Genomic DNA, 57,671 nt, shown 5'->3' with positions numbered 1-57,671 from the left:
TCAACCAGATGTGATTGTTCTCATTGATGCTAACTGGTCATCTGCCGAAGAGAAGCGTCGATTACTTAAATCAAACCCTGCTTACTCTCAGTTAAAAGCAGTGCAACAAGATAAATTTATTGTCATCGGTTTTAGTTACACGATGCCAGGAATTAGGAATGTCGCAGGGGTGAGGCAGTTAGCAGAGGCTTTATATCCAGAGAGGTTTAAGTGAGCAGGGGAAGAATTTCTAATACCAATTCTGTATGAAGATGCGCTAAACCATATTTAAGTACAAGAAAGAAAAACGAACCGCATTCGCATAGCGTCTCGTAAGAGTTGGACACAAAGAAAGAAGTTAAAAGAGTTTGGCGCAGCCTCACAAAGAAATGGTATAAATCTTGACCAATGACCAATGACAAATAACCAATGACCAATGACCAATGACCAATGACCAATGACCAATGACCAATGACCAATGACAAATAACCAATGACTAATCTATTACCAAAGCAATTGAGAAAAAACAAGCAGCAACGCTACAAGCTGCTAATGGTAGCAATGATTGTCATATTGTTGGTTTCTCTGACGTTGGCGGTGATGATTGGGCCAGTGCCTATTCCTCCTTTGAGAGTATGGCAGATAGCTTTATCCCAAGTGTTTCCAAACATTACAGGAGACTGGACGCAAGCACAAGTTCAAATTGTCTGGCTGATCCGCTTTCCGCGTGTGCTATTGGCTTTTTTTGTGGGTGCTGGACTATCAGTGGTTGGTGTCATCATGCAAGCACTGGTGCGAAATCCCTTAGCTGACCCCTTTATTCTCGGTATTTCCTCTGGCGCATCGGTGGGTGCTGTTTTAGTTATCCTATTTGGTATTTTTTCCTTTTTTGGTGTGTATGCCCTGTCTTTTGGGGCTTTCCTTGGTGCGCTGTTAGCATTTTTTGTTGTTTTCTTTTTAGCACGACGACAAGGACACCTCTCCTCCACCCGCTTAATTTTAATTGGTGTAGCAGTATCGTCTCTGTTTGAGGCAGTAACGAGTTTCTTGGCTATCAAGGCTGGAAGTGGTGAAGCCACACGACGAGTATTGTTTTGGTTATTGGGAGGACTTTCGGGAACAACGTGGACAGACTTAATCCTGCCGGTGCTGGCTTTGTTCTTGGGAATCGGGTATTTGTTACTCCAGACGCGATCGCTAAATGCACTCCTCATCGGTGAAGAAACAGCGCGGACTCTGGGAACTGACACTGATCGCTTCCGTAAGCAGTTATTCCTAGTAACTTCACTGTTGACAGGTGTAATAGTTGCTGTCAGTGGTGTCATTGGCTTTGTTGGACTAATGATTCCTCACAGCGTCCGTTTCCTCGTCGGCTCAGATCATCGCCGGGTGTTACCTGTGAGTCTGCTGCTGGGCGGAATTTTCTTAATTTGGGCAGATGTTCTAGCACGTACCATTGTCGCCCCAGAGGAACTGCCCATTGGGATTATTACGGCACTTTTCGGCGCTCCTTTTTTCATTTGTTTGATACAAGGTAAAGGGGGTGGGAAATGAAATTAGAGGTGAAACACCTATCCTGGAGTACTGAGGGAAAGCAGATTTTACATGACATCAATCTGCAAGTGTCGTCAGGTGAGTTTGTCGGGCTGATTGGCCCTAATGGTAGTGGTAAGTCAACTTTGCTCAGATGTATGTATCGTGTCCTGAAGCCAGATAGTGGGGTGATAATCCTCAATGGTCAGAATATCTGGCATTTGAGTGCCCGTGAAATGGCACAAGCTACCGCAGTTGTTTTGCAGGAAGCATCTACTGAATTTGACTTTACTGTTGCAGAGATGGTGTTGATGGGGCGTAACGTCCATCTAGGGTTATTTGACCGCGAGACAGAAAAAGACCACTCCATAGTCTTCGATGCTTTGGTGCAGGTGGGAATGAATGACTTTGCAGAACGTAGTTTTATTTCCCTTTCTGGTGGAGAAAAACAGCGTGTATTAATTGCACGCGCCATAGCCCAACAAGCACGGTTTTTGATTCTCGATGAGCCGACTAATCACCTTGATATTCGCTATCAGTTGGAACTTTTGGAACTGGTAAAGGGGTTGGGTGTGACTACTATTGCAGCGTTGCACGATTTGAATTTGGCTGCTAGTTATTGCGATCGCATTTATGTTGTCAATAATGGAACAATAAGAGCAGTAGGAACGCCTCAAGATGTACTACAACCTGATTTAATCCGTGAGGTGTTCGGTGTGGGTTCAACAGTAGAAACTGACCCAAGTAATGGTAAGTTACACATCAGTTTCTTCTTAGATGCAAAAATAGGGAGCAAGAGGAATTCCCTTGCTCCTTAAATATTGCTTGCTATACAGTCACTACCTTGGGTTGAGGTTTAGTGAATAACTCAGCTAAATGATGTGGTTGGCGATCGCGCCAGTTCCCCTTATGATATGCATACCCCGCGATTAACGGGAATGCCACAGTCGCCTCAGAAAACACCATCTGTTCAGTAGCTTTATCTACCTTCCCCCAAGAATGAGCCTCTTTGAGAGTAGAACCAGATAAAGCCCCATCTCGCTCATCGGCGACAGTGACTTGAATTGTATACTTGTGCATACTCGTATCAAATCCCAGCATTTCCGCAGCTACCACCGTATCCTGGGCGAAGTTTTTCGGTACACCACCACCAATCATCACCAATCCGGTGTAGTTGGATGCTAGTTTACACTGCGTCAACTCCCGGAAGTCTCGCACCGAGTCAATGCTTAAATGAGATTCTGGAGAATTCCATTGGTGATGCACTAAACCAAAGCCAGCCGAACAGTCACTAAAAGCAGGGACAAAAATTGGTACTTGGTGTTGATAAGCAGCTTGCACTACAGATTGACCATAATTACCCCGGCGTTCTAAATAAACCGCCATCTGCTCAATAAATTCCCGTGAAGAATAGGGACGCTTCTCTAAATTCTCGGCGATTTCTGCGATCGTCATGTCACACACCCGCAGTTGATCTTCATCAATATAGGTGTCATATATGCGGTCTATTCGTTGCTGACGCAGTATCTCATCATCAGCAAAGGGGTCGCCAACATAATGACGATAACCCAACGCTTCAAAGAAATCTTGGTCAACAATGTTAGCGCCAGTAGACACGATCGCATCTACCATATTGTGAGTAATTAAATCGTGGACTATTCCCTTAAGTCCAGCACTAAACAAAGACCCAGCTAAACACAGAATAATCGTACATTCTTTATCTTGCAGCATTGCGTCATAAATTTTTGCTGCCCGCCCCAAATTTCGACCTTGGAAAGCTGTTTTACCCATAGCTTCCACTAAGCCAACAACATCGAAAGCTTTGATGTCAATTGGTTGCACAGTCTGTTGCAAAAGTTCTTCCCGATTCATGGTAGATTGTCCTTTTTATTGAAAATAAAAGTTATACGGTCTGCATAGCGACTAGAAGGCAAGTCTCGCCAACGTACTAGGCGCTTCGCAGTGGTCGTACCAGGACAAACCAGGATCAGATTGCCGTCTTTTATTTAACTTGACGTGCAATTTCCAGATACTCATGAGTTGGATGAAAGGACTGTTCAATTTTGCTACTAATGACTTTTTAAACACTACAATTCACCCATCATACTCAATTTACGCTAAACTAACAAGTGGTTGTCAAAACTCGCTCAATTTTCTCCAATGCCCAATCTATTTCATCTTGGGAAATAACTAAGGGTGGAGCAAAACGAATGACATTATCTCTAGTTTCTTTAGCTAATAATCCCTCTTTAGCTAAGGCTTTACAAAAACGTCTAGCACCACCAGCTTCGGGGTGCAATTCCATCCCAATTAATAACCCTTTGCCACGCACTTCCTTGATATATGAACTCTCAATTGATTGTAATTTCGTGATGAAATACTCTCCTAGTTGAGCAGCTTTTTCTGGCAAATTTTCTTCTATAAGAACATCCAGTGCTGCAATTCCAATAGCAGCAGCTAAGGGATTTCCGCCAAAGGTACTACCATGATCTCCTGGTTGAAATACACTCATCACTTCGTCAGTAGAAATAAACGCAGAAATTGGATAAAATCCACCAGATAAAGCTTTTCCTACAGTTATGCCATCTGGCTTAACATTCTCATATTGATGAGCAAACATTTTACCTGTTCTTCCCAACCCAGTTTGAATTTCATCAAAAACCAGTAATACATTATGATGGCGACAGATTTGTTCTGCTTGCTTTAAAAACCCGTTGGGAGGAACGATAATACCTCCCTCACCCTGAATTGGTTCTACCAAAAATGCAGCAGTGTTAGGAGTAATCGCTTTTTCTAAAGCCTCAGCATCACCAAAAGGGATAACTTTAAACCCAGTCGTCAAAGGGCCAAATCCATCTTGATATTGTTCTTCTGTAGAGAAACTGATTAAACTAATAGTGCGTCCAGAAAAATTATTACTACAAACAATAATTTCTGCTTGATTTTCTGGTACACCTTTTATTTTATAAGCCCATTTACGAATGGCTTTGATAGCCGTTTCCACAGCTTCGGCTCCCGAATTCATGGGTAGCACTTTTGGTAAACCAGAAATCTCAGAAAGCTTCTCATAAAATCTTCCCAATTGGTCATTGCGAAAAGCCCTGGAAGTTAGTGTAACTTTCTCGGCTTGCTCAATCATGGCTGCAAGGATTTTGGGATGACAATGACCTTGATTTAATGCTGAGTAAGCTGAAAGAAAATCTAGGTATTTTTTACCTTCTATATCCCATATCCACACTCCTTGCCCTTTAGTAATGACTACATCTAAAGGATGGTAATTATCAGCACCATATTGTTGTTCTATTTCAATATAATCCTGGGTATTCATAGTGTTGAGGTTGGGAATTCCCAGAGTTACGTTTGTTGCTTGCATATTTACTCCTGATAGCTTTGAGGGGTTGAAATAAGACTAGAAAATATCTGAAAGATTACCAATTGAATGAGACATTCAACAGGTATGAGCATAATTTGAAAAAATCCCGATCAGTTCTTCGTTTTATAGTTCCCAATTTCAGGGCGCTATTTACAATGAGAGCAATACTGCAACTCACTTTTATTCGGTCTGCATGTCAAAGATATACGCAACTTTGATACTGATGGATTTTTTATAAATATCTAAATAGCGGGTAATTATTGACCAGCCATTTCCTTTTCTTCCAGATACGCAACTTGTGTAGGACTTCTGCCTACTTTTAGTGAAGAAAACCAGTTGCCCACTCTGTCTGAATGTAAAATTTTGCTGGCATAACAACCAAGGGTGTAAACTACAATCTTTTTAATAATACTTTTATTTATATCCGCAATTCACAGATAAAAAATAAAAGTTGATAAACAGGCGCTGGGTATTCTAACTTAGAGACTTTTGTCTCATTCACAGTTGTACCAAAGTGCCGGATTTATGCTCTTGTTTCTACCTTACTTCTGATAGATAGCCTACAGAAGTTAAAGGCATAACTTAGTATATCACTGTTTGACATGAGAGCAATTATAAAATCCATTCTTTGTCCAACTTTTTAGACAAATACCTGTTTTTTTCCACAAACTCATTTTGCTGTGTACTTTTCCATCTGGCATAATCGCATCAGTCATAATAACCTGATGAAGGTTGGTTGAAATTAGATATCTTGCTCCGGTCAAATTGGCTTTTGTGAGGTTAGCTTTAGTCAAATTAGTCTGATTTAGATTGGTCTTACTCAAATTAGCTAAAGTCAGATAAGCTGATGTGAAGTTAGCATAACTCAAATCTGCCTGAGTTAGATTTGCTAATATCAGAAAAGATTCTTTTAAGCAAGTTCCACGCAGATCAGCTTCATTCAGATTAACATCCATCAAAGAAGCCCTACTTAAGTCAGCCCAACTAAGGTTTACTCCTCTCAAATTCACCCCTCTCATGTATATTCCTTGAAGGTTTACCCCACAGAAATTACGTTGTCCTGCTGCATACCTCTGCAATACTTCTTCTGCTTCCATGCTTATATTCTCCTTTGTTAACTTTCTTTAGGTAGCAGAATGCTAACAAAGACATCGGAAATTAAACAATTTTAGATAAATTATGATGACGGTTTTGTAAGATTTTTACTTATGGCTAATTTACTTAATTTCACAAATAAATTTTCATCTAACTATCTCAGTTCTAATTATCCGATGACTTCTGTTTATTAAGATTTTTAGTAAGTTGTACAATCCAGTTTGGAGTCTCTGCATTTTCCCAACCAGCAGGGCGCTTAGAGATATACCAGCCAATTGAACCAACAATTGTAGCTAGTAGAAAGCCCCCAAGTATTATTACCAGCAAAGAGATTTGGATATATTTTGTATATGTAGGATTAGTTGCTATCTCGATCAGGACTAACATTTAAGATTTCATCTCCTGTAAATACACCCACTCTAGCGATATCAAATTAAGAAATGCTGATTAGTATTAACTAGTAATGACTAAAAAGGAATTTCTTTCTTAATTCAAAATATTTGAGTAAAAAATCATGAGTAATATTTTTTTAAATATTCTTAACTAGCTAGAAAAAATTATCCTTTTACATTACTATCCAAACTATCAAATACAGATTAGCATTGAATTTCCAAACTCTCAATGCTGGGGTGGGGGATGAAAAGGTGAAAGATTATTTCAGCGCCTATGCCAGCAAAAAAATAAACAACCAGAAAAATCCAGCCATCACGTCTCACTTTCTTGAAACGCTAACTCCAACGAAAACGGTAAACACCCAGGATTAGTAGCTGCCCACTCGTTAGCTTCTGCAATTAGAGTTTTGTTACCTGAATCGAGATAAAATTGCATTTTGGCACTCTGCTCCAGTCTTTCGCGTTCTTTGCCCCCAATTAAACATCGTGCAATTAAGCAGTACTCTCTAGCTACACGCTTGGCGTGGGATGCTGCTTGGAGTCGCAACTTAGTCAGATTCTTCAGTTCTGACAAAGCGAGAGTTGCTGCTGAGTCGCCTGAAGATGTACTTTGATCGCTAACTTCGGCTTTTTGTGACGCTTCAGGCAGCACAATTGCAGGTGTAGATGCAGTAGGTGAAATACTGACAGAATTGATTAATAAGTTTTTGTTATTGTAATTTTCAGCCGCGCCGGGGTTAGAGGGGTATTTAAAATCCTTATCTGAATTACTTTCATTAACGTTTTGATCCAGTTGTATAATATTTGAATAAACTGATGAATTATCAGAATTATTGACAGATGAAGTTGAAGACAAATCTTCTGACTGTAATAAATTCAATTCTTCAGAATTAAAATTAGTTTCCTCAAATTCATCTTGTACCAGAGGTACAAACAATTCCCCTTCAGACACAGCAACTTCTTCAAAACTTGCTACTGCCTGCTGCCCTGTAAGGGCATCGGCAGCAGGAGGTAAGGATTTACAAAAAACCTTCATATAGTAAAAATGACCGTCATTTTGCTTTTGATAAGGATTTTCAACACTCTGTTTTGCAAATGAGTTTTGAAAGCTATTAAATTGCCCGTCATTGCTTGATTGATAAGGGTTTGAGCTATTTTCTACCCACGGGTCTAAGATGTAGCGCGTGGGATGCCACAAATGCAAGTGCTTTTGTAATGTCTCTTGTGAGATAGTTTTGTGAAAGCGGCGCTTGTATTCAGCACGTATCACTTTACCCCGTTCAGTAGCCCCTACTGGTAAGCCTCTATCCCACTCTATTGCCCTTACTACTATCTGGATGCGTTTTTGAGCTTGTTGGCTGCGTTCCCAGTTCTGTTGCTTACGACGGTCAAATGGGATTACGTTGTCTTTGGGTTTATCAATGCTGCTAATGCCTGCTATGGCTTCTGCAAATGTGTTGGCGAATGTACCCAATAGCCGTTCGGGATAACTAATGTAGGCGCTGTACCATTTGTTGCGAATTGTGGATTCTACCCAATGCCGCACTCTCGCTTCGATTTCGTGCTGGTGTCGGCAATATTGGCTGTAGCCGGGGGCGTTAATTGCGGTAGTAAGGCAAAATTCGACTAATTTATCACTCTCTAAGTCTAAAAAGACGATTCCGTAGCCTACGAAGATTTGTAGGAGGGTGTTTGTTTGTCCTTTTCCTGTCCAGCCTGTGGTGATGATTTCTTCCCAGTTGGCACGCCACTGTACAACGTCAGCAGATTCTTGCTTGCGATATCTCTCCCGTGAAATTTGTTTTTTGGCTTTGTTCGCTACCCGTTTTAGTTTGGTTAAATCTTGCCGACTTGCCGCGCGATCGCAATAGTCGAGGAAGATAGAAACTGAGTCACTAATTGGTTGTAGGTCATCATTCAGTAAAAATGAACCGCTACCCGGTTGCATGGGGCAACGGATGGCTTTGTAGTTGGTTATTTGTTTGGCACTATATGGTTTGGTGTTGGGGAAGATTTCTAGGTGTCCTTGGCGGAGGATAAAGCCTGCGTTTCTTAAGGTAATCTCTAGGGCGCAGGCTAGGGGAAAGGTGGGTAGGGGGGATGCGAAGCTTAGGATCAGGTGATAGCCGCCACTAAAGCTGGACTGGAGGATGATGATATCGACTATGCCGATGTCCTCTAGCGCTGCTTTGATGCGATTTATAGATTCAATGTTATGGTAGTCGCCAAAGAAGTCTAAATCGATTGTGGCGTAACGTGTTGTGTCGTTAAAGCGCAGACCTACTAGTTTCGACTTGTCTTGGTGCAGGTTCCACAGTTGGGAGGGTTGGAGGTAATAATCGATGGTGCGCCATGCTGGTTTTGCACCTTCTATTAAAGAAGGGGCAATTATCGCCCCAAATGGATGCCAAAAGCGCTCTACGTAGCGTTTACCCACGGATTCTGCGGGCAGGTGGGGTTTGATTTTCTTTTTTGAAGGCTGTGAAAGGCTTAATTGGGGCTTGTTCTCGACATCTGAAGAGAAATTTTCTTGGAACATGAGTGACTGTCCTGATGATTTTTGTGCATCAGGTAGCCTCGCTGTTGGTCAAAATGTGTTAGCCTAAATTTGAAATTTTATTTTGAATTAAGCGGTTGGTTATCCGCTTGTTGGAGGCGACTGGTAATCGTCTCATGGTTGAAAGCAAACAAAGGTTTATACTTGTTTAGGCTTAGACATACGTAGGCTTAGGCTAAGATTTAGTCCAACACGCTTCACCAACAACAATGCGACTACCCAACTTTTTTTTGGTAATTATTTAAATGAGGCAGTTCTAGCGAAGTTGTCATTAAATCGACATTCTTAGTTTTGGGATAACAATGCAAAGCTAGTAACACCCACAAGTGTCACCCCACATTGGCTCTTATTAGTACAACTGGTGAAGATGAAATTACTCATACTCCACCACCGAGTTTAAAAACAAAAAACAGTCAAATATCTTGATACGAGTTCAGCACCCACAATAGTGAACTCGTATTGCAATTAGTATTGAGATGCTAATCTAGTAAGTAATGTTGAATTGCGGGATAAATTCTCTGCTAGATTAACTGCTTACAGCTACCTATGCAGCACAAATCTTATCCTTTTTTCTATTTGTAGAAACTTCCATTGCTTTCATTTGGGTCTTATAATCTTCCCAAGTTTTTTCAAATACGTCAGACTCATACATCCGCAATAAAACCTCCTCTTTATCAGTTAAATTTGGGAGTTTTAACAACTCCGCCAAAGACACCTGAACTGGAAAAACATCACTAAACTTTTGCATTAATTGAAATATTCTCTTCCTCTGTGATGCAGATGGTTCATCCTGCAATTCTGCATCAATTTGTCGCGGGCGTAGATTCACAATTTCTAGGCTCATATTCCCTAAATTCCTCAATCCAAACACAACAAACTCATTAGTTATAGCAATAACCCGTCCCACAATTTCCAACTCGGGCCGCAGTCTCTTTTTGAATTGATATACTTGGTCAAGCTGGAAACGTCGAAACGGATTGCGCTCGCCATTCAGCATCCAAGCAATACCATCGCCTATACTACCTATCTCCGTAGCCTCCAGAAGGTCTATTACCTGGTTACAAATATCTTGATTGCAAACAAACTTGTATGCTGCATCAATACTTCGGTTAAATTCCATCTCCAGTGCAACAACTGCCTTAAATTTTTCCATTTCTCGTAATTGAGAAATTAATTCAAAAACTTTCTTGCCCTTGTGATAACTACCAACACTTATATTTAGGTTTTCTGAAACCTCCCGAATCACGGGTTTACCCTTCTTTAATTGAGATTTATTCTCATTTATCGAATGATTCAAATTTGAACACTTCGATTCATTCAAACGACGAGCGCTCTCTCTTTGTCTTTCTTTCGCCTGGGGACGAAGTACGCTCTCCCAGTACTGCCCCTCGTGAAATTTCTGGTAATGAGTCTTCCCACCTTCCCGGTGGAGATTAAAGTCAAGCACTAGTTTCAAATCTTCTTCAGGCGAACCAGACTCAACAAATTCAACTTTCACAGTGGAAATCCCTAACTGGCGAGCTATTTGCAAGCGACACTTACCTGCCAAGACTATATTGACACCAGTACGTGCAGATACTTTTAAAGATTCAAGAATCCCTTTTTCAGAGATACTTTTTTCTAAAGCTGGACGATCTTCATTCTCACCATATATTTCTATCAGCTTCGGATGAACAACCAACTCCGCAGGAGAAATATATACAATTACCGGATTCTGCACAAGAGACATATTTATACTCCGGGTCACAAATTGTCACTCAAAAGATAAGTTCAAGAAGTGAAAAACCTAAGCAGAAAGCAGAAAAATCTTAACCAGCAAGACTTATAGCACTTTCATACTTTGGAAAAAGTGACAATTTTAAAAAATAATTAAATCTTGTAAATAGCAAAGGATTAACTACCAGAAAAACTCTCGAAGAGAATTTTCTCGCGCAGTAAACTATTATTCCCAACCCATTGAAAACCAATACGACTGAAGAGATATTTAAATTACTGACATTAAAAAAAAAGCATCTATCTAAAGATAGATTTGTCAAATTGGGTAAACTCATGATATGATGGCTCTAGATAACTAAATTGACAAAACAAAGTTCCGTCCTGTTTTAGTAACAGGTGGGGTTGTTTTTTCCTCAAAGCCCTGTTTGCAGCAGGGCTTTGAGTGAATATTTAGGAAAAATGAACTCTACAAAAAAAGTATATCAGGCTTCATTCGATTTGGCAAAATTGTAGGTTTAAGCGGGGTAAATACTAAAATGCCTCATATTCAAGTATTGAATCCTATTGAAAAGCAAGTATTAGAGAATATAGCAGCCACCGGCAGCGATGAAATGATCAAGAGAGCAAACATCCTGCTAGAGCTTAATCGTGGGGAAAATCATAAAAATATAGTAAAAAAACTTGGTATAGCGAAGCAAACAGTAACAAACTGGAAGAAAAAGTGGACATCAAGTACCATAACATCGGAAACCTTGGAAGATGCGATCGCAAAGATAAATAATGTATTAGGTGTGAACGCAGGCAGACCTAAGAAGTGCAAGAGCGCAGAGGCGAGCAAAATTGTCGAAATCAGCGAATGGAGCAAGAACCGAAAACCCAGTCGTTCAAAGCACCATTACCATATGCAAGTTGCTGAAGAAGCTACTCGCAGGGGGTTGCCAGCACTATCGCCAAGAAGTATAGGTCGGATCTTGGAAGCGCAACCCTAATAGCATCAAGCTCAAATCAAGCTAACGGGCAATCCTATCTTTTCATTACGCCAAAATAACAACCAAGTCGCCGAAACTATCAAGTTAAAAGGAATGCCTGAATTGTCGCCAACAACAATTGGTTGCCTCCTATAAGCAAAAGGAGCAGTAAGAAAAATTGATAATTCCCTTAAACCATTCCAACCACTGGGATGGTTTAATTTTTGCATCTCTCATAATTCATTAAAAATACATACTGTAGCACAGTGAAGCGTTGGGTAATAAGCGAATAGCACTAATACCACAGCAGTATATTTAGCAACATTGCGATTGTGTTGGTCTAATGGAAGATTTATCGCGCCAAAGTGAGTGTAGTCGGGCAAATCGAGAGAGAATAGGTTTGATATCGAAAACACCCATTTTCGCGCCCAATGCTATGTCTGATACTCCATATTCCCCCAGACGGGCATCCCCAAAAGCAAACGATGATACCGGATTTGACTCGGCGGTAGAGTCATTAAAAAAATCTCTTTCAGCCCCAATTGAGCGGTATTTTGCCGCAACAGAGGATGAACAGGATGTCATTGCTTTGATGCTCGCCAATATTCGCGCACCCAGCACCCGGCGCGAATACCAGAAAGATTTGCGGAAATTCTTTGTGGCGATGACTGGTATTGAGCCAAATGTTGACAGCGTGTTGGAATTTCTGCACCTTACCCAGAAACGGGCGGTGGCGGTGGTGTTGAAATATAAGGCCAAGCTACTGGCTATAGGGTTGAAGGAAGCAACGGTTAACCGTCGTCTCAGCAGCATTAAATCGTTAGTGAAGTTTGCCCGCAAGTTAGGTGTGTGCAGCTACACGCTAGAAGATGTAGAGTTGGAAAAGGTAAAAGCGTATCGAGATACTACCGGGGTGGATGCTCAAAGCATCAACAGTGTAATCCAGCTAATTGAGCGCTCAACTGTTCACGGCCAAAGAGATTATGCGCTGTTGCGGCTGTTGTGGGAAAATTTACTGCGACGTAATGAGGTGAGTCAATTAAATATTAAAGACTTCGACCCACACGAAAGCAGATTGCGGATTTTGGGAAAAGGGCAAGGTACGAATGATGAATGGGTAAAACTGTCAGTAGCAACAGTTAATGCTATCTGTGATTGGTTGCAAGTCCGGGGCAATATCACCGCCTCCTCACCCTTATTTATCGCCCTTGATAACCGCAGTAAAGGGCATCGCCTCACTGGGGACGGCATCCGTAAAATTGTTGTCAATTATTTTGATGCAGCTGGTGTAAAAAAGTTAATGTCACCCCACCGCATCCGCCACAGTGGGATTACAACTCTTTTGGAAGCAACCCAAGGGGATGTGCGAAAGACGCAAAAAGTCAGCCGTCATGTCAAGCTGGATGTATTAATCCAGTATGACGATAACCGCAAACAAGGTCAGTCAGAGATGACAAATTTGTTGGCAGATATGATTGACTAAATGGATGCGTTAGCCAGGAAGTCACCCCCTGATTTGGCTACAAAAGCGATAACAGGCTTTGCTCAAATTGTGCGTGCGCCAACGACTCCTGAACAACTCCAACAGTGGCTAACTAACTGTTGCAGACAGTAGTAATCTGACTGCTTTTTGGTAGAGGCGATGACCTCCGGTCGGTCGGAGACCATCGTCTCCGGCGGGCGCACTCATGCGCTCGAAAATGATAGTGTCAAGGTAGTTATCAAGATGGATGACACGCTCACTCAGTCGTGTCCAGTCCAGATTTACCTAGACATTACCTAGACATGAGCCAAACAGGGAAAAACAAGAAACTGGCATCTTTTAACTGCGACCAAAAGATGTGGGAGCAGTTTATTGCCCGTTGTAAGTCGAAAGGGACGACGGCAACAGCCACGCTGACCCAATTTATCGAACTCTACCTAGATGATATAGATAACCTTGATGCAATTGGTGGCGATAATTTAGATAAACGCTTGGACTCTAAGATTAAGGCAAGTGTTGAGGAGTACTTAGTTAATGGTAATAATAGTAACGGCAGTCCTACGAATGAAACGATATTAGCTATTTGCTCACGACTTGATAAGCTGGAGTCACAATTTTCAAGTGAATCTAATAGCAACGAAACCGAAGCAATCCATAATCTCGCCGATTTATCAGAAAAAATTGAGGGGATAACAGCCCGAATGACACAGTTTACTGAGGCGATTATTAAAATTCAAAATCATCTTAACAACCAACCGAGGCGGGGCAATAAATCGTACAACAACAATTCATCCTTCAAAGGGCATACTCCCCGAATCCAACCGTTGACGGAAGAAGGTTTAGCTTCAAGACTTGGTGTAAGTCAAGAAACTGTACGCGAACAGCGAAATAAGCTGCACCCACCGCTTTTTGTGGCATGGTGCAAGGGCAAGGATAAATCGGGTATGGGGTGGGAATTTAACGAAAATACGGGGTTATATCATCCTGCAAGTTAGTATTTTTATTAATTTCAAGAATTTCTGAATTTACACTGATTCGCTCGTCTTTTTGCGATCGCCAAACAATTATTTTGTTGTCCTCAATAGAAGACATCGCTGTGGCCACTGAAAAAAACTTCTATAAAATATCCTAGAAACGAATGGCAGCCATTCACAGTACCCTCAAGGGTACTTTCTCTATCAAGAACTACTTGAGGGCTTCCATCTCTGTGAGCAATTCTCGATGTTGGTTGACAGTGGTTAAATAATGCTAGTTTATCAGGTTACTTTAAGTATACGCAATTCAGCCTAAATATTTTAAGTGATATTACTGAGCAATAGATTACTATTTAATTTTAATCCAATAATTGTCTATGTGATGTTAGGTAGATTATACCTTTTAGACTCTCTTCATTTAGGAATTACAAAGTTTTCTGCTGAAAATAGCCACTTGCTATAGACGTATATAAAATAACATCATTAAGATGTAGCAGGTGCTAAAGAACAAATAGATTAAAAGCTATTTTATACCTGCAACGCAACTTTCAAAAAGATGGTTGTAGATTAGCACTCCAAGCTAACCAGGCATTAGGGTTTAGGGGAGTGAGTTTTTCATGATTAGAGGAGGGATAATACCAGCCGAGTTACAAGGGGGCAGACACGAGTGACTGACATTGTAACTGGACAGATTGTGCGCGTGCGATCGCGGCAATATCTTGTAGAAGAAGTTGTGTCGAAACCGTCTCCAGAGCAAGATACAAAAGTTAGCCTTTCTTGTTTAGAAGATGATGCGTTAGGAGAATCGCTAGAAGTCCTATGGGAACGGGAAATAGATGCCAAAATCGTAGGGGCGACATCATGGGATTCTATAGCGAATAGAGGTTTTGATAATCCGCGTCTGTTTTCTGCTTACCTGCACACATTACGGTGGAATTGCGTAACTTCCACAGATGCCAAGCTTTTCCAAGCGCCTTACCGAGCAGGTATAGAAGTCAAAGCTTATCAATTAGAGCCGCTACGTAAAGCTTTGCTAATGCCGAGAGTCGGTTTATTTATTGCGGATGATGTCGGTTTGGGCAAGACAATTGAAGCAGGGCTGATACTGCGTGAGATGTTGATGCGGCAGAAAGTTAGACGAGTCGTTATCTCGTGTCCGCCGTCAGTAGTGCGTCAGTGGCAAGAGGAAATGGAAAGTCGCTTTGGACTTACATTTATGATTCTTGACCGTGAGTTTATTGCTGCGCGTCGTCAAGAACGGGGTTATGGAATTAACCCTTGGATGACGCATACTCGGTTCATTATTTCCCACGCTTTGCTACGAGATGAAACATACACCGCACCATTACGGGACTGGCTTGGTGATTTTGCAGCTGCTTCCATGCTCATCCTTGATGAAGCTCATAATGCTGCACCTGCGAGTGGTGCAAAATATGCTGTGGATTCCCAACTTACCAAAACTGTTCGAGACTTAGCACCGCGTTTTGAACACAAGCTGTTTTTGTCTGCCACACCCCACAATGGACACTCCAACAGCTTCGCCGCCTTACTAGAAATTCTTGATCCCCAGCGTTTCTGCCGAGGAGTACCCGTTCGTAATCGCAAGTTGTTGGACACTGTAATGGTGCGGCGTTTAAAGCAAGATTTACGGGAGATAGGAGAAGAGTTTCCTCAACGCTACGTTCTTCCTATAGTTATTGATAATCTGCCAGAAGACGCGCCCGAACTCAAATTATCCCGATTGCTGCAACAGTATCGCAATCTGCGTGAGGAAAAGCTCAAAGATGCAGCGAAGTCTACTCAGACTACGGCAATGCTGGTAATTACTTCACTACAAAAGCGTCTTTTGTCTTCGATAGAGGCATTTGCTCGGACTTTAAAGGTGCATCGAACGGGGATAGAAAAGCAAGCGGCGAACCGGACTCCCATACATCAAGCCAGTCTCCCGTTGCTGTTTGAATCCCCTGGTGCAGATGACGAACGGGCTGAATTTTCTGAAGAGGAAGTAATTGCAGAAGAAGATGCTCAAATGGCAGCAGCTAGTATGCAGGCTGCGGGACAAACAGCGCGTGAATTAGCAATTTTAGATGAAATGGCAGATGTAGCGAATTCCTCTCGCTACCAGCCAGATCCGAGGATTCAACAACTGGTGGAGTGGATTCGCCAAAATCTTTGCCCTGATTTGGGTCAGCCGAATGCTGCTTGGTTAGAACGACGAGTAATTATCTTTACAGAATATACAGATACTAAACGTTATTTACAACAGCAATTACAAAGTGCGATCGCTGGCTCTAACCGCGAACATGAACGCATAGATGTATTTCACGGGGGTATCGGAGAAGAACGCCGCGAAGCGATTAAAAGTGCATTTAACGCTGATCCGGCGCGTCATCCCCTGCGAATCCTGATTGCTACAGATGCAGCACGAGAAGGGGTGAACCTCCAAAACAACTGTGCTGACTTGTTCCATTTTGATGTGCCGTGGAACCCATCAAGGATGGAACAGCGCAATGGACGGATTGACCGGAAATTACAGCGATCGCCTGTTGTCCATTGTTATTACTTTGTCTTACCACAACGCACAGAAGACAAAGTATTAGATGTACTGGTGCGGAAAACAGTGACGATTCAACAAGAACTAGGCAGCCTTGCACCAGTAGTTGAAAGAAATGTGTCGCGCTTACTGGCTAATGGAATTCGCCACCAAGAAGTAAATAATCTTGCCGATTCGATTAATAAAGCAGAGCAACTCAGCAACAAGGAAACAGTAAACACACAGGTAATTAATGAGGAACTGGAGCAAGCTAGACTCCGCCAACAGGATTTGACTAAACAAGTCGAGAATTTACAAGAAATGTTGAAAGAATCGCGGGATTGGTTGGGACTAGATGACAATCACTTCCGTAATGCAATTTCTGCTTCTTTAGAAATTCTGGGAGTCCCAACACTTACACCAGTAGATGTGAATGAGGTTGCTAACAATCCTGTAACTGCCCGTTGGACAATTCCGGCTCTCGACCAGCGTACTGGTGCAGATCCAACATGGTCAACTACACTTGATACCCTGAGAACACCTCGTAAAATCGGACAAAAGCCTTGGGAATGGCGAAAAGAAGCACCGATTCGTCCTGTAGTCTTTCGAGATCCTGGTTCTTTAGATGGGGATGTAGTTCATCTGCATTTAGAACACAGAATTGTCCAGCGTCTACTGAGTAGGTTTTTAGCTCAGGGTTTCTTGCACGATGAATTAACTCGTGCTTGTGTTTGTCTAACTAATGACCCAATGCCAAAAGTGATTGCACTGGGACGGCTGGCTCTGTATGGTGAACGTGCTTCTCGCTTACACGATCAGGTAATTGCAGTCGCAGCAGAGTGGTCAGATCCAACCAGTCGAGGACGCAAGAAACTTCAGCGTTTAAGAGAAGGCGAGAAAGACAACGTACTGGAATTACTGGAAAATTCCCTAGCTTCCCCTCACTTGCTGGAAGTTGCCGAAGCGGTAAAAGAGCGATTGAAAAAAAGTGCTGCCCAAGATGTAGCAGAATTAATTCCTCATCTGGAACGCCACGCCACAGCTTTAGCTGAGAGGGCTGAGAAAAACCTGGCCAATCGGGGTACTAAAGAAGCTGCTGAGATGAAGAACATTCTAGAGGAACAACAGACGCGAATTCTCAAGTGTCAGGAAGAATCTAAGGTAGTGCAGTTGTCTCTTCCATTCTTCATAGAAGAACAGCGCCAATTGGATGCAGATCGTCGCCATTGGGAAAAACGCCTTCAAGCGATCGCAACCGAACTAATTTCAGAACCAGCCCGAATTGAAGCCGCCTACAAAGTAAAAGCAGTACGAGTTGAGCCAGTCGGCGTAATTTATTTATGGCCGATTTCCGGCTAGAGGGAGTATAAACAATGGCAAACGATCCAGAAATTCGCTTACATAAAGAATGGTTAGGCTTTCTCCAGCCGGTGGGGTTGGTGGTGTCTCCGCCGGCATTGTCAGCAGCCCAAGCTGTGGTTAATCGCAATGTGGTGGAACTGCAACAAATACTCGCTACAGTTGCCAGACGTGAACCTCTGACTGGTGATAGCAAGGAAACCTTTGGAATTGACGACTTTCCTGCTTTTGCTATCAATGTTTTAGGTTGGCAACCAGAAGATTTAGTTGCCAGTCCAGAAGAATTAGCGATCGCGCTCCCAGATTACAACGAAGTTTTAACACCCACGTATGCTGTACCCGACCCTAATGGCGGTTGGGTGATGCTGGTACAGGTGCTTCCTGATGGTACTGAACTTGACAATGCAGGCGCGGAGGATAGTAAATCTACTGGTTGGCACGCCAGCCCCCAGTCTAAGTTTGAGCGCCTTTTGAAAGAAACAAAAGTTTATACTGGGCTATTGTGCAACGGTACAGAATTGCGTTTGGTTTATGCACCACTTGGGGAGTCATCGGGACATCTGACTTTTCCTGTACAGGCAATGTGTGAGGTATCTGGGCGGCTGATTTTGGGTGCAATGGAGATGTTGCTCTCGGCTGACCGACTGTTTAATGTCCCTAGCGATCGCCGTTTGTCTGCAATCCTGGAAAAAAGTCGGAAATATCAAAACGATGTCTCTATAAAGCTTGCAGAGCAAGTATTAGAGGCATTATGGGATTTACTACGCGGCTTCCAAATAGCAGATGCAACCACTAAAAGCAGCTTAGTGAGTGACATTGCTACTACTGCACCTCAGCATATTTACGGTGGACTGATTACCATCTTGCTGCGATTGGTTTTCCTGCTTTACGCTGAAGACCGGGGCTTGATGTCTCAAGATGCAGTTTATACACGCTACTACTCAGTTAGTGGACTTTACGATCGCTTGAGAGAAGATGCAGGGAATTACCCGGATACAATGGATCAGAGGTATGGTGCTTGGGCATGGTTGCTGAGTCTGTTCCGTTTGGTTTACGATGGCGGCGGTCATGCTGATTTGTACTTACCTGCTCGTCATGGGCAACTATTTGACCCAGATGAATATCCGTTTTTAGAAGGTCGTCTCCAGTTTACAGAATATCAAACAGGAGAAAGTCTTGAACCCCCTCGCGTGTCAGATGGGGTAATTCACCGGGTATTGCAAGGGTTACTGGTACTGGATGGAGAACGCCTGTCTTACCGTTCTCTAGACGTTGAGCAAATTGGGTCTGTTTATGAAGCGATTATGGGCTACGAGGTAGAAAGAGCAAGTAGTCCTGCTATTGGTGTTTGGAGTAAACCCAAAGGTTCCAAATCTTCGGTGACAGTGGTTGTCAGCGTTGAAGAAGTTCTCAAAACTAAGGTGGGAGAACGGGCTAAATATTTAAAGGATGTTGCAGGTTGCGAAATTACTGGTAAATCCCTAACTGAGTTAAAGGATGCGAGGACAGCAGAGGATGTAGTGGCAGCTTTAGGACGCAAGGTGTCACCGAAAACGCCGAGTTTAATGCCTGTGGGTTCTCTGTATTTGCAACCGGGGGAAGAACGGCGGCGTAGTGGTTCTCATTATACGCCTCGTGCATTGACTGAGCCGATTGTGAAAGAAACCCTCAGACCAATTTTATCGGCTTTGGGGGAAAACCCCACACCAGAGCAGATTTTAGAGTTGAAAGTTTGTGATTTGGCGATGGGGTCGGGCGCATTTTTGGTAGAAAGTTGTCGTCAGTTGGCAGAGAAATTAGTTGAAGCGTGGAATAAGCAAAACGTATTACCTGAAATTCCAATTGATGAAGAACCGTTACTTTATGCGCGGCGGTTAGTAGCGCAACGGTGTTTGTATGGTGTGGATAAAAACCCATTTGCAGTGAATTTAGCTAAATTATCGCTGTGGTTAGCGACTTTGGCGAAATCTCATCCTTTTACTTTTTTAGACCATGCTTTGAAGTGGGGAGATTCTTTAGTTGGGTTAACCTCTGAACAAATTAAAACGTTTAATTGGGATGAAGACAAGACTTATAAAGACCTAAACTCACCTTTGTTTAATCTATCAATGGATAAAGCGAAGTTTTATCGCAATGGAATTCACAATTTAGATGAAGATAATTATGCAGCCAAGCGCGAATTTTACAAAAATATAGAAACAGAGTTGGCGGATATTCGGCTGAAAGGGGATTTGGTTATTGCTTCATTTTTCGCTAAGGATAAGGACAAAGCAAGAAAGGATGAGCGTGATAATTCATGGTTGAAGTTTTATCAATGGCAGAAAAATCAAGAAGATGATTTAGATGTCAGGCGAATTTGTGCAGAATTGCGGTATGGCGAGAAACCAGTTCCCACCTTTAATTGGGAGATTGAATTTCCAGAGGTATTTGATAGAGATAATCCGGGGTTTGATGCGATTGTTGGTAATCCGCCATTTGCCGGGAAGAATACAACAATAAATGCTCATGTTTCTGGTTATCAGGATTGGTTAAAAGTTGTTAATCCCGAATCTCATGGGAATGCTGATTTGGTAGCGCATTTTTTCCGACGAGCGTTTAGCCTTTTACGCCAGTCTGGATGTTTTGGATTGATTGCCACAAATACCATTGCCCAAGGTGACACTCGCAGCACTGGTTTGAGATATATCTGTGAGCAAGGCGGTACAATTTACAATGCTCAAAAACGGATGAAGTGGCCGGGTTTAGCGGCGGTTGTGGTGAGTGTTATTCATGTTTTTAAAGGGAAATACGAAAATAGAAAATTGCTAGATGGAAGAGAGGTTAACTTAATTTCTACATTTTTATTTCATGCAGGGGGTAATGAAAATCCGGCGGTGTTATTGGCTAATGCTGGCAAAAGCTTTATCGGGAGCTATGTGTTAGGAATGGGTTTTACTTTTGATGATTCAAATCCTGATGCTACACCCCTTTCTGAAATGCACCAATTGATTGAACAAAATCCTAAAAATGCAGAAAGGATTTTTCCTTATATCGGAGGTGATGAGGTTAATTCTAGTCCGATTCATGCTTATCAGCGTTATGTAATTAATTTTTTTGATATGAGTGAAGAAGATGCTTGGAATTTTCCTGATTTAATGGAAATTGTAGAGAAAAAGGTTAAGCCTCAAAGAATTTCACTACCTCCCAAAAATTCCTGGAATAAAACTGTTGCTGAAAAATGGTGGTTGTTTGGTGCAGATAGAGTAGAACTCCGTAGTGCAATTGCCCCTCTTAATTGCGTATTAGTAAGTTGTATTATCGGTAAAAATTTATCTTTTGCCTTTTTACCAAATGGGATAGTTTATTCTCATAAACTAGTCGTTTTTGCAATGGATAGAAATACAGCTTTTACTATTTTACAAAGTCGTATTCACGAAATATTTGCAAGATTTTTTTCTTCTACTATGAAGGATGATCTTAACTATTCTCCTACCGACTGCTTCCAAACCTTCCCATTCCCCGAAAATTGGGAAACCAACCCCACCCTAGAAACCATAGGCAAAGAATACTACGAATACCGCGCCGCCTTAATGGTTCGCAATAACCAGGGACTCACCGACACATACAACCGCTTCCACGATCCCGACGAACGCCACCCCGATATTTTACAACTACGCTTACTCCACGCCCAAATGGATCGGGCTGTCCTCGATACTTACGGCTGGACAGATATTTCCACAGATTGCACCTTTCTGCTTGACTACGAAGACGAAGAAGACGACGAAAACACCAGCAAACGCCAGAAGAAAAAGCCTTGGCGCTACCGTTGGCCAGAAGAAATTCACGACGAAGTATTAGCCCGTTTACTCGAACTCAACCAGCAACGCGCCGAAGCTGAAATTTTAGGCGGTAAAGCTGCTGAGAAATCCAAGGCAAAAGGGAATACTAAAAAAGTAGCGAAATCTCAAAAGGGGTTGAAAAATACACCAATAATACCAGGGTTTATTTCCGATAAATCGCCAAATCATTAAATCGTTAAATGTCGAATGTCAAACCACGAAATCCCCAAATCGTCAAACCGCCCAATGTCGAATGTTAAACCATGATTTCACCAACCCGTTAAATATCAAATTGTCAAACCATCATTTCATCAAACCATCATCCCGCCAGGGGTTATAAACCCCCGGCTAATAGCGCAAGTCCTCTCTAAGAGGACTAAAAAAATTAGACGTGATTTATATTATTCGTTCCACAGTCGTCTTCAGACGACTTCAGCTTTCAGACTGGGGTTTCCAACCCCTGGCTGCCTGGATGACTTCAGCTTTCAGACTAATGTTAAACCGTCATTTCACCAACCCGTTAAATATCAAATTGTCAAACCGTCATTTCATCAAACCATCATCCCACCAGGGGTTATAAACCCCCGGCTAATAGCGCAAGTCCTCTTTAAGAGGACTAAAAAAATTAGGCGTGATTTATATTACTGTTCCGCAGTCGTCTTCAGACGACTTCAGCTTTCAGACTGGGGTTTCCAACCCCTGGCTGACTGACTGGCTGACTGGCTGGCTGGCTGACTGGCTGGGGTTTACAACCCCTGGCTGGCTGGATGACTGACAAACTTGCCTGGGTGACTAGCTGACAAACTCTTGACTGATTATTTTTTCACCAATCTGGGCAATCTAGTAAATGTAGTTAAACATTAATTATCCAAAAATATGTCTTTGTGGCAACTTTATTATCACATTGTTTGGGCAACAAAAGAACGTCACCCGCTAATTATGCCCCATAAAGAACCTGATTTTTATGATTACATGATTGGCAAATCAGATGCTCTCCGTTGTATAGTTCATGCAATAGGTGGTATGGAAGACCACATTCATTTAGTTGTATCTATTCCCCCGACACTCGCAATTGCAGAATTTGTGAAAAACATTAAAGGAAGTAGTTCTTACTATTTCAACCACAGCCTTACCGCTACATCAAATAAATTCGCTTGGCAAGAAGGATATGGTGTATTTTCTTTGGGGAGTAAGCAACTTGAGCAAGCTGTTAATTATGTCAAAAATCAAAAAAATCACCATTTACAAGGAACAACTAATTCTCATTTAGAAAAAGTCTAAATATTATAGTATCCTCGATGATTATTAAATTATATAAATGAAAATATCATAATTAATGAAACAAAAAAGATGAGTGATAATCTTTTGACTGCAAATCCTGTAAAAACAACATCTGCCGAAGTGCGATCGCATCTAATCCGCGCCATGCAACTAGACTTGGTGGGGCCAACCCCTGATGATGTTGAATATGCCGAGGAAATCCTCACCCAAGCTCCTTCTAAGTGGTATCTTACAGGTTTTTTAGTACCTTTTGGAGCGCCTGTTGAAGTGCGATCGGACGAAACAGCAGACGACACACTCGAACAACTTAGTAGCAGTGATACTAATGAAGATGCCAATGCTCCCGAAGCCTCCTCAGCCCGTAAAGCTCACTTTCCTTCTTCCATTGGCTTGAGCTTTCTTCTACCAGAAAATACCACAGAACTGAATATAACTGTGCAATGGGGTGACTACCAATTTCTTGAAAGCGAAACAGAATTAGATGATAGCGAGAATCCCCAGTCAGCCAAGCAAGAATTATGGCAACGCTCCCCTCATTGCATTAGTATGCCTATTTCCCTACTGGGAAATCAGCGAAAAATTCAGATTGAAGTTCCAGACAGCAACGGCTTAAAGTTATTTGTGTCAAATCGGGCTGTAGCTTCATCACCTCAACAAAAACTCCCTGTTGGTACGCGTTCAGTTTCAGTATTCTTAGTTAACTACCGCAGCAACAATCCCAACCAAAAGCACGACATCAGTTTTATTTTTCAAGCCTGCCTCACCATCCGCACAGCTGACGCTTTTGTATCCCGCCCTAACTTGCGGGGGCAAAACAGCCAAGACAGGGACGAAGCTGTGTCAAGCCTGCAATACCGCAACGATTGCGAATATGCTGTTGGACACAACGTTTCTGCTATTACTATCCTTAGCTCGAATCATATCTGTCAAGAAATTCGTACTAACTGGATGCCCACAGCAGAGGTGGCCAGAGTAGAACCAGCAGAAATTCCGGGGCTAGAACTAGGCATGGAAGCGTTGGCTAAGGCAAAAGACGCGGCAACAATCTCTCAGATGGTTTACCCAATGGTGACTGCATATACTGAATGGATTGCCCAACAGCAAGCCGCAGCCCCCACTGAACCGCACCAAGGAAAGATTGCTAGTGAATTATTAACCACAGCTAGCAGGATTAAGCAACGCATTGCCGCTGGATTACAAGCTTTAGACGATCCTCTGGTGTTAGAAGCTTTTCAAATTGCTAACCAAGCCCTAGCAACTGCTAGAAGACAACGCCTAACTCACGATAATCCAGACAAATCCCCTGAAGACTTTTCACCACCGAAGTGGCGACCTTTCCAGCTAGCTTTTCTGCTGTTGAACATCCTGAGCATTGCTCAACCAGAACATCCAGATCGGGAAATAGTAGATTTGCTGTTCTTTCCCACAGGTGGCGGCAAAACCGAAGCCTATTTAGGGTTAGCAGCGTTCACTCTCGTGCTGCGTCGTCTGCGCGATCCTAGTATCCACTCTGCTGGTGTCAGCGTTCTCATGCGCTACACTCTGCGCCTCCTGACCCTAGACCAATTGGAAAGAGCCGCAACCCTCGTCTGTGCCTTAGAACTAGAACGTCAGCAAAATCCGAGATTAGGTAAGCATCCCTTTGAGATTGGGTTGTGGGTTGGGCAGGGTGCCACACCCAATAAAATGGGTAAAAAAGGCGACAAAGATAATTCAGCTTGGGCGCGGACTCATGAATTTGATCGGCATTATCCTCATAAACCAAAGCCGATTCCCCTAGAAAGGTGTCCTTGGTGTGGCACGGAATTGAAAGCGCGATCGTTTCAACTTTTACCACTTGCCGATGCACCTACTGACCTGCGGGTAATCTGCGACAATCGGAAAAAACACGCAGATGGTAAACCTGCCTGTGTATTTAAAGGCAACAATCCCCTACCCATCGTTGCCGTAGATGAACAAATCTATCGACGGCTTCCTTGCTTCATAATTTCCACTGTTGATAAATTTGCGAATCTGCCTTGGGTTGGTCAAACTGGAGCGCTATTTGGCAAGGTAACTCATTTTGATGAAAAAGTAGGATTCACTGGCCCAGCTGATGCTAAAACCAAAGGTCGAGCCTTAGACAAAAATTTACCCCCACCAGATTTGATTATTCAAGACGAATTGCACTTGATTTCTGGGCCTCTGGGAACAATGGTGGGATTATACGAAACGGTTATCGATGTTCTGTGTAGTGTGACGCACAATGATAAAACTATCCGACCGAAGATTATTGCCTCCACTGCTACAGTCCGCCGTGCGGAGCGCCAAATTCAAGCTTTGTTTAGTCACAGCCAGGTAGATATTTTTCCGCCTCCTGGGCCCGATCGCCACGACTCCTTTTTTGCCGAAACCGTACCAATTACCAAAACACCGGGACGGCTTTATGTCGGAGTTGTAGCCCAAGGACGCAGCCTCAAGGTAGTTCTGTTACGAGCATACTTAGCCCTGTTGGGAGCAGCTAAACAAGCTTGGGAAGATGCCGGCGGAAAAACAAATCAGCATAATCCTGCTGACCCTTATATGACACTGCTAGGTTATTTTAATTCCCTGCGGGAATTGGGTGGTAGTCGCCGCCTAGTGGAAGATGAGGTAAACTCGCGCCTGAGTCATTATGGCGATCGCCGTCGCTATCAAGAACCGTTTAGCTTATTTTGCGATCGCAAAATTGATGATGAACCAGAAGAATTAACCTCTCGCATCAGCACCAACAAAGTTGCTAATACCAAACGTCGTCTAGCTTTACCTTTTCATGAGAAAGAAAGAGTTGATATTGCCCTAGCAACTAACATGATTTCCGTAGGGCTAGATATCACCCGCTTAGGGCTGATGGTAGTTTTAGGACAGCCGAAAACCACTGCTGAATACATCCAAGCCACTAGCCGCGTCGGTCGAGAAGCTGAAAAACCTGGTTTAGTCGTTACCTTACTCAACATTCACCGACCGCGCGATCGCTCTCACTACGAACGTTTTCAAATCTGGCATGATACTTTCTACCGCACAGTGGAAGCAAGTAGCGTTACTCCCTTCTCACCCCGCGCCATCGATCGGGGTTTGTCAGGTGTTACCGTTGCCCTTGCCAGATTAGGTAATGCAGAGATGACAGCGCCTCTAGGTGCTGCTCAAATTACCCAACATCGCCTGCTTTTAGATTTTGTGGTGGATGCGATCGTTAAACGTGCAGAAGGACATAGCCCTTTAAAAGCCGATGAAGCCGAAAGTCTGCGTCAAGAAATCCGGCGACAAGTTATAGATCGTTTAGATACATGGCAACATATTGCCGTGCAAGACCAACGCCTACAATATCAACGCAATGAAATAGAGATGGCAGCCCCTTTACTACTCGATGCCCTTGACCCCAAGGCGGACAAAGAAAGTAGCGATCGGCAAAAATTCAAAGCCCAACGCAGCTTGCGGGATGTCGAGCCAGTAGTGAAACTTTTTGTGCGTGACCCTGTTGGTTTAGAAATAGAGGAAGAGGTTTAATGAAGAAGTCAAATAATAAAATAAAACCACAAGCAGAAATCCGCCAAAGCCAGCTTTTATCAACCTTTGGCCCAGGAGCGATGGTAGATTTACCTAAATACTCGGTAGTAATTGGGGGATTGACCTACTGGAAAGGCGAAATGCAGCCCATTCGTGAAGACCGTTTGAAAGATAAAGTCTGCGAAATGCTGCAAGTTAAGAATATCGAACTATTTAGTCCACCACGAGAGACTTCAGACCCGAATATGCCTCTTACTGGTGTGGATGCATTTATTTTTCCTGCTTGGTTTGTAGCTCAAGTCGATCAAACCATTCGCTTCAACGGGAAAGATTACCGTACCCGTCCCCTAGCTAATTGGCGAACAGTTAAGGAGGGATCAAAATTTGAAGGACAGCGCGTGTCATACGTACCAGTCCGCTTTGTGCAAGCTTGTATAAATGGACATCTGAGCGATATAGACTGGTACGCCTTTGCCCATAATGATTTTAAAACCACCTGTCGGGGACAACTGTGGCTAGATGAAGGTGGCTCTGGCAATGACTTTGAAGAAATTTTTGTGCGCTGTGATGGCTGTAAAAAAGCCCGTCGTCCACTTTCCATAGCTAAAGCCAAAAATTCCAAAGTTTTCGGACAATGCCAAGGGCATCGTCCTTGGCTGGGTGCTAAAGCTCAGGAACCTTGTTGGGTCTGTGTCCCAGATAAATCAGGTAATATTGTCCAAACCAACGAACCAGAACATAACCGTCTTTTGGTACGTTCTGCTAGTAATGCTTATTTTGCTCAAACCCTCAGCGTGATTTCGATTCCAGATGCTGATGAGCAATTGAAACAAGTAGTAGATCGCTATTACTTAAAGGACTTGGAATATTGGGAAGACTTGGATGAGGTACAAAAAAATCTGAGAAGGAATCCTAAGTATGCTGATTTAACTAAATTTGGAGCAGAGTTGGTTTGGGCAGAAATTCAACGCCGTCAAAGTGGAAGAAGCAGCGATTCTAAAACCATCAAACAAGTAGAAATTGAAGCCTTACTTTCTTGTTCAGCAGAAATAGGTACTTCTAATGACGAGTTTTATGCTAGTAAACGCAAGTTAGATAATTTCAATCCCGCACTATTGCCATTTATAGAACAGGTAGTGTTGGTGCATCGTCTGCGAGAAGTGATTGCCCAAGTTGGCTTTACCCGTTTTGAGGCATCCATCCCTAATATTGAAGGAGAAATTGATGATTTAAGCATTAATGTGCGGCGTGCTGATTTGGATTTTGAACGTCAATGGGTGCCTGCGATTGAAAATAAAGGCGAAGGGGTGTTTATTGCCTTCAACAAACAAGCGATAAAAGATTGGCAGCAACGGAAGGCTGTTAAACAACAGGGGCAAAAATTAGAAAGGGGTTTCAATGTCTGGCGCGATCGCAAGGGCATTCCCCCTGAAAAAGCCATTTTCCCTGGACTTCCTTATATTATGCTCCATTCCCTATCACACCTCTTGATTACAGCAGTGTCTTTGGAGTGTGGTTATGCAGCTAGTTCAATTCGTGAACGCATCTATGCCAGTGATGCAGGTTATGGCATTCTTTTATATACTGGTTCTCCCGGTTCTGAGGGGACTTTAGGAGGACTTGTACAAGTAGGGAATCAACTTGAAGAACATTTGAATGTTGCCCTAGAGTTGGGAAAACTTTGTTCTAACGATCCAGTATGCGCTCAACATCAACCAGATAACGTACAAGAGGAAAGATTTTTACACGGATCTGCTTGTCACGGATGCCTACTGATCGCGGAAACTTCCTGCGAACGCCGCAATGAGTTTCTCGATAGAGCATTGGTTGTGGCTACTGTTGAAGGACTAGGAGCAGAATTCTTTCCAGATCAGGTACTTGTTTAATGGGTTTTCTCAACCTCAGTCGTCCAACCCTCGTTAATTTAGCAGCAGCTTTAGAAACTGGCAGACTTTCCCCGCCCTTTTCTATATCCAATGTAGCTAACTACATCCCTGCGGCTTTAAATCGAGACATAGTTGATGAACTCAACCGCCTTAATGTTATGGGCGTACATTCTCAGCATATTGCTTACACGCTGCGACTGCTGGCAGAAGAACGAAGTACATCTCAAGCTGTGAGCGATCGCATTGACTTGGTTTGGACTGGCCCAGAAATTGCTGGTTCTCAAAGCCGCGATACTAGTGTTGTTGTGCGCGAGTTGTTTAGCACTGCCAAAACAAGTGTTCTGATTTCTAGCTTTGCTATTGATAAAAGACAAAAAGGACGAGAATTATTTGGAGTTTTAGCGGAGGCAATGGAGACTAACCCAAAATTAAATGTGCGTATGTTTCTTAATGTTAACCGACCGCATAACAGCGAAGTGCCTACATCTGATTTGTTACGAGAATTTGCTACTACTTTTCGCCAAGATATTTGGCCAGGAAAAAGACTACCTGAAGTATTTCACGATCCGCGATCGCTGACGCTGGGTGTGGAATCAAAAGCTTGTTTACACGCCAAGTGTGTTGTTGTAGATAAGCAGCGTGTGCTTGTGACATCCGCTAATTTTACAGAAGCGGCTCACGAGCGCAATATCGAAGCTGGTGTATTACTTAATGACCCAGTAACGGCTATTGCTTTACAAATGCAATTTGAAAGCTTGGTTACAAGAAATATACTATGTCGGATTCCTGGAATCTGACTATTTTAAGCAAGATGTTATGACCTATTAGCTTTTTTAAGACAATCACAAATACTACTGCATCATTACATCAATAAAACAACTTCAACTCGGAACTCTAGCTTAGTGGATGAACTTTATTTAATGTTTAACCTAAAACTCTTATAAATGATTAACTTAACTACCTTTCATTCGTGTATTGCTCAATCTAATGCTCGTGGTTATGACCTGGATAACAAACAGAAGGAAGCTGTAGAGTATAGCGGAGGTTCTTTATGGCTGATAGCAGGGCCAGGTTCAGGGAAAAGTGAGGTATTGGTTACACGCACCTTAAAACTGCTTTGTGTAGATGGGGTTAAACCACGCTCAATTTTGTTAACCACCTTCACCCAAAAGGCAGCGCGTAACCTTGAAGACAGATTGGCTACTTACTTGGTAGCATTACAGAACGCTGATTCTAGTCTTCGAGACGTAGACTTAGCAGAGATAAGGATAGGGACATTGCATAGCCTATGTAATGACATCCTCCAAGAATACCGTTATCCGAAATATCAAAATGTTCGACTTCTCGATCAGGTAGAACAGGATCTATTTGTTTATCGTCATGCTTCAATTGCAGATCATCAAGATTTAAACTTCTGGACACAGTTTGCTCATGCTGTTCGTGATTGGAGAGACAAAAAATATCCTCCTAACAAGTGGAAGCGTGCTAAGGCAGCAGTCACACTTTTTAACCATATTGTAGAAGATTATGTTGATGTCCAAAAGATGATTTTGGCTGGTGAAAACTGGGCAACTCTTGCAGGTTTTTACCAGCAATATACTCAAGCATTGCGGGATAAATATCGTTGTGACTTTGCTCATCTTCAAGCTTGCTTTCTTGAATTCCTAACCTCTTCTGCTAGTAAACGATTTTTAGAGGGAGATGGTCAAAATCAGCTTCCACTGCTGCACATACTCGTTGATGAATACCAAGATACTAATCCAATCCAAGAGCAGATATATCTTGCCCTTGCTAACCAGACACCACACAGTATTACCGTAGTGGGGGATGATGATCAAGCTTTATACCGTTTCCGAGGTGGAAATGTATCTTGCATGGTTAATTTTGACAAAGCTTGCCTAGCAGCCTTCGGTGTATCTCCTAAACAAATTCAACTAGATAAAAACTACCGTTCTCACTCTAGTATCGTTAATTTTTTTAACGACTACATCACTTCTTTTCCAGAAATGAAAACTTCTGGGGTACGTGCGCCCGGTAAAAATCCAGTCAATGCAGCATCTTCCATTACTGGCTCATACCCTGCTGTTTCTTGGATAACTCAGAAAAACGCAGGTAATTTACCAGATGCTGTTGCCAGTTTAATCAAAAACCACTTAATAGGTGATGGAATCATATCTGATTTTAGCCAGTGTGTTTTGCTGATGCGTAGTGCTAAAGACTCAAAAAACAACGCCGGATTGTATCTTGCTGCATTTCAGAAACATAATATTCCCGTTTATAATCCTCGCTCAAAGTCATTTATGGAAAGCGAAGAAGTGCAGTGTTTACTTGCTGCTTTGGTACAGGTGATTGATAGAAAACACACTTTTAGTTACAAATACAAAGATCCAACTGGAAAACCTTTCTCATGGGTTGCAACGATTGATGAATGGTTTAAAACATTGGATATAGTTAGAAGTAAATCTAATGTTGTCACACAACAATTAGATGACTACTTAAAACGTAGTAATGAAGAACTGCCAAAGTTGTGTGCATTCAACAATCAAAGTGTTTTTCTAAACCTGAATCTTCTAGAAATTATCTATCGAATTCTCGCCCTAGAACCATTTCAAACATGGCAACAAGAACCTGTAAGAAATTTACGTCTTTCTAAGGTTAGTCGTCTTTTTGATGGATATCACAGTTTTAAATTAGATGGTTTGCGCTCAAACTCAGATGGAACTGATCTTGATCCAGGTTTTCTGCATCGTTTTTACAGCATGTTTATAAGCTACCTGATAGACGCTGGGATTGATGATGACGAAGATGAAGAAGTAATTGTACCCCAAGGGTATCTACCAGTAATGACTATTCACCAAGCTAAAGGTTTAGAGTTTCCTTTTGTCTTAGTTGGACAACTGGGTAAAAGAGGAGAGGTTGGAGCCGCACAAATTCTGGAGCGAGATTTAGAACCATTTAGGCAGGATATTTATCCTAGAAATACACGAACTCCAGAATTACTGGCGGTTGAAGATGATATCCGTTTACTATATGTAGCTTACTCACGCGCACAGCATGGTCTAATTTTAGTTGGCACACAAGATCATATTAAAAATCATGTAGCTGCACCTGGACGTAACTACACTAATTTTCGACAAAATACACTCGTAATTTGAATAAATTATTTATGACAAAACCATTTAAAGGGATTTCTGTACCTCTATCTAATAATACTGTGGTGAAACGCCGATACAGTGTTACTCAAGATGTCGTTTCTTTTCGGCGCTGCGCCCGTCAGTATGGTGCTTTTAATGTTCACAAATATGCACCTGCCCAGCAAACTCAAACTTACTTCGGTACTATAATTCACCAAGTTTTAGATCGCTGTCATGCCCATTATCATGGAATAGTTGATCCGTCAAACAAAGGCTTGCTTCCTGATAATGGACTTACTCTTAGTGAAGAAGAGATTCGTGACTATTTTAATGAAGTTAAAGGCGCACAGAAGACTGGGGAAGCAGTACCATCACCTCCAAGCGATATTATCAGGTATTTTATTCAGGTTGAGAATGGTTTGAATAGCAAAGGAATTCTGGCTATTAGATCGGATACGCGAGTTCAAGCTGTAAAGATTCTCCAATATTTCAATGCTCTCGAAGGCCCGACACTTTATCCACGCGTTAAAGACACAGAACATAGATTGCAGGCAGATCAGACTAATCATGTTCTTCATGGAGTTGTGGATCTGCTTGTAGATATAAGTGATGAAAACTTAGACCCTGCAAACTGTGAGATGTGGGACTACAAAGGTAGTAGTCGCGTTGGTTTAAAGCCTAAAGACTTAGAGACGTATGAATTCCAAATGCGAGTTTATGCCTATCTCTACCAACGCAAGCACGGCGTTTTGCCACGAAAAGCGGTTTTGTATTTCCTTAACGAACTTGACGGATCTACCTGCCCATCTAAACGTCCCGTTAATGCTCTTGTGGAAGTCAGTATTGAGCCTAGCGAAATTCAAGTGGCGATAAATGAGTTTACTAAGACGGTAAATCAGATTGAACAATCACGTTGTACTAACAAATGGGAGGCTCCCGCTCCGGGCGATATTAGTGAACAAGATTGTAAAAGCTGTGATTTACGTTGGTATTGCAAAACTCCTAATGGTGGCAAGGGGGTAAAACCTATATATCCATAGCTGAACTAATAAGAATTTAGCAAGAAAAGGTGCAACTTGTTTGTTACCAATGGTTCAAGGATAGGGAGTAGGATAGCAGTTTATTTAGTTGATATTTTAGGCAATTGATGATAGTGCAATAGTAAAAAAATATTGATATAGGAACCATATCAGAATGTAATAAGCAATGATGTATCAGCTTTTTCAAGGCAATCCAAATATTATCTCATCATTTAAAGTATCTGATTTTTTAAGTAAATACCCGGTTATAGAACTTGTAACAAAAGAGCAAAAATAGCCTATGAACATTACTACTATCCTTGACCAAATTGACATGGGCAGTATTGCCCTACCAGAATTCCAACGGGGTTACGTTTGGAATCGCGATCAAGTGCGCGGTTTAATGAATTCACTATATCGCAGGCATCCCATCGGTAGCTTATTAGTGTGGGAAACTAAAACTGAACAAGCAATTGACCATGCTCGTGGCGATGGGAAGCTTTCTACGGGTTCAGTTAAACTGCTACTAGATGGGCAACAGCGCATCACCTCCTTCTATGGGATCGTGCGGGGCAAACCGCCTCAGTTTTTTGATGGCAATGTGGAAGCTTTCACTGGTTTGCATTTTCACTTGGAGGAAGAAATATTTGAATTTTACGCTCCCCTGAAAATGAAGGAGAACCCTTTGTGGGTGAATGTCACTGAATTGATGCAACAAGGTGTAGGAATTTTTATTCAGCGGTTACTAAAAGTTTCAGAACTGGCTCCTAAATTGACCACTTACATTAATAGTTTGAATAAGCTTGAAGGCATTAAAAATATCAATTTGCATATTGAAGAAGTCAGTGGTGAAGATAAAACAGTTGATGTAGTTGTGGAAATTTTCAACACTGTCAACAGTGGAGGAACCAAGCTATCTAAAGGTGATTTAGCACTAGCAAAAATTTGCGCTCAATGGCCTGATGCTCGCAACGAACTCAAAGCACGCCTCACAAAATGGAAAAAAGCAGGGTTTGAGTTTCGTTTGGAGTGGTTGCTCCGGTGCATCAATGCAGTTATCACCGGAGAGGCAATGTTTTCCGCACTCAAAGATGTCAAGACTGTGACATTTCAGGACGGGCTATACAAGGCAGAAAAAGCTATTGATACGCTGCTCAACCTGATTTCTGGTCGGCTTGGACTCGACCACAATCGCGTACTGGGCGGCATTTACGCCTTTCCTGTCATGGTGCGCTACCTTGTTGGGCGTGGCGGACATCTTAGAGATCACAAAGAACGCGACAAGTTATTGTACTGGTATGTACATACTTTACTGTGGGGACGGTACGCAGGTTCAACTGAGAGTGTTTTAACCCAAGATTTACACGTATTGGAATCTGAAGATAACCCGCTAGACCAACTCATCGCCAACCTACGACAAAATCGCGGGGACTTGGAAATCAAAGCTATTGACTTTCAAGGCTGGGGTATGGGAGCAAGGTTTTACCCCTTACTTTATATGCTTACCCGCGTGCATCAAGCACAAGATTGGGATAGTGGCATTGAACTATCCAAACATCTTCTAGGTAAGCATAGCTGCTTGCAAGTTCATCATATTTTCCCCAAGTCGCTACTTTATAAAGGCGGATACCCAAAATCCGAAGTTAATGCGATCGCTAACCTCACTTTTCTAACCCAAGAAACCAACCTCAAAGTCTCAAACCGACATCCTTCAGAGTATTTCGAGGCATTCGAGCAAATCCAACCCGATGCGATTGCAACGCACTGGATACCGATGGAACGCAGTTTGTGGCAAATTGAAAACTACCATTATTTCTTAGCCGCACGTCGCGATCTTCTAGCTCAAGCTGCCAATAGCTTTTTGAATAGTCTATTAGCTGGGGATATTCCAGAACCAAAAGTGACAGATTCAATCTTAGAGCAAGAAGTCGTTGAAATCTCCACTGCGGTTGTACCACTGACTGACGAAAAAGTTCTAGAAGAATGTAATGCATGGGTACAGAAGCAGGGATTGCCGATTGGTGAATTGATGTACGAAATTACTGATTCCACAGGAATAGTGAGTGCAGTACTTGATTTAGCGTGGCCCAATGGCTTGCAGTCAGGGAAAAGTCAACCAATTGCCCTGCTAATTGATGCAGATAAGGAAATAGAATCAGCTGCAAATCGTCTTGGTTATCGCTATTTTACGGACATAGACACATTCAAAAGCTATGTTATCCAAGAGGTTTTAGCTATTGATTTTCCGACAGTGGACGATTATAAGCAAGCTTTTGTAGCCATCAGGAGCCAACTGACGGATAGCCATAAACTTATGCTCAAAGCTCACTATTATGCACTTGGACAAACTATCACTGCAACTGGGTTATCACAGGCAGCTGAATATGAGCATTTTGGTGGTGCAAATCTCCAATACGCCAGAATAGCAGAACTGCTTGCAAATTACTTAAACTATTTGCCACCTGAACGTGACGACAATGGTAAACCGTTCTGGTCACTAATGTTGGCTTCTGGTTATTGGAAAACTCTGGAAGATACCGAAACTACTACTCAACGAGAATGGCACTGGCAATTACGTCCGCAGGTTAGTCAAGCTTTAGAGGATTTAGGTTGGGTATAAACCAGATATAAATCCTTCAGCGATCGCAGAAATTATCTAATCTTCTGAAAATATCAGTAACTAGGTTAATATCGGTGAACGAATACCAACAAAGTAACGAATTAAAAAAGATTTTTGTCATTATCAGAAAATTCCAAAGGTAAATATGATTAAACGCTTAAAAGGATTCTTTTTGACTGCAATTATGACTGCTTCCTTGATTGGAGCAACTGCTACTCATGCAAAAGCAGATACTTACCGTGCTGGAGAATTTACCATTACTTTGGATGATGGGGAAAATGGCAAAACCTACAGAGGTTGTGATGTTCAGGGTAAATGTATCGACTTAGACTACGGAACATCCTGGCGTGATAACGGCTATCGAGGTATTACTTGGGAAAATGGCGATTATACTTATTCAGTTTCCTGGCGTGAAAATGCCAATGAAGGAATGTATTTGAATATTTATAACAAAGATAAGCAGATATTACGCCGTCAACTAGTAGCAATCACAGAAAATGTAGCGACTCTGAAGTGGGCAACTTCTTGTGATGTAGTGAATATTAAATCTGGGCAACTGGCACTTCGTGATAGTCCGAATGGACAATCTAGGGCAGGTCTTAATAATGGTAATAATGTTTTATTGAAGGAACAAGAAGGTATATGGGCTTATGTAAGTGTAATTCAAGGGCCCAATACTAGAGTTAATGGTTTGTCAGGATGGGTTAATTCAAATTATCTACATTGCACCAAAGAACCAATTGATTAGCCAACATTACCCTCTATTCATAAATGATTGCTCTCCAGTTTTTAAATTGGTGGGTGTAGTGGAAGTGAATTTTCACTTAAAAATGATTTTAAAAGCAATATCTCTCGCTGACTGCTTCAACACTTGCAGATAAGCAACAGCATCATCACGTCGGCGGAATCTTTTCACAACAATATTTTCTTGATTGGGAATATCACGGACAATACACCACGGTTTTAATTGCTCAGAATAAGTCATATTCTACCCCTTAAAAATGCTGTAAAATAACCATGCTATGTAGTTTTAAATCGCCAAATTTTACCTTAAACGAGGAGGTATACTCAAAGACAGGTCAAATTGATATTGACAATTAGACTTATGTGTGTATTAGATTTATTGGACAGATATATAGCGTTCCGACTGGAATTTTGAAAGTATACTGAGTCTGAAAACCTTGCAGGGCAAAGCTTTTGTTTTAAAAACCTTTCAGTAATCAAACCGGATTGCTATATGTAGAAGAGAAATGTTATTCATATCAAGGCGAATGAGTCAGACATAGCAATTGCCAAAGTTGTTCGGGAACTTCTTCAAAATGTTCCAGTAAAAAGTCCATGAATGCCAAATGCCGTAAATCATTAGGCTGAGGATAGCGTCTAAATTTACCTTGCTTAAACCAACCTCTGACCGTAGAATCGGAACGACAGCATATTAAGGCAATTTGTTCATAACTCACATCCCATTTGGCATAAAATTCTTCTGGTTTCATACCAAATTCCCAGTGACTGTAGAGTGAAATTAGATGAATTTCTCTTGCCCCTAAAATCCGGGGATTAGACATTAATGCACCTCAAATATGTAAATATTAAAACTCATTTTTTACATCAGGTATTTGTTAGTCACAGAGTTTATAGACACACCAATAAAACCCAATTAAGCGGGTTTTAAACTCTTGATTCACTCTAAATCTGCGTAAGCAGATATAGTTAAAATAGTTCCGTTATTTATAATGGCTAGAATACCGATTCAGGAATAGCCAGAAATAGTGGATAGGGTGTAATACGCTTGGGTTAAGCCTTTTTTCTCCCCCTGCTCAAGAACAGCCCGCCCCAACAGATAAATGTCCTTAACTAAACGGTATTGAGATAGGGCGGGGATAGTGCTTCGGATCAAAAACGAAACGCCCTCTAACCACATTTTGCACGAGCTATACTGTGAGGAGGGCAGTTGAGTTTTTGACAAATCTTCTCAGAATAGCTTTACTGCGAATCCAACTTCAGTCGTACTCGGCAAGTTGGGATAGTTCACCAGCTATTTGATGTTTTAATATCTAGAACAACTGGAATAGGACTGAGAAACTTTTGGGCAGCAGCAACCATACAATTGTGTAATATATTGCTAACTTGCTCAACTTCAGTCTCTGGACATTCCAGTACAATTTCATCATGTCTTACACAGATGAGTTTTGTTCTGAATTTAGCTAATGGAATTGAAAGTTTTACCATAGCTAATTTGTTGATATCGGCATTTAAACCTTGTACTGGATGGTTAAATAGCTCTGATAGTCGGGGCTTGTTTACCCATCTCCGTCGTCTGTTTGCTAGTGTACGACTTTCCTTAATGCCTTGGATGTATTTACGTTTGATGTTTTCATGCCACCTAGCTATTCCAGGATAAGCTTCAAAGAATCGTTGACTGAAAGCTTTTGCTTGTTCTAATGTCATTGCCACCCCATATTTTACTTGGGCGTAAATTTGGAGTTTGGCAGCGCCCATACCGAAAATCAATCCAAAGTTTATTGCTTTTGCTAGTCTGCGGTCTTCTTCAGTTACTTCATTGATATGTTTTCCAGTTACTAGAGATGCTGTTAATCGATGTAAGTCAGCCCCCTGACGATAGACTTGGCACATCTTTGTATCACCACTAAGCCGAGCCATAATTCGTAGTTCTATTTGGGAGTAATCGGCTTTGATAATTTTATAGCCAGGGGCAGCAATGAAGCAGCTACGAGCTGTTTGATCGCGGGGAATATTTTGTAGAGGTGGTTTGCGGCAAGAAAATCTACCGGATTTTGCCCCTAATTGATAATAGTTGGGATGAATTCTCCCAGTTTTGGGGTGGATATGCTGGGGTAGTTTCTCGGTAAAAGTGCCGATAATTTTGGATAGACGGCGGTAATCTAGCAATGCTTGAATTATGGGATACTGTGCAGCTAAAGAAACCAATTTACTTTGATTAGTTGAGTTGATTTTGATCCCAATAGCTTGTAAAGCAGCCAAAACTTGCTGAGGTGAATTCGGGTTTACTGCATCTGTCAGTTCTGGCAGCAATGACATCTGAGAGCTAGCAATACGGAGTTGCTTGAGTTGGTTTAAAGTATCTGTTTTTTCAGCTTCTAGTTTTGCACCCAGTATCTGCCATCGAGACAAGTCAAATAGCATCCCGTTAAGTTCCATTTGAGCTACAACAGGCATACACTGAAATTCCAGTCGGGCAATTTTGAGTAACTTTGCCTGCTTTAACTTCTTGAGGAGAATTGGGTAAAGGTCAAGTAATATGGCAGCATCTACGGCAGCATAGTGCAATTGAACCTTGGTAAGAGGTTTACACCAATCACTGATTTGTTGAGTTTTATCTAGTTGAAGGTGTAGTAGCTTTTTAACTATATTTTGTAAGGATGAGCTTGTTTTTAATCCTGCGGTTAGAACTTTATAAGCAAGTTGGGTATCAAAGAATTGACCAGAGGGTTGAAGTCCTGCGAGGGTGAGAAATTGCCAGTCGAACTTGGCATTATGAGCAATTTTGACAGCAGAGTTACAAAGCAGTTTTTTGAGCAGTTGGCGATCGCTTTTGGGAATAGCTGGTAAATCAATTAGCAGTACCGGATGCTTTGGTGCAGCTATTTGAATCAGTCTAATAGAATCAGTTAGAGGGTCAAGTCCTGTTGTTTCACAATCTATGGCTAAAACTTCTGCCTGAAACAGAGGGTGGAGAGCAGAATTAAGAGTTGAAACATTGGAAACGATAGTATATTCTGGAGTATAAATACTGGGATTATTTGTATTTATTAAGCTTGTATTCATAATGAATTTAATTTTAATTTCTCACCGAGAAGCGATAGCTTGTATATCTAGCAACTTCAAAATATTTAGTTTTTTACAAAGATTTGAAAACCTATTAAAGAGAGGTAATACTATAGCGGTGTGCAGTTGAGGGAGATACAAAAACTTTGCTGGAAAGATTATACAACAAGTACTTTTGTCTTCTCATCCGAGCGATAACCGCCATATCGATATTCCTCTCTTTCTATGATTAACTGACTTTACGCTTACCTGTTTTTACAATGTTAGAATGCTGAATATTCTCTCGAACAGATGTAAAAGCAGTAGGAGCCAATTCTCTAATAATGGGTGTGACAATTTCTGGTGCCAGTTCTAAACGATGCTTAATCTGTGCTTGCAACCAGGCTAAAGGAACACTTTTACTGTTGACTTTTTGTTGGATAATTAAGTCAGGATTGGATGTTGAAGCTTTTTTTATGGCAGTGGCAATTTTTCTAGCTGTTCGTAAATCAATTTTGTTTACATCAATGCTAATAAAGTTGTCTGGTTGAGGTTCTGGTTTTGATGTAATATGGTTAGTTGATTGATTTTGATTTTTCAACTTGAGAGATTTCTTAATATCAATAGATTCCAGGTGTAATTTTTCAGATGTTGTGTTTTCGATGTTGACTGTAAATTTCTGCCACAGATGGACTATTCCCACAACGAAATCAACGACCATTACAATGGTATATAAGGCTGTAATTCCAATGATGAAATGAGTTAAAACTTCTTGAATTTGTTGAGTATTCATGATGACTAACTTGAAATTTTATGTTCATAATTCAAGAAGCGATCGCTTCCATTTAACAGAAAAATCCTCAGATGAAAATTTGAATAGACTGAGGATTTTTTTAAAATTCAGAACAAGCTAATTTGCACAGTTGAATTTGATGAAGGTTTAGGAGTTGGAGTGCTTTGGGTCGAGTCTAAGTTAGTCTTGGCAGTGACATGACGCTTACCCCATCCTTCTTGTGCTGCGTGTTTAACTATGCTGCGTCGAATTGACCTGCTAAGATAGTTGAATTCATTTTTTACCTGATTAAAATGAATGATGCGATTATTGCTGGCATTGCTCGTATCACCATCACCTAGAAATTCATAAAAACTCTTGCAACCCTTTGGTAATTTATCGTATTTGGTTAAAACTTCATTACCTACCCAAAGATAAAGATCAGCGTAATCCCTATGCAGAGGTGCTTCGTAAGTTGCAGGCATCATGTAGGTAAGAACTTCTGTGGCTGTGCTGGAAACACCAACCTGATCCTGTTCGTATTCAGTGAAGATAAGTTCTAATCGCTCCTGAATACAAGCAAACTTCAGCCATTGGGGAATCGTATCACTCCAAGGACTGCGATGAATTACCAATGGCCCTGCAAGGTAGCGAACATGGTGTAGGGAAAATTCAGCTATTTCCAAAAGACTTGCTAATAATTCTTTTGGTGTATTTAAACTTGCCAGAATTTGCAGCATTTTTCGGGTATTGTCTGGCAGGTTGGTACTATTACCATCACTGATTTCTGCCATTAATTCTGGTGAAATCAAATTCATTTGCTCCATTTTTCATCTCGATATGAGCGCATCACCAAAAATAGCCAATCGGCTAAAAAATTAATGTCCAATAGGTGAATGCTGATACTAGATAAATCTTTTTATGCTGGCATTGATACAGCTTTTTTAGGTAATGCCAATGAATAACGAACCTACAATTACCCAAAATCTTGATACTGACGACAGTAGTAATTATCAGTCTGGCAGTGGCTATCAATCTGAAGGTTACGGTGTTGAGCAATCAAGTTCTGGAGATAGTAGTAATCCCTTGCAAGCAGACCAATTTAGGGATGGTTATCAAGAGAATATCTTTGAAATCAATCTTGGGGATACACCTTACACTGAATCGGCTGCTAATCCCAATCCTCAATTACCAGGATATGGCTCTGGTTCAGGTTACAAGTCTAAGAAAAGTCAACAGTCAGCATCGCCAGAGCTAGAGTTATAAGTCATATTTCTACTGATAACTATACCCCAAAAGTAACAAAAGAATGGTTTTTATTAAATAAATTACTTTGCTTACTTGGGTATAGTTGCTGTCATTTTTAAAACTGAAATTATGAAGATACCAAAAGCATGGATATCTCTTCTGGTTGTCATTGCTTGTATTATTTATAGTATCGCCGCCCAAGCTACAATCAATACAATTGGTGATGGCAATTTACCGACTCGAATTGTAGAAGTTGCAAATCCTCAGTCTCGACTACCTGCTACTAAAGTTTTGCTGCCAGACTGGAGCCGCATTTCTCTGGCCCAGCTACCAGGTATCAGTGAATCCGGTGCAATTGATGGCAGTTCCTACAGTCAAACACTAGGTTATGACCTGAGTCGCACTTGGAATGTTGGTATGACTCCTGACCAATATTTGAAGTTAGGAGATATCAGTGAAGCATTGCAGGCAGAGGAGTTTTCTTTGCAGGCGATCCAGGCGATCTGCGCTTCGCAGCAGCGCTTCGCTATCGCTCTGGGCACACAACCAGAGGCGAACACAGACATTAACAGTATAGATTTAAACAAAATTGCCTTGAGTGAATTTCCCCTGATTGGGGAGCAGACATTGAGCCATTTAGCTCAGGTTGTTCCAGAATTAGCTAAGACACAAGTAAACAATATTACACCTGTTGCAACCTTACTAAAATCAAAGGGAATTGCTGCATCTAATTTAACACTAGCTCAGGTACTAACACAGTATGAAGTTGGGCAAATGAAGCTGGGACAAATCAACTTGTCAGAGTTTTCTATCTCTTCAATTCCTAACTTAGATGCAGTACAGCTACAACAATTTACAGGTTGGATGAATAGCAATGTTTCGGATATTCCTGGTTTGGGACAAGTACCTTTAGGATTAATGCCTAATCCCATCACTGAAATTGGTAGCTTAGTAATGCGGATTGATGTAGTTCATGGGCCAGCAGAAAACCGCCGTAACAATACGATTTCTGGTTCAGATGTGCAAGGATTTTCTGTGCCTTGTACTGTAAAAGACTGCGCTTACTTAGAATTGGATGATTTGGAAAATGCAGGTCGTAGCGATCGCAGTAAGTTAGAAGGAAAGCAGTGGATTTCTGGTAAATACCAAGAAGTCGAGGGCGGGCGGGGTATCCTGAAAGCAGTGAATAACGGTCGGGAACCAACAGGACGGCTACCGTTTGGTAAAGCTTTTAAGGTGGTGGTGATGGAGCCGGATGAAACTACTGATACGGTAGATACGGCTTTGTTCTTTCGGTTCTGTGCTTGGCGAATGGGTTGTACACCTTATTTTATCGGGCCTGTTCCTTTTTTTAGCTACAAGGTTAACTCTCTGATATTTGTAGGCAATTTGAGTGAACAGAGGACAAATACTACGTCTTTACCAACCGGAGCTACAAGAGAGCCGAAAGCTAAGACTACCAACGGTACTGGAGTAATAGAGAAGATAAATCCATGCACCTTTAGTAGTGCTAGTCAATCGATAACAGATCAATCATTCTCCGGTATTGATTTGCGATCGCTCTCAAATGCGATCGCGGAGATTGAGAGTGCTGGTAGCGGGGATTACAAAGCAGTTGGTATACATACCTGTGCAGATGGGGGTTTAAATTGTGGTCGCGCTCTCGGTCGCTACCAGTTCATGAGTTATAACCCTTACGCAGTGCAGTTAATTGCTGCCAAGCCTGGAGGTCAAGAGTTTCTGAGTCAAGTGGAGCAAGGGCATCAACCAACAGAGGCTGAACTATTTGAGTTTTTTCCTCCAGCTGACCAAGATAGGGCGTTTGTGGCTGATATGGCTAACAAAATTCAAGTAACACAAGAGCAAATCGATCCGGCTACAGGACAGCCATTTACAGGTGAACGCCTAATTGAACGAGTGGCTCAAAAGCATTTTGGTGGTGATTACAGCAAAGTTGATGGAAATGGCTCAGATGCCCTCGGTCGCCTCAGCCTTAAAGATTACGGCAAAACCGCTTTAGCTAGTTATCGCAACGGTAATAGCGATAATGGAACGCTGACCTGTTCTCCTAATGTAAATTCTAGCTACATCAGCACTGCTAAAAATACTGAAAATGGGAGGTAGAGTATGACACATTTATCTAAAACTTCTATTACCTCACCCCATGAGATAAAAGAAATACTGGATACTGAGTTGCATTCAAAAATACACCTTGGGCAAACAGGGGAAGGAAAGGGAGTTTATTCTGACTCCGCCTCCCCTACTCAGTCTCAACCACTGAAGACATTACCAGCACCTTCTATGAGGGTACGCTACTGGATTCATTGGTTTCGCATTGGTTTGGGCATCTTTTTGTTGCTGTCGATTCTCATGAGCTTAGGGGGCTGTAGCTTAAATGCGGCAACCGTTACTTGGAACAAAGCTGCTAATGTTGTGCCTGCTACAGTCGTTGAACAGGTGATTGTAGAAAATACAGAGTTAAATTCCAAAGTATCTGCTAAAAATATACTGGCTTGGAGTGTGGAAGGGAAAGACGGCAGGTTCGCAGTTTTCAACTTGAATACGCCTGATGTCTGTGGTGCTTTGGGATGTCTGTATACTGGTTATTGGCTCAGAAAGGACAAACCAATTACTCAGGTATTCTTGAGTTACTTGAATCCCAATCTGCCACCAGGTAAGCATTTGTTGTCAGTGGGAGAGAACCGAGGTCAGGCATTACCGTGCATTAAAGTACTGCAAACTGAGCAAGAGCAGCTACGCCAATTGAATTTTTGTTTCAATGGCACTGGCTATCAACTTGCTGATAGTCAGCTTTTCACTACTGGTAAAAATTCCCAAAGTTGATAACTTGAAATCTAGAAGAAAACTCCGCCATAGTCATCTTAGCTACGGCAGGGTATTTTCATCTAAAACCTCTAGGAAATTGCCATTAAATCGGCATCTAGGTCAGTGGTGGATGAAGAGTGCTGTACATGGATAGCGGGGCGTTTAGCCCGTGCTGAGTTAAAACTTGGCCGCCCACAAGTGGATGCTGTGCGGGGCATATACCAAGTACATAAGTACTGAGTGACTTTTAATCTACTCAGAACTCATGACTCAGCACTGAGTAGTAGGTAATTTACCAGCACAGACGCTATAGTTGCATTGGACTATTCCTCATCATCTAGTTCATCGTCTTCGTCGTCAAAATCATCATCGTCTAACTCAGCTTCCAAATCGTCGGTTTCATCGAGGAAGTCATCATCGTCAATAAGTTGAATTTTGCGAGGTGGCTTGGTCGCTGGTTTGGATTTACGAACGCTTTGAGTTTTGTTCCTATTTTTATTTGGTGGCAATACTTCTACGTCTACAGATACCGATTCTCCTGGCAAAGCAGGTAGGGATTGAGGTTCATTAAAACCAGCGATCGCATCATGTTGTTGCCAAATGAGGGCTTTAGCTGTGGGCTGACCCAAATAAAATTGAGACAGATTTTCAACGGTGGGTTTAGTATAGTCTACAGTCTTACAACAGTCGTGTTTATTCTTACCTTCGCCCTCTTTGACAGCTTTGAACTCGACTGACAGCACACCTAAGCTACGCCACCTATCGTTTTTGCCGCTAAATGGCACTTGGAAATAGTCAGCAAAGGTTTTCTCCAAAGAACGGTAAAATTCCTCACGCACTGACTTAAAACTCCAGAGAGCTACATTCTTAAAGCGGACAACGACAGGAGTAGTATGCAGGGGTTGATTATCCTCATCCAGAAACACCAGTGCATGTTCTGAACACACATCCATTGTTTTCTTGTCAAGGTTATGCTTGTATTCATCATAAAGCCCAACAAAAGAACCACCCAAGTCTTCAACATCTGATTTATAACGGATATACTCTGGTACAAAAGCTAAAACTAGTAACCGTGCTTGAGTAATTAAGAGTCCAGTAACATCTTCAGTTAGGGTGACAATAGTTAGGTCGTTTTCATCAGGCATATCAAGCCAGCCAGCCTTTTCTAGCTGGTCTTCTGGAATTAGAAGTCCGGCGGGTTTGTCATTAACGACAATGCCGTAAGGCAGTAACGGTCGTCTAACTTGGTTATAACTGTCGCTGAGAAGTTCTGGGTCAATATCATCAATATCAAGGTCTGACAATTGAGTGTTAGGAGCTTTAGATTTAGCTGCTTGAGTTTTGGTATTAGCTTTGGGATTAGAAGCAGCAGTTTTAGCAGTAGATTGATTAGAGCGATTAGAGTTGTTTGAAACCCTAGATTTAACCATTGGAGTACATAAATATGATTGCCCAACGCATGAGGCGTTAGCCTCAAAACTTATTTACCAATCGTTGTTTATGAGGCAATTACTCTCCACCACAGATTTAAATTACGCCATAAAATAAAGTATCTTGAATGCTAATTTACAAACTAGCGAAAATATAGATGAGGATAACAGGAGGTTAATCATGAAATTATCACCACTATATATACAGTGGGAGCAAGAGGCTCAAAAGCAAGGGCAACGTATGGTTGTGGAAAATTTACTAACAGTTCGATTTGGTACGCTAGATGAACAATTAGCCACAATTATTCAGCCTATTCTAGAGTTACCTTCACAAGAGTATGCTTCTTTACTGTTGCAGTTATCGAATCTCTCCCGTGAGGATTTATTGGCGAAGTTTAACAGCAATCATTCATAAAGATGTCCTGTATCTGAAACTCCTCTAGAAATAGAGTTTCTAACACCTCTAAAAAAAATGTCCAAAAGGTCAATACTTTAGCTTTCACTTGGTAGCTAAAATTTCTGCTAAATGCCTACTTAACTGCTATGAACATTTACCAGAAGAATCTACCAGACAACCAGATCACTGCTAACTCGACATTAATTGAAGTGTCATCCTTTCAAGCACCTCTGGCTAGCATTGACTTTGGCAAGTTGTTTCAACAGTATAATAATCCCCAAGGTTGGATGATGGTAGGTGGAATACTGTTCGTTATACTGTTGTTGCAAATCAGTGGTACTGGTAAGGGAAAAATCACCACTGGTAAAGTCTCCGGTATCAGCGAGAAACTAGCAGCAACTAACCTAGCACTCAAGCAAATCAAGGAGCATAAACACAATAAAGTTACCCTGTGGTCTGGAACTCCTCGCTATTGGGTAAAAGGTAAATGGCGGGGGTTGCTGGCTAACATACAAACTATGCTTGGTGCTGCACCTACAGTTTGGTTTCCCAATGCCGAAAGGGGAACACTGGTAATAGGTGCGCCTGGGTCTGGTAAAACCTACTCAACCATAGACCGGATGTTAGAAAGTGCGATGCAGCAAGGTTTTCCGATTTTACTCTATGACAAGAAGGGCGACCAACTACGACTCCATGCACCCCTAGCTGCACGTTATGGCTATAAAGTACGAGTATTTGCCCCCGGTGAACCCTTTAGCGGTGTGATCAATCCTTTGGATTATATGCGTGATGCACGGGATGGGGTAATGGCAGGAGAAATTGGACAAGTGATTAACCGCAATGCTTCCAGTGGTGGTAAAAGTGATGAGTTCTTTGCTAAAGCCGGTGACTTGTTAGCTAAAGCACTATTGCAGTTAGTCAAGGGTTCACCTTACCCAGATATGGCGATGCTTTATGCTGTGCTGCGGTTGCCAAAACTGGTGCAACGTCTTGACCATGCGGTACAGTCCAAAAGGTTGGATGAATGGGTGGCGACTTCATTTATTCAATTTTTGAGTGCTAAGGATGCAGAGAAGACTATTTCGGGGATTTTGACCACAGCAGCAGGTACTTTCTCATCTTTCATCCAAGCTGATTTGCTGAGGGCATTTATAGGGAAATCGGATATTCCCACTAAGCTTGAAGGTAGAGAGATGGTGGTGTTCAAGCTAGATGATGAACGCCGCAGTGTGGTTGGGCCTCTGCTGGCAGCTGCAATGCACTTGATGATTGTCGGTAATTTAAGCCGTCCGCGCAAAGATCCGTTGATTATTTCTTTGGATGAATTGCCATCTATAAAACTAGACCGCTTACCGCAGTGGATTAATGAATATCGTTCCAATGGTGCCTGCTTTATTCTGGGTATCCAAAGTTTAGAGCAACTTTACGATATTTATGGAGATAAAATGGGGAGTGCGATCGCTTCTGCTTGCAGTACCCATGTTTTGTTTAATCCTGGTAACTACAAAACGGCTGAGGATTACTCAAAGCGTTACGGTGAAAAGGAAGTGCTGATTAAAAATCGTACCACAGGGCGATCGCTTGGCGGACAAATGAGCCGTTCAATTAGCTGGAGTGAGAATTTGCAAAAAATGCCTGTAATCAGTGCTGACGAAATTTTGAAATTTCCTCAAGGCAAGTGCGTAATTACTAGTCCAGGTTACAGTTCCGAGGGACAAGCTTCTATTCCTTATCCTTTAATTATTCCGGTGTCCAAAGCCGATGAAAAACGGGCGCATGATAGTGAGGCTCTTTGGGATACACAAGTTAAACCTGCTTTAGAAAGTCAGGTGATAATTCCTGATATTAAAACGTTAACACAAGCATTACATGAACGGATTGAGTCAGCAGCGCGGATGTTGCCATTACCGGAGGAAGATGTAGCACCTGCACATGAGTCTAGTAGCAGTGAAACGGATGTTTTAGAAAATTTCCCAACACGAGTTTATCAAACTCCCGGATTGCAAGGATAAGAGGCTGGTAGCTTTTAAGAAGTGAAATCTTGTTGGATATCTTGTTGCTCACTGCGTAGAATCTTCAGTGTTTGCTGGTAGATTTTGGCAGCCTTTCTTCGCTTTTTTAGGTTGTGTTTACCCCGTTTAAGTAAGTTTATAAGGTGTTGCATCTGTAATTTTCCAGAGCATTACAGAGAGAGTTACCAATGGTTGCAGACCTAAAAAGTGCAAGTTATACGCGCGATAGCTTACTATTTCAGAAATTGGCGAATATATTGAAATCAAAATTTCACAAATTAATGCTGAATCTTAGCAAGACAATATCACCTTTTACCCTTAACTTTTTTCAATGCTGCTTGTCGTACTTCTGCATTGAGCAAATAACCAAAACCCACCTTTTCTAAACGCAGCACAAATTCCTCTCGTGTATTGCCCAATTTCCTAGCAGTAGCATCCAAATTCCAATTATGGTTCGCTAACTGACTCAGCAAATAAACTCGGCGAGTCTGCATACCTGATAAGCGATAAGTTTTTAAATACTCCAATTCACCATTCTCTCGAATAATCGCTTCCCCAATATGATTCTCTTCCTTTGGGTCAAGGTCAGTAATAAATCTTTGTAACATAAACGAACCAGCAGTATAGACTTTTTGGGAAATTAACTTGCGTCCTAACAGTCCCTCTGCCATAAAACCTTGAAACGATGCCCAATCTGAACGCATATTTTGTACTGCTGCTCTCAAAGCTTTTAAATCATTAATTTTTGACTCATCTAAAGATACACTCATGGTCAAAGTTGTATCGTGCAGCAACGCGTATTGGTACAATAACTCACCATAGAAATCTTCTAACAAGCTATTGTGCAAAAGTCGATAGTCCTCTGGTGTCGGTACGATAAAAGCTGATGCTAATGCTTCGGCAACAAATACCAATACCCCAACCTGTTGAGAGTGAATTTCAAATACCCGCAAAGCATCTTCAAGTCCAGCAATGTAACGTCCACTAAAAGAGCTTTCCGTTCGGCTACCCAGCCCATGAGAAAGGGCATACTTAGAATATTCACTCCAGGCGATATCAGGGCCAGAAAAGAACATTGATAAAAAGCCTTCCATTGCCAAGTGAAGTGGCAAAAATCTCAGTTGATTACTAGATTCCCGCTTCACCATCCGGTGCATTAACCGGACACTGGCGCAACCATAGTTTAGCTGTTTACCATCTGTTTTAAAAAGCTGTCCCCCAAAAGCCCCCACAGGACTGCCGTCATTAGTCCAAGACAACACTAGTCCGTGAGGAACATAGGAAAAATATTTCATTCCTGGTGCTGTCATTTCTCCTGCTAAGGAAACAACTGCTAAATCTTCATCGTAGCTACGACGCAGCAAGCGCAAATCGTTACGTACCTGATGACGCAATAATGGCACAATCCGCACTGCTCCCCGTATTTGAGAAGGAGCAATTTCTAGTCCTTTAAGTGATATGTCTGCTAACAGATTGCTTTTGGATGCCATAGGATGGTGTGTCTATTTTTATTAACTTTAAGCAACACCGTATTTGGTATAAGGACGTTTGTATGGGGGATGCAAGCCTAAAACAATATCTGAAGCTGGAACTCCTCTTTCCACTAGCTCTTGAGCAATATCGGCTTCTGTCATGTTGTGCTGAATCCAAATTTTATTATCTTTAATGTCTAAATGAATGTAACAGGCATAAATACGATTAAACTCTTGCCAACCAATATCTAGAATTTGATAGTGATCGTGTTCTGTATCAAAAATGAGTTGACATTCAATATTTGGTTCGTTTGGGGGGTTTGGGGTGGCATGGGCGATTAATAATTCGCGCACAATTTGGCGATATTTGGCTAGTTTTTCCATTCGATTATCTCCTCTGTATTCGGTTTATATACTATTATTTTTAAGGCATAATGTGATATTGCCGCTTGAGTAAAACGCTCCTGAAAAAAAGTATTAAAAATATCAATAGGAACAGCTAAATAGAGAATGCGATCAGGTTCAGTCATTTCTAAGGCAAGGCGATAGTTGAGAAACTGCCCTAGTGCATTATGAAAGTCACTAATAACGGAGGGATTGATAAAGCTTTTAATTTCTACAGCAATTTTCTGCTCATCTTTTTCAGCAGCAAATACTTTTTCAGCAGCGAGATCAATCTCTAGTTTAACGCGCTCGATGCGAATGATTAATGGATCGCTAGTAATTGTCCATCCGTTTTTGATTAAGGCTTGCTTGACGGCTTGGTGGAATAGGTCTTTGGCCATAGTGGAATATTTACAACGGTTTTCAACTATATGAGGTACACCTATACCTTACAGCCTACACCCTGTCCAACATTTGCTTGACTCGCTCTGCTAAATATGCTTCCAGTTCAGCTAAAGATGCAGAACCTTCAGCAAACCGGGCAAAGCCCAACATCGTAGGTAAATCTTCTGCATCCCGTAATCCTACTGTGGGAATTGCGGGACTAAGGGGGTGTAAAGAAAAGTCATCGGCATTGTAAACAGGATTGCAATGAATAATGGAAGTTTTTTGTTTTGGGTCTAAACGATCGCGATATACACGCAGAATTTCCGATGCTCCACTGGGGGGGTCGTTTTCCCAACCATCGGTTACAAGTACTATTAAATCTGCGCCCCAGTCCAAAGCATCCAGTAGGGGAGTAGCGAGGTCTGTTTGTCCACGAGCTAGAATCAGCAGTGGATCGCTGATTGATGCTGTCCAAAAAGCTTGGTATTCCTGGGATGCTGCTTTTAGTAAGTAATGAGTAGCTAAGGCTACCCCTAAAGGACGACGATGTTTTTCGGCTGAACCGGAACTAGAGTAGCTGCAATCTAGGACTGCGGCTACTCGTCCTAGTTTTAGGGGTGATTTTTTTAATGTAAAGGCAGCAGATTTCTCTAATGCTTGGTTTAAAATATCCCACTGCTGTTTGCGAGTATCCAATGGCAAGGATAGGATATATAGCGCCAAACGAGTTAGGGGGAGACGACCTAAATTAATGTCGATTTCTACTTCTGTGCGGTTGGCTGAACTTTGAAAGCGCAATTTTTCATTCAAGGTCATTTGTTCTTGAATACGGGATAAAAAGACCTCTCGTTTAATTCCGTGTTTTGCTGCTAAACCTTCGGCAACTGTAAAGGGTAGTTGATAAACTGCTTGAGCGCTATAGTGGGCTTGGCGAAATGTCTCGAATAGCTCTGTTTGATAAACTCGCTGTTTCCATTTACCAAAGAGGAAATTACCTAATTCCCCAGGTAGGGTGAGGTGAGCGTGGGAGGCGATCGCTCTAAATTTCGAGCGATATTTCACAGCATCAAAGTTGATGTCACGTTTTTGCTGGAGATAATCACGAGCGATCGCTCTGCTACGACGATTATTAATACTTCTTTTCCGTAATTGTTGCAATACTTCCCAACCTCGTTGTGGTGGTAGGGCTGTTAATGCTGCGGCAATTAATGCACCTTCTTCTTGTCGATGTTCAGGGGGTGTATGTTTTCCTGTTGCTAGTAATTTGAGGATAATCTGCGCTTGGTTGAAGTGGTTAATCCCTGCTGCTAATGTTCGGGTATAGAGTAAGCGGTAATTACCTAAAATATAGTCGTGCAAAAAGTCAATAGATACGCGCTGCCCGTAACCATCACCATAGAACTCACGCTGTCCTGTGCAGGAGAGGCAAGCATTAATGAACATGACTAAATCTTCCCTTGCCACCTGCTGATGTTGGTTAGCCCGATTAATGTCCATTGTTGGCATAGTGGCTTTGTTGAAGGGGCTACTGTTCGGGGAATGACGGCACGACAAGCTAGGATAGCGTTACAGGCTAGGTTCGGAAGTCGCACCAAAGTCCCGCAAACAGTATTAACGACTATTTTAAGTTCTAGATTAGAAAATAGCTAGAGGAATCCGACTTAAATCTTACTAAGTATACTGAGGCTTTAAACTCTATAAAGTAAGTCTGCAAATTCATGAGACACGTCCTTAATTTCCCCATATACTGCATAGATAACTTTGACGGCGCTAATAGACAGCAAGTGCTATTTCTCAACATTATTTTGCCATACCTCTTTAAGAAACTTTTTGAACTTTTCTATAATCAGAGGTAAATCACTATCAATTTCTTGGGTTTGTTGCCCATTTGTAATTGAACGAAAGAGACGACGACCTCTACTATCAAAACCAATTTTATCCGCAACTGCCATAAAGATTGAGTAATCTTCTGGTACTGGTAAATCTCCACCTTTGCGCTGAAGAATCAAAAAGCTGGTGATAATTCCCAATCCACATTCTACCTGAAAGTTTTCTGTAGGTAACTGAATGGAAGCAATTAGCAAAGCCATGTCTTTTAATAGCCATTGGCGAAAGTGTGCTTGGTTAGATGAAGACAGAATTCCATTAGATACCAAGATACAGACTATTTCACCAGGTTGCAATTGATTTAAACACTGTTCTACAAATAAACACTCTTGTTCTGCTTGGATTTTCAATTTGGATGTAATAACGTAGCTTCCATCTCCGTGTTGTATCCATTTATAAGCCATCTCAAATCGGGCTAGTTCTGAATCGGAAGTGAGATTAATTTTGCAATAGGGAGGATTGGCAATGGCTATAGTAGGCAAGGAAATTGGCAGAGGAAGATTACTGACACAATTTTGAAATAGTTGTTGCCACTCAGGAATTTTAATTTTCATCAAAATAAACTTCCTTGCAACATATTTTCTGCTTTAGTATTTTCGTATTTGATACCATTAATTAGCAAACTATTATTTAGCTTCGGTTTAGGTGTTGATGCGGGAGTTTCATACTTTAAATTTGGTCGGATAAAAGAAATACCCTTGCCAGTCAGGGTGTTTCCGATAATTAAATCTCCACCCAAACTAGGAATAGGCAATGCCAAGTAGGGAGCATAAAGCATGAAGTTTAAACTTGCTATTTTCATTAGTAATGAATCCCACTCCCAGCCTGTCAAACTGATGGCATAATTGGACATTTCCAATGCTAATCGTCCTGTACCAAGTGCTGGTTCATATATATGAAATGGTGCTATTGCAGCAGCACTGTCAACTGCTGCAATAGCCATTGTCCTGGCCGTCCAAGTAGGAGTAGGATAGAATTTAGCTCTTGATTGCCCGTAACGATTAGCAGCTAACAAATGACCAAAGTAATCGAAGGGACAAGAAATCAAAAGCTTCAGTTCTAGTTCTTGAATAAGACGATTACTCGCACCGTTACATCCCTCTGGCTCATGAGGCAATTTAGCAATGCTGGGATGCCCTAGTGCATAAAGTAACCAATCAGTAAAATAGGCAATAAATCTGGAAGGACTGCCACATCCACCTTTAGGAATAGATTGCAGACAGCTTGAGAGCATCTGTAAAACTTGAGGATGTCCTAAGTCTAAAAACTCAGTTTGTGGTATTTCTTTAGGTAGTTCTCCAGTTTCCATTGTCCATCGCCATTGCTCCCACCTACCTTGATATTCATCATCTAATTTCAGTAGTTTTGATAATAGCCATCCATGTTCAAAAGTTGATTTGAGTACCATTGGTGTTATCTGTAATAAGCATTTGCCAATGGCAGAGGCATTAGCCTCTTAAATCTTGACTTCTGGAATAGCTTCTAAATTGACCATTGACGATAACTCAGGAATGACTATGTTTGATTGTGATTTGTTATCTGGAGATTGAGTCAGTAGTTTAATTAACCATTTTTCAGTCTGCATCTGATCCTTTTTATTCCAGCGTACATTTAATCTTTGGGCTGGTTTAACAGGATTTAATGCTAAAATTACGAGTTGTATTTGGTTAGGATTAACTGAGTATTGTCTAGCCGTAGTCCACAACTTTACCCGGTCTTGCCAGCTTAAATGTGGATGGCGTATAGCCCATTCATAAAGCCTGGGAATACCTTGTTTAAATGCTATATTTGTTAATACTTGAATAAAGTAGTTATCGTCATTAATTGCAAGAGGTGCAATAACTGGATTATCGACTAATAACTTTTTCCGAGATTGAAAAATTTCCGGTGCAAGTTCCTGTATTTGATCAACCCACTGAGCAATTTGAGGATAGGCATTTAATAAAGGTTCTACAGTCAGTCCTAAAAATAGTTGTCTCATCACCAAAGAGAAGTTATCTGCAACTATAGAGTCAAAGGCAGAGCGATTTGGATGATATTTTTGACTGGGGAATAGGACTTGTTGCTGTGTTTTAGTAATTTGTTGAATATCGGCAAGATTAATTACTGGCATGGTGGAGAGAATATAACATCTCTCCCATGCAGCGGTAAGCTGCAAATTAATTACTTCGATTAATCATGCTTCAATACAGATATACAGCGTATTGTGGGTTGCTGGAAGTAGAAAATTTAGTTACAAAGCTATGCAAGAATCTGGTATTACTGTTGATAGCTGAAAGCTGATGTAATTAGGCAAGATAGCCAGGGCAACCGTATGTTTAATAGGAGTAAGTTTTTTGATTGAGATTATTAGAGTTCGTGCTACACCGGAGCAAATTGAACAGATGCTACAAGAGTTAAAGTTTTATATTAAGGTAGCGGTGGATATTGAACATCGGATTCTGGCTGGGGGAGGTGAAATGCACTTTTACTGTGAACAGGCGTTGCTAGAAGATGGTAGTAAGCAGAGTGATATTTGGGCTGCTAGTTTTAGACCTGATACACAACAGATAATCTATGAGTCTATGGTTAATCTCCGTCCCCGACAGAATCGTTCAATGGAAATTATGGACGTTAAGATTAGAGAACAGGTTGCCGCAATTATTATGGAGTTTCTGGGATGAATAGTGGCTTAACTTATGAGCAAGAAACCTTTGTGCAAGATAGTATCCCTGTTAGATTGGGAAAATTGGCAACTAATTTAGCACGGATAAGTCAAATTTTCAGTGAGTCTACACATGAGGATGTGGTCAAAAGCCTGATTAGAGAGACTATGTATTTTCTTGAGTGGATAGCCCCAGATATAGATATTGACAATGCTTTTGAGTTAGCAAATTTAGGAAGGTTTCTCACACGCTGGCTGTTTAACTGGGAACAAGCCTGGAATAACACAGAAGCTAAAAACCAGATTATTCAAGAACTTGGCACTTGGTCAGACAGTGTTTTGCAAATGTCAAAATTACCTGCTGTACAACAATCCTAATTGATAATGACTCAATCCCAACCTCCATTACCACAACCCAAACTCGAAGGATCTGGTATTACCTCTGACCAGTATTTTGAGTTTACTCCAGAAAAAATAGAACTGAGTAACGGATATTTGGGTTATGGTGGACAAGACCAACTTGGGTTTCATTTGTCTGTTCTCACCAATATGGGATTATTGACAGCAGCTCGACATACAAATTTGTCGCTGTGGCTAGAAGCACTAAAAGGTGTGGTAAGGGAAAAACTACCGACTGTCAACACCCAACCAGAAGTAGCAGAAGCAATGCTCAATCGATTTAATCGAGCGTAGGCGTAGCCCGCCGCAGGCATCGCAGACTTGGAGGCAGTGATTGAGTATTTGGAACAATAAAATCTGGAATTTGAGCGATGTTTACGACGATGCTTGTGTCAAACATCAGGTGCAGCGATAGGCTATGTTTTGTCGGAGGCGATGGTCTCCGACCGACCGGAGGTCATCGCATCTAACAACAGTAATCCCATTTGCTTCAATAAAGCAGTATTTCCATCAGGGCAACCATGTTGAATTAGACACTTGGCACAGCCAGTATCGCAATTGCAATCTAGTGCGATCGCTCTAGCAGCACCAGCAAGTTTTGGCAAATGTTTAAACACAGCTTCAGCCGCACCATTACCACCATCACTGGTATCATAGAAATAGCCTGTGTAATTGTTATTTTCCCCTAACTCCTTCACTACTGTAAAATTTACCTGTTTTGGGTCAACTCTAGCCACCAGCTGTAACGCTCTCATAATTTGATGCCCAAAGCTGTGGATAGCAATCAAGGTACTGGAATATTCCCACAACTGTTGATAGCCCGGTGGAATCGGTTCTCCACTACGGGTTAAATTGGTTCTAGTTTCCAAGGCATTGTGCTGGAGGTATTCCCGCGCACTTGAGTTAATCGCTACTTTGACCATTGGTGCTGAAAATTGAGTACGGAAAGGCTGCTCAAACTTTTCTTCTGACAGGGTTTTCACAATTACAGCCTTACGTGTGAGTTTGCTACAAAGTGGACAACGACGTTCTTTAGGTAGCGGCTCTTTGTAGTTAAGACACCGCTTGTTCAAACAAGTCTGCTCGTAGATTTGGGTCATTAAACTGTAACCACTGGTAATGTGTTTAACCTCACCAAAACTAAGTTCCAGGGTTAAGTATTCCTGACAGTCATCAACTTCAATGACTTGAGAAAACAGCAATGGTAACTTCACCGGATCTGTCAGCACTGTTAGGCTGCTGGTTTCTGAGTCTGTAACTGCAACTGTAAACAGTGAGCTATCTGCTGTCTGTTTTAAAATTGCTTGCTTGCTGTTCAAGTCAAGGGAGATGCACTGATAAGTCAGCATTCGTCCATTGGCATCTTGTCGTTTGTAGATGGCTTGGGGATGGACTTCCCGGTGAGCAATATCTTCTGAGATTTCCTCCAGTTCTTCCCCAGATTCTGCATCTACTAGCTTGATGGTAGTTTGGGATAAGCCACCCCGAAAGTTAACATCTTTATGAGGATAACCCTTTGCCCACAGTCCATTACGACCTTTATTTAGATGCCCTTGGGCTAACAGAAGTTTTGCTACCTCGTAAGCGGCTGTGCCAAAGTAGTGCTTGATTTTATTAGTAGGAATACCAGTTTCTGCGGCTGCACACATCAAATGTTTAGCAGCAAAGATGGGATATTCGTCATTAAAGAATACTTCCTCAGCTTCTGGCGATACCAGCATTTCTGGATGTTCTGCTACATAGCAGTCTATGGGATTGAGAGCATTGGGAAGCAGCACTGTCAGTCCAGACTGAGAACGTCCGGCGCGGCCACTGCGTTGCTGGTATGCCATTTTAGAACCAGGCCAGCCACGCAAAATGCAACATTCTAATTCTGGTAGGTCAATTCCAGCTTCTAATGCTTCTGTGGCAATAATCCACTTGATCGTGCCAGACTGGAGTTGGTCAACTACTTCTGTCCGACGCTCAGAAGTTATGCCACTGTAGAAGGCGGCTACTTGGTTTGATTTGAGTAATTCTGTTAGTTCCCGCACACTGCGTCGGGAGTTACAAAAGGCGATACCTGATTTACCTTGATTGAGCAAAAATTGAATTATTCGAGCGGTATCACCAGTCAAATTGTAACTGGGCTGAGTGATAATTATTTGTCTAGATGGTGAAGCTGCTCCACTTTTGCGAATCCAAATCAGGGGTTTGGGGTTGAGTTTAGTTGGTTTCAAACCAGAGATTTTCAGAGCCAGTTGTTTAGGATTACCACAAGTGGCACTCAGGAAGATAAATTGCAGTTTCTTGGAGTCGCCACCGTAATGATCTACTGCTAGTTTAATGCGACGAATCAGCCAGGACATATTTGCGCCATAGCTGCCTGAGAGGGTGTGAGCTTCGTCAAGCAGTACATAGCGTAATCGCTGATAAAAGTTTGCCCAATGCGCGGATTTCCAGGCTTGCTTGAGTTGAAAGTGGATTAATTCTGGAGTGACACCTAAAATATGCGGTTCACTCTTGAGGATTTGTTCTCGTTTTTCTGATTTGACATCTCCAGTGATCATTGCCAGTATAGGTCTGGATTGTGTTGGTATGGTAGAGAGTAGTTCAGAGATTTTGTGGAACTGGTCTAGTGCTAATGCTCGCAGTCCATAAAATGCTAATGCCCGATGTTCTTCATTGATACAACCTTCCAGAATGGCGGGGTATGTGCTGAGAGTTTTGCCACTGGCTGTGGGAGAGGTGAGGATTAAACTTTTACCTTGTCTAATTGCTTGTAAGGCTTGAAGTTGGTGAG

Annotated in this window: 46 protein-coding genes (2 of these 46 only partly in view); 24 read left to right on the top strand and 22 right to left on the bottom strand. The window is 41.8% G+C overall.

Annotated features, from left to right (window positions below; translation table 11 throughout):
• The 3 genes from VB732_RS05025 to VB732_RS05015 form a co-directional block, all read left to right on the top strand.
• Positions 1-214, top strand: partial view of an ABC transporter substrate-binding protein gene (locus VB732_RS05025; protein ID WP_323229746.1) — the final stretch only. Its footprint begins 815 nt before the window's first position; only the last 214 of its 1,029 coding nucleotides appear in the window; the start codon falls outside the window, past its left edge; it ends in the stop codon at positions 212-214.
• A gap of 257 nt (positions 215-471) precedes the next feature.
• Positions 472-1,533, top strand: a complete 1,062-nt coding sequence (locus VB732_RS05020) for an iron ABC transporter permease (protein WP_323229744.1) — start codon at positions 472-474, stop codon at positions 1,531-1,533.
• A complete protein-coding gene (locus VB732_RS05015; RefSeq protein ID WP_323229742.1) occupies positions 1,530-2,330 on the top strand; it encodes an ABC transporter ATP-binding protein in 801 nt (266 codons plus the stop codon). Before VB732_RS05020 ends, VB732_RS05015 begins: the two co-directional genes overlap by 4 nt.
• Positions 2,331-2,340: 10 nt before the next feature.
• Here the strand turns inward: VB732_RS05015 and VB732_RS05010 are convergent, their stop codons facing one another.
• The 6 genes from VB732_RS05010 to VB732_RS04985 all read right to left on the bottom strand — a co-directional run bounded on the left by VB732_RS05010 (position 2,341) and on the right by VB732_RS04985 (position 10,658).
• Complete coding sequence (locus VB732_RS05010; RefSeq protein WP_323229740.1) at positions 2,341-3,384, bottom strand: 1,9-bis(guanidino)-5-aza-nonane synthase; 1,044 nt, start codon at positions 3,382-3,384, stop codon at positions 2,341-2,343.
• A gap of 250 nt (positions 3,385-3,634) precedes the next feature.
• The gene (rocD, locus tag VB732_RS05005) at positions 3,635-4,885 is read right to left on the bottom strand and encodes an ornithine--oxo-acid transaminase (protein WP_323229739.1); all 1,251 of its coding nucleotides are present in this window, start codon (positions 4,883-4,885) and stop codon (positions 3,635-3,637) included.
• 590 nt (positions 4,886-5,475) lie between these two features.
• Positions 5,476-5,982, bottom strand: coding sequence for a pentapeptide repeat-containing protein (locus VB732_RS05000; RefSeq protein ID WP_323229738.1), 507 nt, complete (start codon positions 5,980-5,982; stop codon positions 5,476-5,478).
• A gap of 163 nt (positions 5,983-6,145) precedes the next feature.
• The gene (psb35, locus tag VB732_RS04995; protein WP_323229736.1) at positions 6,146-6,367 is read right to left on the bottom strand and encodes a photosystem II assembly protein Psb35; all 222 of its coding nucleotides are present in this window, start codon (positions 6,365-6,367) and stop codon (positions 6,146-6,148) included.
• A 318-nt stretch (positions 6,368-6,685) separates the two neighbouring features.
• A complete protein-coding gene (locus VB732_RS04990; RefSeq protein ID WP_323229735.1) occupies positions 6,686-8,911 on the bottom strand; it encodes a hypothetical protein in 2,226 nt (741 codons plus the stop codon).
• A 562-nt stretch (positions 8,912-9,473) separates the two neighbouring features.
• A complete protein-coding gene (locus VB732_RS04985) occupies positions 9,474-10,658 on the bottom strand; it encodes a hypothetical protein (protein ID WP_323229734.1) in 1,185 nt (394 codons plus the stop codon).
• Positions 10,659-11,181: 523 nt separating this feature from the next.
• Between VB732_RS04985 and VB732_RS04980 the strand changes: the two genes are divergently transcribed.
• A complete protein-coding gene (locus tag VB732_RS04980) occupies positions 11,182-11,634 on the top strand; it encodes a helix-turn-helix domain-containing protein (RefSeq protein ID WP_094332278.1) in 453 nt (150 codons plus the stop codon).
• 11 nt (positions 11,635-11,645) lie between these two features.
• Here VB732_RS04980 and VB732_RS04975 read toward each other — a convergent pair whose 3' ends face one another.
• Positions 11,646-11,843: a hypothetical protein gene (locus tag VB732_RS04975; protein ID WP_190881515.1), complete on the bottom strand. Its 198-nt coding sequence runs from the start codon at positions 11,841-11,843 to the stop codon at positions 11,646-11,648.
• A gap of 113 nt (positions 11,844-11,956) precedes the next feature.
• Here VB732_RS04975 and VB732_RS04970 point away from each other — a divergent pair, with 113 nt between their 5' ends.
• From VB732_RS04970 to VB732_RS04915, 12 genes are all read left to right on the top strand, one after another.
• Positions 11,957-13,096 carry a tyrosine-type recombinase/integrase gene (locus tag VB732_RS04970; protein WP_323229732.1) on the top strand — a complete coding sequence of 380 codons (1,140 nt, stop codon included), beginning with the start codon at positions 11,957-11,959 and terminating at the stop codon, positions 13,094-13,096.
• A 266-nt stretch (positions 13,097-13,362) separates the two neighbouring features.
• Entirely contained in the window at positions 13,363-14,091 is a 729-nt protein-coding gene (locus tag VB732_RS04965) for a hypothetical protein (protein ID WP_258169901.1), read from the top strand.
• 646 nt (positions 14,092-14,737) lie between these two features.
• Entirely contained in the window at positions 14,738-17,962 is a 3,225-nt protein-coding gene (drmD, locus tag VB732_RS04960; RefSeq protein WP_323229731.1) for a DISARM system SNF2-like helicase DrmD, read from the top strand.
• 14 nt (positions 17,963-17,976) lie between these two features.
• Positions 17,977-21,972 carry an Eco57I restriction-modification methylase domain-containing protein gene (locus VB732_RS04955; RefSeq protein ID WP_323229729.1) on the top strand — a complete coding sequence of 1,332 codons (3,996 nt, stop codon included), beginning with the start codon at positions 17,977-17,979 and terminating at the stop codon, positions 21,970-21,972.
• A 684-nt stretch (positions 21,973-22,656) separates the two neighbouring features.
• On the top strand, positions 22,657-23,061 hold the full coding sequence (gene tnpA, locus VB732_RS04950; RefSeq protein WP_323229728.1) for an IS200/IS605 family transposase: 405 nt from the start codon (positions 22,657-22,659) through the stop codon (positions 23,059-23,061).
• A gap of 69 nt (positions 23,062-23,130) precedes the next feature.
• Complete coding sequence (gene drmA, locus VB732_RS04945; RefSeq protein WP_323229726.1) at positions 23,131-26,586, top strand: DISARM system helicase DrmA; 3,456 nt, start codon at positions 23,131-23,133, stop codon at positions 26,584-26,586.
• Complete coding sequence (locus tag VB732_RS04940; protein WP_323229725.1) at positions 26,586-28,472, top strand: DUF1998 domain-containing protein; 1,887 nt, start codon at positions 26,586-26,588, stop codon at positions 28,470-28,472. The genes drmA and VB732_RS04940 overlap by 1 nt, the downstream gene beginning before the upstream one ends.
• Positions 28,472-29,269, top strand: a complete 798-nt coding sequence (gene drmC / locus VB732_RS04935) for a DISARM system phospholipase D-like protein DrmC (protein ID WP_323229724.1) — start codon at positions 28,472-28,474, stop codon at positions 29,267-29,269. Before VB732_RS04940 ends, drmC begins: the two co-directional genes overlap by 1 nt.
• A gap of 147 nt (positions 29,270-29,416) precedes the next feature.
• Positions 29,417-31,627: an ATP-dependent helicase gene (locus VB732_RS04930; RefSeq protein ID WP_323229723.1), complete on the top strand. Its 2,211-nt coding sequence runs from the start codon at positions 29,417-29,419 to the stop codon at positions 31,625-31,627.
• An 11-nt stretch (positions 31,628-31,638) separates the two neighbouring features.
• On the top strand, positions 31,639-32,646 hold the full coding sequence (locus tag VB732_RS04925) for a PD-(D/E)XK nuclease family protein (RefSeq protein ID WP_094353457.1): 1,008 nt from the start codon (positions 31,639-31,641) through the stop codon (positions 32,644-32,646).
• 280 nt (positions 32,647-32,926) lie between these two features.
• The gene (locus VB732_RS04920; RefSeq protein WP_323229722.1) at positions 32,927-35,245 is read left to right on the top strand and encodes a GmrSD restriction endonuclease domain-containing protein; all 2,319 of its coding nucleotides are present in this window, start codon (positions 32,927-32,929) and stop codon (positions 35,243-35,245) included.
• A 145-nt stretch (positions 35,246-35,390) separates the two neighbouring features.
• On the top strand, positions 35,391-35,993 hold the full coding sequence (locus VB732_RS04915) for a hypothetical protein (RefSeq protein WP_323229721.1): 603 nt from the start codon (positions 35,391-35,393) through the stop codon (positions 35,991-35,993).
• A gap of 72 nt (positions 35,994-36,065) precedes the next feature.
• Here the strand turns inward: VB732_RS04915 and VB732_RS04910 are convergent, their stop codons facing one another.
• From VB732_RS04910 to VB732_RS04890, 5 genes are all read right to left on the bottom strand, one after another.
• Positions 36,066-36,230, bottom strand: coding sequence for a hypothetical protein (locus VB732_RS04910; protein ID WP_323229720.1), 165 nt, complete (start codon positions 36,228-36,230; stop codon positions 36,066-36,068).
• A 277-nt stretch (positions 36,231-36,507) separates the two neighbouring features.
• Positions 36,508-36,810: a hypothetical protein gene (locus tag VB732_RS04905; RefSeq protein WP_069069453.1), complete on the bottom strand. Its 303-nt coding sequence runs from the start codon at positions 36,808-36,810 to the stop codon at positions 36,508-36,510.
• A gap of 463 nt (positions 36,811-37,273) precedes the next feature.
• Positions 37,274-39,052: a bifunctional 3'-5' exonuclease/DNA polymerase gene (locus tag VB732_RS04900; protein WP_323229719.1), complete on the bottom strand. Its 1,779-nt coding sequence runs from the start codon at positions 39,050-39,052 to the stop codon at positions 37,274-37,276.
• A gap of 229 nt (positions 39,053-39,281) precedes the next feature.
• The gene (locus VB732_RS04895) at positions 39,282-39,824 is read right to left on the bottom strand and encodes a hypothetical protein (protein WP_323229718.1); all 543 of its coding nucleotides are present in this window, start codon (positions 39,822-39,824) and stop codon (positions 39,282-39,284) included.
• Between the two features lie 107 nt (positions 39,825-39,931).
• Complete coding sequence (locus tag VB732_RS04890; protein WP_323229717.1) at positions 39,932-40,630, bottom strand: hypothetical protein; 699 nt, start codon at positions 40,628-40,630, stop codon at positions 39,932-39,934.
• A 130-nt stretch (positions 40,631-40,760) separates the two neighbouring features.
• Here VB732_RS04890 and VB732_RS04885 point away from each other — a divergent pair, with 130 nt between their 5' ends.
• The 3 genes from VB732_RS04885 to VB732_RS04875 all read left to right on the top strand — a co-directional run bounded on the left by VB732_RS04885 (position 40,761) and on the right by VB732_RS04875 (position 43,895).
• Complete coding sequence (locus VB732_RS04885) at positions 40,761-41,069, top strand: hypothetical protein (RefSeq protein WP_323229716.1); 309 nt, start codon at positions 40,761-40,763, stop codon at positions 41,067-41,069.
• 111 nt (positions 41,070-41,180) lie between these two features.
• Positions 41,181-43,175, top strand: a complete 1,995-nt coding sequence (locus tag VB732_RS04880; RefSeq protein ID WP_323229715.1) for a M23 family peptidase — start codon at positions 41,181-41,183, stop codon at positions 43,173-43,175.
• Between the two features lie 3 nt (positions 43,176-43,178).
• Positions 43,179-43,895 carry a hypothetical protein gene (locus VB732_RS04875; RefSeq protein WP_323229714.1) on the top strand — a complete coding sequence of 239 codons (717 nt, stop codon included), beginning with the start codon at positions 43,179-43,181 and terminating at the stop codon, positions 43,893-43,895.
• Between the two features lie 71 nt (positions 43,896-43,966).
• Here the strand turns inward: VB732_RS04875 and VB732_RS04870 are convergent, their stop codons facing one another.
• Together VB732_RS04870 and VB732_RS04865 are read right to left on the bottom strand one after the other, a co-directional pair.
• Positions 43,967-44,095 (bottom strand): hypothetical protein, encoded by a 129-nt coding sequence (locus VB732_RS04870; RefSeq protein WP_323229713.1) that lies wholly within the window; start codon positions 44,093-44,095, stop codon positions 43,967-43,969.
• A 105-nt stretch (positions 44,096-44,200) separates the two neighbouring features.
• Positions 44,201-45,307: a DUF5895 domain-containing protein gene (locus VB732_RS04865; RefSeq protein ID WP_323229712.1), complete on the bottom strand. Its 1,107-nt coding sequence runs from the start codon at positions 45,305-45,307 to the stop codon at positions 44,201-44,203.
• Between the two features lie 181 nt (positions 45,308-45,488).
• On the opposite strand from VB732_RS04865, the gene VB732_RS04860 reads away from it, so the two are divergent.
• Both VB732_RS04860 and VB732_RS04855 read left to right on the top strand, forming a co-directional pair.
• A complete protein-coding gene (locus tag VB732_RS04860) occupies positions 45,489-45,722 on the top strand; it encodes a hypothetical protein (RefSeq protein WP_179076014.1) in 234 nt (77 codons plus the stop codon).
• A 128-nt stretch (positions 45,723-45,850) separates the two neighbouring features.
• A complete protein-coding gene (locus VB732_RS04855) occupies positions 45,851-47,716 on the top strand; it encodes a type IV secretory system conjugative DNA transfer family protein (protein ID WP_323229711.1) in 1,866 nt (621 codons plus the stop codon).
• Positions 47,717-48,021: 305 nt separating this feature from the next.
• On the opposite strand, the gene VB732_RS04850 is transcribed toward VB732_RS04855, so the two are convergent.
• The 7 genes from VB732_RS04850 to VB732_RS04820 all read right to left on the bottom strand — a co-directional run bounded on the left by VB732_RS04850 (position 48,022) and on the right by VB732_RS04820 (position 53,959).
• The gene (locus VB732_RS04850; RefSeq protein WP_323229710.1) at positions 48,022-49,206 is read right to left on the bottom strand and encodes an ARPP-2 domain-containing protein; all 1,185 of its coding nucleotides are present in this window, start codon (positions 49,204-49,206) and stop codon (positions 48,022-48,024) included.
• A 27-nt stretch (positions 49,207-49,233) separates the two neighbouring features.
• Positions 49,234-49,572, bottom strand: coding sequence for a XisI protein (locus VB732_RS04845; protein ID WP_094333515.1), 339 nt, complete (start codon positions 49,570-49,572; stop codon positions 49,234-49,236).
• Positions 49,560-49,973, bottom strand: a complete 414-nt coding sequence (locus VB732_RS04840) for a XisH family protein (RefSeq protein ID WP_323229709.1) — start codon at positions 49,971-49,973, stop codon at positions 49,560-49,562. Before VB732_RS04840 ends, VB732_RS04845 begins: the two co-directional genes overlap by 13 nt.
• Before the next feature lie 55 nt (positions 49,974-50,028).
• Positions 50,029-51,456 carry a hypothetical protein gene (locus tag VB732_RS04835; RefSeq protein WP_323229832.1) on the bottom strand — a complete coding sequence of 476 codons (1,428 nt, stop codon included), beginning with the start codon at positions 51,454-51,456 and terminating at the stop codon, positions 50,029-50,031.
• Positions 51,457-51,746: 290 nt separating this feature from the next.
• Positions 51,747-52,400 carry a type I restriction endonuclease subunit M gene (locus VB732_RS04830; protein ID WP_323229708.1) on the bottom strand — a complete coding sequence of 218 codons (654 nt, stop codon included), beginning with the start codon at positions 52,398-52,400 and terminating at the stop codon, positions 51,747-51,749.
• Entirely contained in the window at positions 52,400-53,254 is an 855-nt protein-coding gene (locus VB732_RS04825; RefSeq protein ID WP_323229707.1) for a hypothetical protein, read from the bottom strand. The genes VB732_RS04830 and VB732_RS04825 overlap by 1 nt, the downstream gene beginning before the upstream one ends.
• A 48-nt stretch (positions 53,255-53,302) precedes the next feature.
• On the bottom strand, positions 53,303-53,959 hold the full coding sequence (locus VB732_RS04820; RefSeq protein WP_323229706.1) for a hypothetical protein: 657 nt from the start codon (positions 53,957-53,959) through the stop codon (positions 53,303-53,305).
• 223 nt (positions 53,960-54,182) lie between these two features.
• Between VB732_RS04820 and VB732_RS04815 the strand changes: the two genes are divergently transcribed.
• The 3 genes from VB732_RS04815 to VB732_RS04805 are packed head-to-tail and all read left to right on the top strand — an operon-like array spanning position 54,183 to position 55,183.
• On the top strand, positions 54,183-54,509 hold the full coding sequence (locus tag VB732_RS04815; RefSeq protein ID WP_292805476.1) for a DUF5674 family protein: 327 nt from the start codon (positions 54,183-54,185) through the stop codon (positions 54,507-54,509).
• Complete coding sequence (locus VB732_RS04810) at positions 54,506-54,868, top strand: hypothetical protein (protein WP_323229704.1); 363 nt, start codon at positions 54,506-54,508, stop codon at positions 54,866-54,868. Before VB732_RS04815 ends, VB732_RS04810 begins: the two co-directional genes overlap by 4 nt.
• 6 nt (positions 54,869-54,874) lie before the next feature.
• Positions 54,875-55,183, top strand: a complete 309-nt coding sequence (locus VB732_RS04805) for a hypothetical protein (RefSeq protein ID WP_323229703.1) — start codon at positions 54,875-54,877, stop codon at positions 55,181-55,183.
• 122 nt (positions 55,184-55,305) lie between these two features.
• Here the strand turns inward: VB732_RS04805 and VB732_RS04800 are convergent, their stop codons facing one another.
• A protein-coding gene (locus tag VB732_RS04800) for a DEAD/DEAH box helicase (RefSeq protein ID WP_323229702.1) crosses the window boundary here: on the bottom strand, positions 55,306-57,671 show its 3' portion. The gene runs 247 nt beyond the window's last position; 2,366 of the gene's 2,613 nt are visible here — the last part of the coding sequence; its start codon lies off the right edge, out of view; the stop codon is at positions 55,306-55,308.

Origin of the sequence: Nostoc sp. UHCC 0252 (genome assembly GCF_034931145.1) — a bacterium.
Taxonomy (GTDB): Bacteria; Cyanobacteriota; Cyanobacteriia; order Cyanobacteriales; family Nostocaceae; genus Nostoc.
Note: the sequence above shows the minus strand (reverse complement) of the source record. Positions and strands in the feature narration are given on the sequence as shown.

What these genes read in the sequence shown, in the direction of transcription:
- VB732_RS04985 (WP_323229734.1), bottom strand. Translation starts at nt 10,658, where the DNA reads ATGTCTCTTGTGCAGAATCCGGTAATTGTATATATTTCTCCTGCGGAG.
- drmC (WP_323229724.1), top strand. Translation starts at nt 28,472, where the DNA reads ATGGGTTTTCTCAACCTCAGTCGTCCAACCCTCGTTAATTTAGCAGCA.
- VB732_RS04875 (WP_323229714.1), top strand. Translation starts at nt 43,179, where the DNA reads ATGACACATTTATCTAAAACTTCTATTACCTCACCCCATGAGATAAAA.
- VB732_RS04825 (WP_323229707.1), bottom strand. Translation starts at nt 53,254, where the DNA reads ATGGTACTCAAATCAACTTTTGAACATGGATGGCTATTATCAAAACTA.
- psb35 (WP_323229736.1), bottom strand. Translation starts at nt 6,367, where the DNA reads ATGTTAGTCCTGATCGAGATAGCAACTAATCCTACATATACAAAATAT.
- VB732_RS04855 (WP_323229711.1), top strand. Translation starts at nt 45,851, where the DNA reads ATGAACATTTACCAGAAGAATCTACCAGACAACCAGATCACTGCTAAC.
- VB732_RS04810 (WP_323229704.1), top strand. Translation starts at nt 54,506, where the DNA reads ATGAATAGTGGCTTAACTTATGAGCAAGAAACCTTTGTGCAAGATAGT.
- VB732_RS04905 (WP_069069453.1), bottom strand. Translation starts at nt 36,810, where the DNA reads ATGTCTAATCCCCGGATTTTAGGGGCAAGAGAAATTCATCTAATTTCA.
- VB732_RS04980 (WP_094332278.1), top strand. Translation starts at nt 11,182, where the DNA reads ATGCCTCATATTCAAGTATTGAATCCTATTGAAAAGCAAGTATTAGAG.
- VB732_RS04930 (WP_323229723.1), top strand. Translation starts at nt 29,417, where the DNA reads ATGATTAACTTAACTACCTTTCATTCGTGTATTGCTCAATCTAATGCT.
- VB732_RS04860 (WP_179076014.1), top strand. Translation starts at nt 45,489, where the DNA reads ATGAAATTATCACCACTATATATACAGTGGGAGCAAGAGGCTCAAAAG.
- tnpA (WP_323229728.1), top strand. Translation starts at nt 22,657, where the DNA reads ATGTCTTTGTGGCAACTTTATTATCACATTGTTTGGGCAACAAAAGAA.
- VB732_RS05020 (WP_323229744.1), top strand. Translation starts at nt 472, where the DNA reads ATGACTAATCTATTACCAAAGCAATTGAGAAAAAACAAGCAGCAACGC.
- VB732_RS04970 (WP_323229732.1), top strand. Translation starts at nt 11,957, where the DNA reads ATGGAAGATTTATCGCGCCAAAGTGAGTGTAGTCGGGCAAATCGAGAG.
- VB732_RS04820 (WP_323229706.1), bottom strand. Translation starts at nt 53,959, where the DNA reads ATGCCAGTAATTAATCTTGCCGATATTCAACAAATTACTAAAACACAG.
- VB732_RS04885 (WP_323229716.1), top strand. Translation starts at nt 40,761, where the DNA reads ATGAATAACGAACCTACAATTACCCAAAATCTTGATACTGACGACAGT.
- VB732_RS04835 (WP_323229832.1), bottom strand. Translation starts at nt 51,456, where the DNA reads ATGGACATTAATCGGGCTAACCAACATCAGCAGGTGGCAAGGGAAGAT.
- VB732_RS05010 (WP_323229740.1), bottom strand. Translation starts at nt 3,384, where the DNA reads ATGAATCGGGAAGAACTTTTGCAACAGACTGTGCAACCAATTGACATC.
- VB732_RS04830 (WP_323229708.1), bottom strand. Translation starts at nt 52,400, where the DNA reads ATGAAAATTAAAATTCCTGAGTGGCAACAACTATTTCAAAATTGTGTC.
- drmA (WP_323229726.1), top strand. Translation starts at nt 23,131, where the DNA reads ATGAGTGATAATCTTTTGACTGCAAATCCTGTAAAAACAACATCTGCC.
- rocD (WP_323229739.1), bottom strand. Translation starts at nt 4,885, where the DNA reads ATGCAAGCAACAAACGTAACTCTGGGAATTCCCAACCTCAACACTATG.
- VB732_RS04910 (WP_323229720.1), bottom strand. Translation starts at nt 36,230, where the DNA reads ATGACTTATTCTGAGCAATTAAAACCGTGGTGTATTGTCCGTGATATT.
- VB732_RS05015 (WP_323229742.1), top strand. Translation starts at nt 1,530, where the DNA reads ATGAAATTAGAGGTGAAACACCTATCCTGGAGTACTGAGGGAAAGCAG.
- VB732_RS04870 (WP_323229713.1), bottom strand. Translation starts at nt 44,095, where the DNA reads ATGCCCCGCACAGCATCCACTTGTGGGCGGCCAAGTTTTAACTCAGCA.
- VB732_RS04890 (WP_323229717.1), bottom strand. Translation starts at nt 40,630, where the DNA reads ATGGAGCAAATGAATTTGATTTCACCAGAATTAATGGCAGAAATCAGT.
- VB732_RS04865 (WP_323229712.1), bottom strand. Translation starts at nt 45,307, where the DNA reads ATGGTTAAATCTAGGGTTTCAAACAACTCTAATCGCTCTAATCAATCT.
- VB732_RS04915 (WP_323229721.1), top strand. Translation starts at nt 35,391, where the DNA reads ATGATTAAACGCTTAAAAGGATTCTTTTTGACTGCAATTATGACTGCT.
- VB732_RS04925 (WP_094353457.1), top strand. Translation starts at nt 31,639, where the DNA reads ATGACAAAACCATTTAAAGGGATTTCTGTACCTCTATCTAATAATACT.
- VB732_RS04955 (WP_323229729.1), top strand. Translation starts at nt 17,977, where the DNA reads ATGGCAAACGATCCAGAAATTCGCTTACATAAAGAATGGTTAGGCTTT.
- VB732_RS04895 (WP_323229718.1), bottom strand. Translation starts at nt 39,824, where the DNA reads ATGAATACTCAACAAATTCAAGAAGTTTTAACTCATTTCATCATTGGA.
- VB732_RS04990 (WP_323229735.1), bottom strand. Translation starts at nt 8,911, where the DNA reads ATGTTCCAAGAAAATTTCTCTTCAGATGTCGAGAACAAGCCCCAATTA.
- VB732_RS04805 (WP_323229703.1), top strand. Translation starts at nt 54,875, where the DNA reads ATGACTCAATCCCAACCTCCATTACCACAACCCAAACTCGAAGGATCT.
- VB732_RS04940 (WP_323229725.1), top strand. Translation starts at nt 26,586, where the DNA reads ATGAAGAAGTCAAATAATAAAATAAAACCACAAGCAGAAATCCGCCAA.
- VB732_RS04975 (WP_190881515.1), bottom strand. Translation starts at nt 11,843, where the DNA reads ATGCAAAAATTAAACCATCCCAGTGGTTGGAATGGTTTAAGGGAATTA.
- VB732_RS04840 (WP_323229709.1), bottom strand. Translation starts at nt 49,973, where the DNA reads ATGGCCAAAGACCTATTCCACCAAGCCGTCAAGCAAGCCTTAATCAAA.
- VB732_RS04920 (WP_323229722.1), top strand. Translation starts at nt 32,927, where the DNA reads ATGAACATTACTACTATCCTTGACCAAATTGACATGGGCAGTATTGCC.
- VB732_RS05000 (WP_323229738.1), bottom strand. Translation starts at nt 5,982, where the DNA reads ATGGAAGCAGAAGAAGTATTGCAGAGGTATGCAGCAGGACAACGTAAT.
- VB732_RS04900 (WP_323229719.1), bottom strand. Translation starts at nt 39,052, where the DNA reads ATGAATACAAGCTTAATAAATACAAATAATCCCAGTATTTATACTCCA.
- VB732_RS04845 (WP_094333515.1), bottom strand. Translation starts at nt 49,572, where the DNA reads ATGGAAAAACTAGCCAAATATCGCCAAATTGTGCGCGAATTATTAATC.
- VB732_RS04880 (WP_323229715.1), top strand. Translation starts at nt 41,181, where the DNA reads ATGAAGATACCAAAAGCATGGATATCTCTTCTGGTTGTCATTGCTTGT.
- VB732_RS04850 (WP_323229710.1), bottom strand. Translation starts at nt 49,206, where the DNA reads ATGGCATCCAAAAGCAATCTGTTAGCAGACATATCACTTAAAGGACTA.